The sequence below is a fragment of the Bradyrhizobium sp. BR13661 genome (genome assembly GCF_029892425.1).
Classification (GTDB): Bacteria; Pseudomonadota; Alphaproteobacteria; order Rhizobiales; family Xanthobacteraceae; genus Bradyrhizobium.
On sequence record NZ_JARXWB010000007.1, the window covers coordinates 167,921 to 223,696 of the forward strand.

General features: G+C 63.7%; 56 protein-coding genes (2 of these 56 only partly in view). 37 read left to right on the plus strand and 19 right to left on the minus strand.

All coding sequences use genetic code 11. The features are described from left to right. From M2427_RS14240 to M2427_RS14275, 8 genes are all read left to right on the plus strand, one after another. Positions 1-1,015, plus strand: partial view of a cysteine desulfurase family protein gene (locus M2427_RS14240; RefSeq protein WP_280706981.1) — the 3' portion only. Its footprint begins 125 nt before the window's first position; the window shows 1,015 of its 1,140 coding nt (coding positions 126-1,140); its start codon lies beyond the left edge, outside the window; the stop codon is at positions 1,013-1,015. 113 nt (positions 1,016-1,128) lie between these two features. Beyond that, positions 1,129-2,625 carry a Fe-S cluster assembly protein SufB gene (gene sufB, locus M2427_RS14245; RefSeq protein ID WP_280706982.1) on the plus strand — a complete coding sequence of 499 codons (1,497 nt, stop codon included), beginning with the start codon at positions 1,129-1,131 and terminating at the stop codon, positions 2,623-2,625. A gap of 62 nt (positions 2,626-2,687) precedes the next feature. After that, complete coding sequence (sufC, locus tag M2427_RS14250; RefSeq protein ID WP_280706983.1) at positions 2,688-3,440, plus strand: Fe-S cluster assembly ATPase SufC; 753 nt, start codon at positions 2,688-2,690, stop codon at positions 3,438-3,440. Between the two features lie 11 nt (positions 3,441-3,451). After that, positions 3,452-4,756 carry a Fe-S cluster assembly protein SufD gene (gene sufD / locus M2427_RS14255; protein ID WP_280706984.1) on the plus strand — a complete coding sequence of 435 codons (1,305 nt, stop codon included), beginning with the start codon at positions 3,452-3,454 and terminating at the stop codon, positions 4,754-4,756. Continuing rightward, a complete protein-coding gene (locus tag M2427_RS14260) occupies positions 4,753-6,000 on the plus strand; it encodes a cysteine desulfurase (RefSeq protein ID WP_280706985.1) in 1,248 nt (415 codons plus the stop codon). The genes sufD and M2427_RS14260 overlap by 4 nt, the downstream gene beginning before the upstream one ends. Then, entirely contained in the window at positions 5,997-6,368 is a 372-nt protein-coding gene (locus tag M2427_RS14265) for an SUF system Fe-S cluster assembly protein (RefSeq protein ID WP_280706986.1), read from the plus strand. The genes M2427_RS14260 and M2427_RS14265 overlap by 4 nt, the downstream gene beginning before the upstream one ends. 49 nt (positions 6,369-6,417) lie before the next feature. Further along, positions 6,418-6,828, plus strand: coding sequence for an iron-sulfur cluster assembly accessory protein (locus tag M2427_RS14270; protein ID WP_246924906.1), 411 nt, complete (start codon positions 6,418-6,420; stop codon positions 6,826-6,828). Between the two features lie 167 nt (positions 6,829-6,995). Next, positions 6,996-7,442 (plus strand): TfoX/Sxy family protein, encoded by a 447-nt coding sequence (locus tag M2427_RS14275; protein ID WP_280706987.1) that lies wholly within the window; start codon positions 6,996-6,998, stop codon positions 7,440-7,442. A gap of 110 nt (positions 7,443-7,552) precedes the next feature. Here the strand turns inward: M2427_RS14275 and fabA (M2427_RS14280) are convergent, their stop codons facing one another. The 5 genes from fabA (M2427_RS14280) to M2427_RS14300 all read right to left on the minus strand — a co-directional run bounded on the left by fabA (M2427_RS14280) (position 7,553) and on the right by M2427_RS14300 (position 12,868). Next, on the minus strand, positions 7,553-8,083 hold the full coding sequence (gene fabA, locus M2427_RS14280; protein WP_280706988.1) for a bifunctional 3-hydroxydecanoyl-ACP dehydratase/trans-2-decenoyl-ACP isomerase: 531 nt from the start codon (positions 8,081-8,083) through the stop codon (positions 7,553-7,555). Positions 8,084-8,196: 113 nt separating this feature from the next. Continuing rightward, a complete protein-coding gene (fabA, locus tag M2427_RS14285) occupies positions 8,197-8,727 on the minus strand; it encodes a bifunctional 3-hydroxydecanoyl-ACP dehydratase/trans-2-decenoyl-ACP isomerase (protein ID WP_280706989.1) in 531 nt (176 codons plus the stop codon). Between the two features lie 117 nt (positions 8,728-8,844). After that, positions 8,845-9,912, minus strand: coding sequence for a GGDEF domain-containing protein (locus M2427_RS14290; protein ID WP_280706990.1), 1,068 nt, complete (start codon positions 9,910-9,912; stop codon positions 8,845-8,847). Positions 9,913-10,078: 166 nt separating this feature from the next. Next, positions 10,079-11,623 (minus strand): DEAD/DEAH box helicase, encoded by a 1,545-nt coding sequence (locus tag M2427_RS14295; RefSeq protein WP_280706991.1) that lies wholly within the window; start codon positions 11,621-11,623, stop codon positions 10,079-10,081. A gap of 282 nt (positions 11,624-11,905) precedes the next feature. Next, positions 11,906-12,868 carry a helix-turn-helix transcriptional regulator gene (locus tag M2427_RS14300; RefSeq protein WP_280706992.1) on the minus strand — a complete coding sequence of 321 codons (963 nt, stop codon included), beginning with the start codon at positions 12,866-12,868 and terminating at the stop codon, positions 11,906-11,908. A gap of 188 nt (positions 12,869-13,056) precedes the next feature. On the opposite strand from M2427_RS14300, the gene M2427_RS14305 reads away from it, so the two are divergent. The 4 genes from M2427_RS14305 to M2427_RS14320 all read left to right on the plus strand — a co-directional run bounded on the left by M2427_RS14305 (position 13,057) and on the right by M2427_RS14320 (position 18,002). Next, positions 13,057-14,580 carry a caspase family protein gene (locus M2427_RS14305; RefSeq protein WP_280706993.1) on the plus strand — a complete coding sequence of 508 codons (1,524 nt, stop codon included), beginning with the start codon at positions 13,057-13,059 and terminating at the stop codon, positions 14,578-14,580. Between the two features lie 86 nt (positions 14,581-14,666). Continuing rightward, positions 14,667-15,923, plus strand: coding sequence for an FAD-dependent oxidoreductase (locus tag M2427_RS14310; RefSeq protein WP_280706994.1), 1,257 nt, complete (start codon positions 14,667-14,669; stop codon positions 15,921-15,923). Positions 15,924-16,102: 179 nt separating this feature from the next. Beyond that, complete coding sequence (locus M2427_RS14315; protein ID WP_280706995.1) at positions 16,103-16,876, plus strand: outer membrane beta-barrel protein; 774 nt, start codon at positions 16,103-16,105, stop codon at positions 16,874-16,876. A gap of 331 nt (positions 16,877-17,207) precedes the next feature. After that, positions 17,208-18,002 carry an outer membrane beta-barrel protein gene (locus M2427_RS14320; protein ID WP_280706996.1) on the plus strand — a complete coding sequence of 265 codons (795 nt, stop codon included), beginning with the start codon at positions 17,208-17,210 and terminating at the stop codon, positions 18,000-18,002. A gap of 75 nt (positions 18,003-18,077) precedes the next feature. On the opposite strand, the gene M2427_RS14325 is transcribed toward M2427_RS14320, so the two are convergent. Both M2427_RS14325 and M2427_RS14330 read right to left on the minus strand, forming a co-directional pair. Continuing rightward, positions 18,078-18,848, minus strand: coding sequence for a glucose 1-dehydrogenase (locus M2427_RS14325; RefSeq protein WP_280706997.1), 771 nt, complete (start codon positions 18,846-18,848; stop codon positions 18,078-18,080). Positions 18,849-18,869: 21 nt separating this feature from the next. Next, positions 18,870-19,055, minus strand: a complete 186-nt coding sequence (locus M2427_RS14330; RefSeq protein WP_237869203.1) for a hypothetical protein — start codon at positions 19,053-19,055, stop codon at positions 18,870-18,872. A 137-nt stretch (positions 19,056-19,192) separates the two neighbouring features. On the opposite strand from M2427_RS14330, the gene M2427_RS14335 reads away from it, so the two are divergent. Continuing rightward, on the plus strand, positions 19,193-19,831 hold the full coding sequence (locus M2427_RS14335; RefSeq protein ID WP_280706998.1) for a hypothetical protein: 639 nt from the start codon (positions 19,193-19,195) through the stop codon (positions 19,829-19,831). A gap of 82 nt (positions 19,832-19,913) precedes the next feature. Here M2427_RS14335 and M2427_RS14340 read toward each other — a convergent pair whose 3' ends face one another. Together M2427_RS14340 and parE are read right to left on the minus strand one after the other, a co-directional pair. Then, complete coding sequence (locus tag M2427_RS14340; protein ID WP_280706999.1) at positions 19,914-20,696, minus strand: porin family protein; 783 nt, start codon at positions 20,694-20,696, stop codon at positions 19,914-19,916. Between the two features lie 428 nt (positions 20,697-21,124). Next, positions 21,125-23,173, minus strand: a complete 2,049-nt coding sequence (parE, locus tag M2427_RS14345; protein ID WP_280707000.1) for a DNA topoisomerase IV subunit B — start codon at positions 23,171-23,173, stop codon at positions 21,125-21,127. Between the two features lie 276 nt (positions 23,174-23,449). Between parE and M2427_RS14350 the strand changes: the two genes are divergently transcribed. The 4 genes from M2427_RS14350 to argC all read left to right on the plus strand — a co-directional run bounded on the left by M2427_RS14350 (position 23,450) and on the right by argC (position 28,665). Next, a complete protein-coding gene (locus M2427_RS14350; protein ID WP_280707001.1) occupies positions 23,450-23,980 on the plus strand; it encodes a DedA family protein in 531 nt (176 codons plus the stop codon). 183 nt (positions 23,981-24,163) lie between these two features. Next, positions 24,164-26,761: a DUF3857 domain-containing protein gene (locus M2427_RS14355; RefSeq protein WP_280707002.1), complete on the plus strand. Its 2,598-nt coding sequence runs from the start codon at positions 24,164-24,166 to the stop codon at positions 26,759-26,761. A gap of 258 nt (positions 26,762-27,019) precedes the next feature. Further along, the gene (locus tag M2427_RS14360; protein WP_280707003.1) at positions 27,020-27,685 is read left to right on the plus strand and encodes an FMN-binding negative transcriptional regulator; all 666 of its coding nucleotides are present in this window, start codon (positions 27,020-27,022) and stop codon (positions 27,683-27,685) included. Then, entirely contained in the window at positions 27,682-28,665 is a 984-nt protein-coding gene (argC, locus tag M2427_RS14365; RefSeq protein ID WP_280707004.1) for an N-acetyl-gamma-glutamyl-phosphate reductase, read from the plus strand. Before M2427_RS14360 ends, argC begins: the two co-directional genes overlap by 4 nt. An 81-nt stretch (positions 28,666-28,746) precedes the next feature. Here argC and M2427_RS14370 read toward each other — a convergent pair whose 3' ends face one another. From M2427_RS14370 to phaC, 3 genes are read right to left on the minus strand one after another with little or no spacing between them, the layout of a single operon-like run. Beyond that, on the minus strand, positions 28,747-29,613 hold the full coding sequence (locus tag M2427_RS14370; protein WP_280707005.1) for an ornithine carbamoyltransferase: 867 nt from the start codon (positions 29,611-29,613) through the stop codon (positions 28,747-28,749). A gap of 32 nt (positions 29,614-29,645) precedes the next feature. Beyond that, positions 29,646-30,044 (minus strand): MAPEG family protein, encoded by a 399-nt coding sequence (locus M2427_RS14375; protein ID WP_280707006.1) that lies wholly within the window; start codon positions 30,042-30,044, stop codon positions 29,646-29,648. Between the two features lie 58 nt (positions 30,045-30,102). Beyond that, on the minus strand, positions 30,103-31,932 hold the full coding sequence (gene phaC / locus M2427_RS14380) for a class I poly(R)-hydroxyalkanoic acid synthase (protein ID WP_280707007.1): 1,830 nt from the start codon (positions 31,930-31,932) through the stop codon (positions 30,103-30,105). 253 nt (positions 31,933-32,185) lie between these two features. Here phaC and M2427_RS14385 point away from each other — a divergent pair, with 253 nt between their 5' ends. From M2427_RS14385 to M2427_RS14405, 5 genes are all read left to right on the plus strand, one after another. Then, positions 32,186-32,461 carry a hypothetical protein gene (locus M2427_RS14385; protein ID WP_280707008.1) on the plus strand — a complete coding sequence of 92 codons (276 nt, stop codon included), beginning with the start codon at positions 32,186-32,188 and terminating at the stop codon, positions 32,459-32,461. Between the two features lie 243 nt (positions 32,462-32,704). Continuing rightward, positions 32,705-33,925: an LL-diaminopimelate aminotransferase gene (locus M2427_RS14390; protein ID WP_280707009.1), complete on the plus strand. Its 1,221-nt coding sequence runs from the start codon at positions 32,705-32,707 to the stop codon at positions 33,923-33,925. A gap of 28 nt (positions 33,926-33,953) precedes the next feature. Continuing rightward, positions 33,954-35,270, plus strand: coding sequence for a homoserine dehydrogenase (locus tag M2427_RS14395; RefSeq protein WP_280707010.1), 1,317 nt, complete (start codon positions 33,954-33,956; stop codon positions 35,268-35,270). Between the two features lie 84 nt (positions 35,271-35,354). After that, positions 35,355-36,356: a class II fructose-bisphosphatase gene (gene glpX, locus M2427_RS14400; protein WP_280707011.1), complete on the plus strand. Its 1,002-nt coding sequence runs from the start codon at positions 35,355-35,357 to the stop codon at positions 36,354-36,356. 144 nt (positions 36,357-36,500) lie between these two features. After that, positions 36,501-37,220: a haloacid dehalogenase type II gene (locus M2427_RS14405; protein WP_280707012.1), complete on the plus strand. Its 720-nt coding sequence runs from the start codon at positions 36,501-36,503 to the stop codon at positions 37,218-37,220. Between the two features lie 13 nt (positions 37,221-37,233). On the opposite strand, the gene M2427_RS14410 is transcribed toward M2427_RS14405, so the two are convergent. Next, positions 37,234-37,899, minus strand: coding sequence for a GntR family transcriptional regulator (locus M2427_RS14410; protein WP_280707013.1), 666 nt, complete (start codon positions 37,897-37,899; stop codon positions 37,234-37,236). 117 nt (positions 37,900-38,016) lie between these two features. On the opposite strand from M2427_RS14410, the gene M2427_RS14415 reads away from it, so the two are divergent. The 7 genes from M2427_RS14415 to M2427_RS14445 all read left to right on the plus strand — a co-directional run bounded on the left by M2427_RS14415 (position 38,017) and on the right by M2427_RS14445 (position 45,268). Next, positions 38,017-38,811, plus strand: a complete 795-nt coding sequence (locus M2427_RS14415) for an enoyl-CoA hydratase/isomerase family protein (RefSeq protein ID WP_280707015.1) — start codon at positions 38,017-38,019, stop codon at positions 38,809-38,811. Between the two features lie 9 nt (positions 38,812-38,820). Beyond that, a complete protein-coding gene (locus tag M2427_RS14420) occupies positions 38,821-40,071 on the plus strand; it encodes a CoA transferase (protein WP_280707016.1) in 1,251 nt (416 codons plus the stop codon). A 54-nt stretch (positions 40,072-40,125) separates the two neighbouring features. Then, entirely contained in the window at positions 40,126-41,118 is a 993-nt protein-coding gene (locus M2427_RS14425; protein ID WP_280707017.1) for a tripartite tricarboxylate transporter substrate-binding protein, read from the plus strand. A 16-nt stretch (positions 41,119-41,134) separates the two neighbouring features. Further along, positions 41,135-41,617, plus strand: a complete 483-nt coding sequence (locus M2427_RS14430) for a tripartite tricarboxylate transporter TctB family protein (protein ID WP_280707018.1) — start codon at positions 41,135-41,137, stop codon at positions 41,615-41,617. 13 nt (positions 41,618-41,630) lie between these two features. Next, entirely contained in the window at positions 41,631-43,163 is a 1,533-nt protein-coding gene (locus M2427_RS14435; protein WP_280707019.1) for a tripartite tricarboxylate transporter permease, read from the plus strand. Beyond that, complete coding sequence (locus tag M2427_RS14440; protein WP_280707020.1) at positions 43,160-44,167, plus strand: 4-hydroxythreonine-4-phosphate dehydrogenase PdxA; 1,008 nt, start codon at positions 43,160-43,162, stop codon at positions 44,165-44,167. The genes M2427_RS14435 and M2427_RS14440 overlap by 4 nt, the downstream gene beginning before the upstream one ends. A gap of 114 nt (positions 44,168-44,281) precedes the next feature. Beyond that, positions 44,282-45,268 carry a helix-turn-helix domain-containing protein gene (locus tag M2427_RS14445; protein WP_280707021.1) on the plus strand — a complete coding sequence of 329 codons (987 nt, stop codon included), beginning with the start codon at positions 44,282-44,284 and terminating at the stop codon, positions 45,266-45,268. Between the two features lie 4 nt (positions 45,269-45,272). Here M2427_RS14445 and M2427_RS14450 read toward each other — a convergent pair whose 3' ends face one another. Together M2427_RS14450 and M2427_RS14455 are read right to left on the minus strand one after the other, a co-directional pair. Next, on the minus strand, positions 45,273-45,770 hold the full coding sequence (locus M2427_RS14450; RefSeq protein ID WP_280707022.1) for a VOC family protein: 498 nt from the start codon (positions 45,768-45,770) through the stop codon (positions 45,273-45,275). Between the two features lie 175 nt (positions 45,771-45,945). Next, on the minus strand, positions 45,946-47,022 hold the full coding sequence (locus tag M2427_RS14455; RefSeq protein WP_280707023.1) for a methyl-accepting chemotaxis protein: 1,077 nt from the start codon (positions 47,020-47,022) through the stop codon (positions 45,946-45,948). 277 nt (positions 47,023-47,299) lie between these two features. On the opposite strand from M2427_RS14455, the gene recJ reads away from it, so the two are divergent. The 3 genes from recJ to M2427_RS14470 all read left to right on the plus strand — a co-directional run bounded on the left by recJ (position 47,300) and on the right by M2427_RS14470 (position 50,876). After that, complete coding sequence (recJ, locus tag M2427_RS14460) at positions 47,300-49,141, plus strand: single-stranded-DNA-specific exonuclease RecJ (RefSeq protein WP_280707024.1); 1,842 nt, start codon at positions 47,300-47,302, stop codon at positions 49,139-49,141. Between the two features lie 37 nt (positions 49,142-49,178). Then, a complete protein-coding gene (locus M2427_RS14465; protein WP_280707025.1) occupies positions 49,179-49,988 on the plus strand; it encodes a glucose 1-dehydrogenase in 810 nt (269 codons plus the stop codon). A 96-nt stretch (positions 49,989-50,084) separates the two neighbouring features. Further along, on the plus strand, positions 50,085-50,876 hold the full coding sequence (locus M2427_RS14470; RefSeq protein WP_280707026.1) for an aldolase: 792 nt from the start codon (positions 50,085-50,087) through the stop codon (positions 50,874-50,876). 6 nt (positions 50,877-50,882) lie between these two features. Here M2427_RS14470 and M2427_RS14475 read toward each other — a convergent pair whose 3' ends face one another. Continuing rightward, positions 50,883-52,103 carry a lytic murein transglycosylase gene (locus M2427_RS14475; RefSeq protein ID WP_280707027.1) on the minus strand — a complete coding sequence of 407 codons (1,221 nt, stop codon included), beginning with the start codon at positions 52,101-52,103 and terminating at the stop codon, positions 50,883-50,885. A gap of 136 nt (positions 52,104-52,239) precedes the next feature. On the opposite strand from M2427_RS14475, the gene M2427_RS14480 reads away from it, so the two are divergent. The 3 genes from M2427_RS14480 (at position 52,240) to M2427_RS14490 (ending at position 53,076) form a co-directional block, all read left to right on the plus strand. Further along, on the plus strand, positions 52,240-52,494 hold the full coding sequence (locus M2427_RS14480; RefSeq protein ID WP_280707028.1) for a hypothetical protein: 255 nt from the start codon (positions 52,240-52,242) through the stop codon (positions 52,492-52,494). A 60-nt stretch (positions 52,495-52,554) separates the two neighbouring features. After that, the gene (locus tag M2427_RS14485) at positions 52,555-52,806 is read left to right on the plus strand and encodes a hypothetical protein (protein WP_280707029.1); all 252 of its coding nucleotides are present in this window, start codon (positions 52,555-52,557) and stop codon (positions 52,804-52,806) included. Positions 52,807-52,890: 84 nt separating this feature from the next. Beyond that, positions 52,891-53,076, plus strand: coding sequence for a hypothetical protein (locus M2427_RS14490; RefSeq protein WP_280707030.1), 186 nt, complete (start codon positions 52,891-52,893; stop codon positions 53,074-53,076). 17 nt (positions 53,077-53,093) lie between these two features. Here M2427_RS14490 and M2427_RS14495 read toward each other — a convergent pair whose 3' ends face one another. After that, complete coding sequence (locus M2427_RS14495; protein WP_280707167.1) at positions 53,094-53,618, minus strand: MarR family winged helix-turn-helix transcriptional regulator; 525 nt, start codon at positions 53,616-53,618, stop codon at positions 53,094-53,096. A gap of 54 nt (positions 53,619-53,672) precedes the next feature. On the opposite strand from M2427_RS14495, the gene M2427_RS14500 reads away from it, so the two are divergent. Together M2427_RS14500 and M2427_RS14505 are read left to right on the plus strand one after the other, a co-directional pair. Next, positions 53,673-54,140 (plus strand): carboxymuconolactone decarboxylase family protein, encoded by a 468-nt coding sequence (locus tag M2427_RS14500; protein WP_280707031.1) that lies wholly within the window; start codon positions 53,673-53,675, stop codon positions 54,138-54,140. Positions 54,141-54,158: 18 nt separating this feature from the next. After that, positions 54,159-54,656: a cupin domain-containing protein gene (locus M2427_RS14505; RefSeq protein ID WP_280707032.1), complete on the plus strand. Its 498-nt coding sequence runs from the start codon at positions 54,159-54,161 to the stop codon at positions 54,654-54,656. A 51-nt stretch (positions 54,657-54,707) separates the two neighbouring features. Here M2427_RS14505 and M2427_RS14510 read toward each other — a convergent pair whose 3' ends face one another. Both M2427_RS14510 and M2427_RS14515 read right to left on the minus strand, forming a co-directional pair. Continuing rightward, positions 54,708-55,616 (minus strand): amino acid ABC transporter substrate-binding protein, encoded by a 909-nt coding sequence (locus M2427_RS14510; protein WP_280707033.1) that lies wholly within the window; start codon positions 55,614-55,616, stop codon positions 54,708-54,710. A 158-nt stretch (positions 55,617-55,774) separates the two neighbouring features. Next, positions 55,775-55,776: a 2-nt sliver of a M23 family peptidase gene (locus tag M2427_RS14515; RefSeq protein WP_280707035.1), read on the minus strand. Its footprint extends 1,618 nt past the window's final position; only 2 of the gene's 1,620 nt are visible here; its start codon lies beyond the right edge, outside the window — the gene reads right to left on this strand; its stop codon straddles the right edge of the window (only 2 of its three bases are visible, at positions 55,775-55,776).

A 55,776-nucleotide genomic window follows, 5' to 3' on the forward strand; every position in this document is an offset into this window, starting at 1 on the left:
GGCGCGGCGGTTGGTCGAGGATGCCCGTGCCTCGCTGGCGACGGCCGTGGGCGGGTTGCCGCGGAACGTGGTCTTCACGTCGGCTGGAACCGAGGCCAACGCGCTGGCGCTGTCGCCGGGCCTGCGCGGCCGATCGGGCGAGCCTGTGCGGCGGCTCCTGGTGTCCGCGGTCGAGCACGCGTCCGTACTCGCTGGCGGCCGGTTTCCGGCAGAGAGCATCAGCCAGATTCGGGTCACCCGCTCCGGCCTGGTCGATCTCGACCATCTGCGAGAGCTACTTGCCGGTGGCCCGCCGGCGCTCGTTTCCATCATGGCGGCCAACAATGAAACGGGTGCCATGCACCCGGTCGTCGAGGCAGCGCGGATCGTTCACGAGGCGGGTGGCCTACTGCACGTCGATGCGATCCAGGCGCTAGGGAAAATTGCGTTCAATATTAACGCGGTAGGCGCGGACCTTGCGACCTTTTCTGCGCACAAGATCGGCGGCCCCAAAGGCGTCGGCGCGCTGGTCACAGCCGAGGGGCTTGCCGGATTGGAGCCGGTGCTGCGCGGCGGCGGGCAGGAGCTCGGCCGGCGGGCAGGAACCGAGAATGTCCCAGGGATCGCCGGCTTTGGAGCTGCCGTGACAGCTGCCCTTCAGGCTCTGCCGGAGGATGCGGAACGAATGGCAAGCCTCAGAAATAGCTTGGAAAATGGAATTCGATCGATTGCCCAGGCGACGATCTTCGCAGACGATGTTGAGCGGTTACCAAATACCGTTCTATTCACCGCGACCGGTCTGAAGGCCGAGACTATCGTCATCGGCTTCGACCTCGAAGGAGTGGCCGTATCTTCCGGTTCGGCCTGTTCCTCAGGTAAGGTCCAGCCGTCCCACGTGCTCTCGGCGATGGGGTACGGTGCCACCGTAGCCCAGGGAGCGGTGCGCCTCAGTCTGGGCTGGTCCACGGAAGCGGAGGACATCAACAGGGCGTTAGAGGCTTGGCGAAAGCTCGGTAATACCCTACTTAGAGCCTAAGCGACGAAACACGGCTTGAACGGTTCTAAGCCCGTGCTTTCTGCCAAAAAACATCGTAATATTCGTTCGAGTTTGATCCACCGCGGTCCTTGAAACCGCGAGCGGAGGATAGAATGCCAGCCGTCCAAGAGACGGTCGAGCGCGTCAAGCGCATCGACGTCGACCAGTATCGTTATGGGTTTGAGACCCAGATCGAGTCCGACAAGGCCCCGAAGGGGCTGTCCGAAGACACCGTCAGGTTCATCTCCGAGAAGAAGAACGAGCCCGCCTGGATGCTCCAGTGGCGGCTTGAGGCTTACAGGCGCTGGCTGACCATGACCGAGCCGACCTGGGCCCGCGTCGACTATCCCAGGATCGATTTCCAGGACCTCTATTACTACGCGGCGCCGAAGCCGAAGAAGACGGTCACCTCGCTCGACGAGATCGATCCGGAGATCCTGAAGACCTACGAGAAGCTCGGCATCCCCTTGCGGGAGGTCGCCATGCTCGAAGGCGTCGAGCCGAAGCCCGGCGAGGAAGATCCGGCGCGCCGCAAGATCGCGGTCGATGCTGTCTTCGATTCGGTTTCGGTCGCGACCACGTTCAAGGCGGAGCTCAAGAAGGCCGGCGTGATCTTCATGCCGATCTCGGAGGCGATCCGCGAGCACCCTGAATTGGTGCAGAAGTATCTGGGCTCGGTGGTGCCGACCTCGGACAATTACTACGCGACGCTGAACTCGGCGGTGTTTTCCGACGGCTCGTTCGTCTACGTGCCGCCCGGCGTGCGCTGCCCGATGGAGCTGTCGACCTATTTCCGCATCAACGAGCGCAACACCGGCCAGTTCGAGCGCACGCTGATCATCGCCGACAAGGGCTCCTACGTTTCCTATCTCGAAGGCTGCACCGCGCCGCAGCGCGACGAGAACCAGTTGCATGCCGCCGTGGTCGAACTCGTCGCGCATGACGATGCCGAGATCAAATATTCGACGGTGCAGAACTGGTATCCCGGCAACTCGGAAGGCAAGGGCGGCATCTACAATTTCGTCACCAAGCGTGGCGACTGCCGCGGCAACAACTCCAAGATCTCCTGGACCCAGGTCGAGACCGGTTCGGCGATCACCTGGAAATATCCGAGCTGCATCCTGCGCGGTGACAATTCGCGCGGCGAGTTCTACTCGATCGCGATCTCGAACGGCTTCCAGCAGGTCGATTCGGGCACCAAGATGATTCATCTCGGCAAGAACACGTCGAGCCGCATCATCTCCAAGGGCATCGCCGCCGGCAAGTCGCAGAACACTTATCGCGGCCTCGTCACCGCGCACCGCAAGGCGACCGGCGCGCGCAACTTCACCGCCTGCGATTCGCTGCTGATCGGCGACAAATGCGGCGCGCATACCGTGCCGTACATCGAGGCCAAGAACTCCTCGGCGACGTTCGAGCACGAGGCGACGACCTCGAAGATCTCCGAGGACGTGCTGTTCTACTGCATCCAGCGCGGTCTTTCGCAGGAAGAGGCGGTCGGCCTCGTCGTCAACGGCTTCGTCAAGGACGTGCTGCAGCAATTGCCGATGGAATTCGCGGTGGAAGCGCAGAAGCTGATCTCGATCTCGCTTGAAGGGTCGGTCGGTTAATTGCCGACCCTCGCGGTGCGCACCTCGCGCCCCAACATCATCTGAATAAACTGGATACCAAGATGGCTTTGCTTGAAGTGAAAAACCTCAAGGTTCGTGTCGAGGAGCGTGAGATCCTCCATGGGCTGACGCTGACCGTGAACGAGGGCGAGATCCACGCGATCATGGGGCCGAACGGCTCCGGCAAGTCGACGCTCTCGCATGTCATCGCCGGCAAGCCCGGCTATGAGGTCACCGACGGCCAGATCCTGTTCAGGGGCGAGGACCTGCTGGAGATGTCGCCGGATATCCGCGCCGCCAAGGGTGTGTTCCTGGCGTTCCAGTATCCGGTCGAGATCCCGGGCGTCGCCACCATGACCTTCCTGCGCACGGCGCTGAATGCGCAGCGCAAGGCGCGCGGCGAGAGCGAATATTCCACGCCGGATTTTCTCAAGAAAGTCCGCGAAGTCTCGAAGTCGCTGAACATCCCGCAGGACATGCTCAAGCGCGGCGTCAATGTCGGCTTCTCCGGCGGCGAGAAGAAGCGCAACGAGGTTCTGCAGATGGCACTGTTCGAGCCGAGCCTGTGCATTCTCGACGAGATGGATTCGGGCCTCGACATCGACGCGCTGCGCATTGCGGCTGATGGCGTCAATGCGCTGCATTCGCCCAAGCGCGCGATGGTCGTCATCACCCACTATCAACGGCTGCTGAACTACATCGTGCCCGACATCGTGCACGTGATGTCGAAGGGCCGTGTCGTGAAGAGCGGCGGCAAGGAACTGGCGCTGGAGCTGGAAGCGTCCGGCTACGCCCAGTTCGAGGACGCTGCGTAAGGAATTTTGCGATGAACGTTGCTGTGGCAAAGACCGGGAACGGCCGCGCGGTGAGCGATCTCTTCGTCAGCGCTAGAGGCCGCCTGCCGGGTTCGCCGTCCGTGATCGCGGCGCGCCGCGAGGCGTTCGAGACCTATGAGCGTCTCGGTCTGCCGCACCGCCGGATCGAGGAATGGAAATACACCGACCTGCGCGCGCTGGTTGGCGAGGTGCTGCCGCTGGCAGCCGCACCTGATGCAGCTGCGCTGAAGCGCGCTGCGGATGCCGTGAAGGCGCACGCGATCGCCGGCGCCCGCAAGCTGGTGCTGGTTGACGGCGTGTTCGCGGCCGATCTCTCCGACGTCAAGGCGCTGAGCGCCGAGGCGGGCTTCAAGACACTCCGCGAAGTGCTGGAGCAGGATGCTGGTCTGCTGAAGACCGCAGCCACCGATGCCATGATCGCGCTGAATGCGGCGATGGCGACCGATGGCGTCGTGCTGTCGATTGCCGACGGTGCGCAGCTGTCCGCACCGATCCAGATCCTCCACATCGCGACCGCGGCCTCGGCGACGGCCTTTACCCGCTCGCAGGTCGCGATCGGGAAGGGCGCTCGTGCAACCATCGTCGAGAGCTTCGTTGCGGCAGGTAGCAAGGCCTACCAGGTCAACGACGCCGTGATCGTCACGGTCGGCGACGATTCCAACGTCGCGCATATCCGCCTGATGGACGACGCGCCTGATGCGATGAACGTGTCGTCGCACTTCGTCACCATCGGTGCGAATGTAAAATTCAACTTCTTCAACATGACGACTGGCGCGGCTGTCAGTCGCCTGCAGGGTTTCATCACGCTGGCGGGCGAGAACAGCGAGCTCTCGGCCAACGGCGTCAATCTGCTGCAGAAGACCGAGCACGGCGACACCACGCTGGTGGTGGACCACGCCGTGCCGAATTGCGTCAGCCGCGAAGTGTTCCGTGCGGTGATCGACGATCGCGCCCATTCGGTGTTCCAGGGCCGCATCATCGTCCGTCCCGACGCGCAGAAGACCGACGGCAAGATGATGACGCGCGCGTTGCTGCTCTCGGACGAAGCCGAAGCTGACAACAAGCCCGAGCTTGAGATCTTTGCCGACGACGTCTCCTGCGGCCACGGCGCCACCGCGGGCGCGCTGGACGACAGTCTGCTGTTCTATCTGAAGGCCCGTGGCCTGCCCGAGAAGCAGGCCCAGGCGCTGCTGATCCAGGCCTTCGTCGGCGAGGCGATCGAGCAGATCGCCGCTGATGATCTTCGCGAGCATGTGATCGGCATTGCCGAGCGCTGGCTGGAGCGCCGGTCATGAGCACGCATCCCGCAGTCAAGAACGGCGCATATGACGTCGCCCGCGTGCGCCAGGATTTTCCGGCGCTCGCCATGCAGGTCTACGGCAAGCCGCTGGTCTATCTCGACAACGCGGCGTCCGCGCAGAAGCCGAGCGCCGTGCTCGACCGGATGACGCAGGCCTACACTAGCGAATACGCCAACGTGCATCGCGGGCTGCACTACCTCGCCAACGCGGCGACGGAAGCCTATGAGGGCGGCCGCACCAAGGTCGCGCAGTTCATTAATGCACCCCGCACCGACGAAGTGATCTTCACCCGCAATGCGACCGAGGCGATCAATCTGGTCGCGTCGTCCTGGGGCGGGCCGAACATCAAAGAGGGCGACGAGATCGTCATCTCGATCATGGAGCACCACTCCAACATCGTTCCTTGGCATTTCCTAAGGGAACGTCAGGGTGCGGTGATCAAGTGGGCGCCGGTCGACGACGAAGGTAATTTCCTCATCGACGAGTTCGAGAAGCTGCTGACGTCGAAGACCAAGCTGGTCGCGATCACGCAGATGTCGAATGCGCTCGGCACCATCGTGCCGGTCAAGGATGTCGTGAAGATCGCCCATGCCCGCGGCATTCCCGTGCTGGTCGACGGCAGCCAGGGCGCGGTGCATCTGCCGGTCGACGTTCAGGACATCGGCTGCGACTTCTACGTCTTTACCGGCCACAAGGTGTACGGCCCAACTGGCATCGGCGTGCTCTGGGCCAAGTACGACCACCTCGTCGCGATGCGCCCTTACAATGGTGGCGGCGAGATGATCCGCGAGGTTTCCCGTGAGTTCGTCACCTATGGCGATCCCCCGCACAAGTTCGAGGCCGGCACGCCCGCGATCGTCGAGGCCGTCGGCCTTGGCGCCGCCATCGACTACGTCAATTCGATTGGCAAGGAGCGCATCGCCGCGCACGAGGCCGATCTCACGGCCTACGCCCAGGAGCGCTTGCGCGAGATCAACTCGCTGCGGCTGATCGGAACGGCCCGCGGCAAGGGGCCGGTGATCTCGTTCGAGCTCAAGGGCGCACATGCCCACGATGTCGCCACCGTGATCGACCGCCAGGGCATCGCGGTCCGCGCCGGCACCCATTGCGTGATGCCGCTTTTAGAGCGGTTCAACGTCACGGCCACCTGCCGGGCCTCGTTCGGCATGTATAATACGCGGGAAGAAGTCGATCATCTGGCACAGGCGCTGCTCAAGGCGCGGGATTTGTTCGCATGAGTGACACGGCCGAAATCAAAGCTAGTCCAATGGAGACCCTCTCGGCGTTGCCGCCGGAGGAGACCGAGCGTCTCACCACCGAGATCATTGCGGGCCTCAAGACTGTGTTCGATCCGGAAATCCCGGCGGACATCTACGAACTCGGCCTGATCTACAAGGTCGAGATCAAGGACGATCGTTCAGTGGACGTGAAGATGACGCTGACGACGCCGAACTGCCCGGCCGCCGGCGAGCTGCCGACCATGGTCGAGAACGCCGTTGCCAGCGTCCCCGGCGTCGGCGTGGTCGACGTCAAGGTCGTTTGGGAGCCGGCCTGGACGCCAGAACGCATGAGCGACGAGGCCCGCCTCGTGCTCAACATGTGGTGACGCGTAACTCTGACATTGAATTTGCTCCGCAACGGACCACATCACTGACATGACACAGATTTCGTCCGGCTCGACACCAGCATCCACGCCGAAGCCCCGGCGGCCCCGCCCGCAGGTGATGCGGCTGACCGATGCCGCCGCCCAGCGCATCACGGAGCTGACCCAGCGTGCGGACTCCGAGATCGTGGGCTTGCGCGTCGGCGTGAAGAACGGCGGCTGCGCCGGCCAGTCCTACACGGTCGAATACGCCCATGACATTCGCCCGACCGACGAGGTCGTCGAGGACAAGGGCGTCAAGATCCTGGTCGATCCCAAGGCCGTGCTGTTCCTGCTCGGCACCGAGATGGACTACAAGGCCGACAAGATGCAGGCCCAGTTCGTCTTCAACAACCCCAACCAGATCTCCGCCTGCGGCTGCGGCGAGTCGGTCGAGCTGCGCCCGGCCAAGATCGACGGGTAGGGCCGACTTTCGCAAAGCCCACCGCCGTCGTCCTGGCGAAAGCCAGGACCCATACCGCGTGATCTCTCGGTGGGTGCGGTGCCAGTACCGACAGTCTTCGCTAAACTCCTCGCTGTGGTAATGGGTCCTGGCTTTCGCCAGGACGACCATGAGGAGCCATACGGGCCATGGACCGCGAATTCCTGATCGACCTGTTTTCCGGTTTCGGCCCTGTGACCATCCGGAAGATGTTCTCCGGTCACGGCATCTCCGCCGACGGCATCAATTTCGCACTGTCTCTCCGTGCCGGCCTGTTCTTCCGCGCCGACGAAGTGACGATCCCGGACTTCGAGGCGGAAGGCTCAAAGCCATTCCAGTACTCGACCCGCGCCAAGACAGTGCTGGTGAACTCCTACTGGGAGCTGCCGGCACGCCTGTTCGACGATTCCGAGGAGTTTGCGCAATGGGCGAGGGCGGCCCTCGCCGCCGCCCAGCGCGCCAAAGTGAAGAAGCGGCCCAAGAAAGCTACAGTGAACAAAGCTACGGTGAAGAAAGCTGCGGCGAAGAAGGTTGCAAGCAAATCCAGCAAGCCTGCGAAAACGCCGACCAAAAGCCCGCGTTACGAAGGCGCGTGAAGCGAAAGGCCTAAAGCGCGATGAGATTGGGATGAATCGTCATCGCGCTTTAGGTTGTTGTTTGAGCGTGATCAAAACCGCTGCGCACTTTTCCGGATCATGCTTTAGGTTCAATCCGCGCCCTTGGTCAGGCCAACTCGCATATCCTTCGCCACGAACACGCAGGTGCCGTCGGCGATCACACGCCCATCTGCAATCCCGAGCACCAGCTTGCCGCGCCGGACCATGCGCATGGCGACCTCGTAGCGCACCGATCGCGTGTCCGGCGTGACGGCACCCGTCACCTCGACCTCACCGACGCCGATGGCGCGGCCCTTGCCCGGTGACCCCGACCAGCCAAGCCAGTAGCCGATCATCTGCCACATCGCATCCAGGCCGAGGCTTCCCGGCATTATTGCGTCGCCGTGATAATGGCAGCCGAAGAACCACTGGTCCGGCACGATGTCGAGCTCGCCGACGATGTGGCCCTTGCCGAACTCACCGCCGTCCAGGCTGATCTCGGTGATGCGATCCATCATCAGCATCGGCGGTGCCGGCAATTGTGCATTGCCCGGGCCGAAATAGCCGCCTTCGCTCGATCTCAGCAGCTCGTCCCTGGTGTAGGACGGCTGCGGCGTGTGAAAATCATGCGGATTTGGCAAGGCGGCAGAACCTCTGTAGACGCGCGGTCAGGTGCACGGGGGCAACGAAACTGCCTCAGATGTCGTCCGTCCCGGGGTAATGTCAAGCGCGCAAGGCGCTTCCGCCCGCCCTGTCAGGTCGCGGATGTCGTCAGACCGACGCGCAGGTCCCTGGCAACATAGACGCAGGCCTCGTCGGCAAGCACGCGTCCGTCCGCGACGCCCAGGGCCAGCCTGCCGCGCTTCACCTGGCGCATCGCAACCTCGTAGCGCACGCATTTGACATCAGGTGTGATCTGCCCCCTGAACTTGACCGCACCGACGCCGAGGGCCCGGATCGTCCCGGGTGAGCCCGACCAGGCAAGCCAGTAGCCGACCATCTGCCACAGCGCGTCCAGGCTGAGGCAACCCGGCATCACGGGGTCGTCGGGGAAGTGGCATTCGAAGAACCAGAGCTTGGCCGTTACATCCAGCTCGGACACGATATGGCCTTTGCCGAAGTCGCCGCGGTCGAGGCTGATCTCGGGGATGCGATCCATCAGCAGCATCGGCGGTGCGGGCAATTGCGCGTTGCCCGGGCCGAAAAAGCCGCCGTCGCTGGCCTTGAGCAGGTCGAGCCCGGTGTAGGAGGATTGCGGCGTGTGAAAGTCGTGCGGATTGGGCAAGACGCTGGCCTTTCGATCGCGATCGGTCGAGAGTCGGTGCAGCTGACGTGCTCGACGTGTCACTCAGGCCTATTACGGCTGCATGAACATGAGATGTCGCTGGCGCGACCGGTGGCGTCAGGCCACCCGGTTGTGGGTCTCGACCGCGTATTCCGGATCGACTTCGCAGATCACACGGTTACGCCCGTTGCGCTTGGCAGCGTAGAGGCAGGCATCCGCACGTTCGATCAGCGCGTCGGTGTCATCGCCCTGCTTCAGCATGGAGACACCGACCGAGATGGTGACGCGGCCGAGGATCTCGCCGGTCGACTTCTTCTTCAATTCCTTCGCCATCACGGCGCGCCGGATATGGTCTGCGACGGTCAGCGCCTGGCGCAACGCCGTATTGGGCAGCACCACGGCGAATTCCTCGCCACCATAACGTGCGGTGATGTCCTGGCCCTTGATGGTCTGCTTCAGCGACAGGCCGACGAGCCGGAGCACCTGATCGCCGGTGAGATGGCCGTAGGAATCGTTGAACGACTTGAAATGGTCGATGTCGAACAACAGCAACGACAGCGGCTCGCCGCTCGCGAGCGCACTTTGCACCGCCGTGCCGATCATGCGATCGAAATATTTGCGGTTGCCGAGGCCCGTCAGCGGATCGGTCAGGCTCTCGGCGCGGATGGCCTCCAGGCTCTGCTGGAGATTGCTGATCTCGCTCTTCGAGAGTGTCAGCCGGTCTTCCAGTGCCTTGTTGGTCTCGCGCATCTCGCTGGTCGAACGCAGCAGCGTTTCGACGATCGACTTGATCTGCTCGCGGCTCTTGGCCGAGGACAGCTGCTCGGTAGCGCCCGACAGGCTGGCGTCGTAGGAGCCGGTCATGCCGAGGGCGTTGCCCAGCACCCTCATCACGTCGTCGATCTCGCCGATGACACGCGCACCGACCTTGTCGATGCGGTCGGTCGTTTTGATGTGGGAGAGATATGTATCGTAGATCTGCTCGAGATCGGCTTCGCTCAGCTTGCCGTTGCGCGCCAGCGTCTCGTTGATGATCTTGTTGAGCGGTGCGTTGTAGCCGGTCGCGTAGACGTACCAGATCTCGTAGTTGCGGGGAATCGCGGTCTGCTTCAGCGATCGGATCTGACCGAGCGCCACCTCGGCGAACGCCATCGTGCGTTCGTGTTCATCGAGCACCTTGACCACAGAACATACCCCACAACGGTCCGTGCGCCACAGGCCGCAGCAATGCTTAAATTATGTTCGTAGGCTAACGGCCGATTGTGAACGGCCAGTAAATATACGGGCGAAACTGCATCATAAAAAGTGTCGCGGTGAGCTTACTCAACCGCGACATGGAACGCGCCGCGCCTCAGGCGCCGGCGGGGGAGCGAACCGGTCGCAACAGAAACGCCGGGAGATGCGAGTGATCGCCGGGCTCGGTGTCGGGCTCGCGCTGGCGGCGCGGTTCGGGGCGGCCGATCGACGGTACGTGCGAGTTACTGGCCTGCTGGCGCGAACCATGACGCGGCTCGGACGATTGCCGGGCTTCGCGCGGGGGCCTTGCCTCGCGTGCCGGCCGTGCTTCGCGAGCAGGCCGTGCTTCGGCAGCCGACATGGCATCCGGCGAAGGCGTCGCCTCGGAAGAGTGTCGCGCCTCGCGCGGCTCGTGGCTGCGCTCACGATCGCGGCCACGCTGCGGCTTGCCGCGTCCGCCGCGGGAACGGTCACGATCGCGTCCACGCGACTCGCGCGGTCGGTCGCTCTGCTCACCCGAAGCCGCATGCACCGTGTAGTCGCCTTCGGCGCGGGGAATGTTCTGGCCGATCAGCTTTTCGATCGCGACCATGGATTTCTGGTCGAGCGGCGTCACGATCGAGATCGCGGTGCCGGTACGGCCTGCACGGCCGGTACGACCGACGCGATGAACGTAATCGTCGGGATGGTGGGGAACGTCGAAATTGAAGACGTGGCTGACCTCGGGAATGTCGAGGCCGCGAGCTGCGACGTCGGAGGCGACCAGCAGCGGCAGCTCGCCCTTGCGGAACTGTTCGAGTGCCGCCATGCGGGCCGGCTGATCCATGTCACCATGCAGCGCGCCGACGCTGAAGCCGTGCTTCTGCAGTGATTTGTGAACGATCGCGACCTCCCGCTTGCGATTGCAGAAGATGATCGCGTTCTTGAGGTCCTTGGCCTCGCGCAGCAGGCGACGAAGCAGCTCGCGCTTTTCGTGCGCCTCGCGTCCCGCGGGGACCTGCGACTGCGTGACGGTGACGGCGGTGGTGGCTGGCTTGGAGACCTCAACCTTCTGCGGATTGTGCAGGAAGGTCTCGGTGATGCGCCGGATTTCCGGCGGCATGGTCGCGGTGAAGAACAGGGTCTGCCGCGTGAAGGGAACGAGCTTGCAGATGCGCTCGATGTCCGGGATGAAGCCCATGTCCAGCATGCGGTCGGCTTCGTCGATAACGAGCAGCTCGACGCCGGTGAGCAACAGGCCGCCCCGCTCGGTGTGGTCGAGCAGCCGGCCCGGTGTGGCGATCAGCACGTCGACGCCGCGCGTCAGCTTGGCATCCTGGTCGCCGAAGGAGACGCCGCCGATTAAGAGGGCGACGTTGAGTTTCTGGCCGGCACCGTAGCGGTCGAAGTTTTCCTTCACTTGCGCTGCGAGCTCGCGGGTCGGCTCCAGGATCAGCGTGCGCGGCATGCGTGCGCGGGCGCGACCCTTTTCGAGGATGGTGAGCATCGGCAGCACGAAGGCCGCGGTCTTGCCGGTGCCGGTCTGGGCGATGCCGAGCACATCCTTGCGTGCGAGGACGTGGGGAATCGCCTGTTCCTGAATGGGGGTGGGAGTAGTGTAACCGGTGGCCGCCACTGCGGCGAGGACTTTTTCGGACAGTCCGAGATTGGAAAAGGACATTGAGCCTCTGGTCGAAACCGCCGTTCGGAATCGAAGGTAAAAAGGCTGTCGCGCTCCACCCCGAAACGGCGCGCTCTCAAAGAAGCTGGGGGTGCTGACTCACGCGAACAAAGCGCCAGGCTCAGGAATCGCTTTTCGATCTGAACCGCGTCGACCCGGAACATAGGGCGGAATCGGCCAAAGTCAATGGAGCAGGCGCGGGAAGATCCTAAAAACCCTCAGGTTTTTGCCCCAAATCATGGGCTCGGCTCGGCTTTTCGGCTGCAGTGGCCAGGCGGGTGGTTAACGCGCTCCTGCAACCCGAGCCCGGAAATCGCCCGGCGCCATGCCATAGGCCGCGTTGAAGACCCGGTAATAGGTTGCCAGGCTCTCGAAACCGCAGGCGGTAGCGATATCGGCGATCAGCCGCTCCGGCGCCTCGCGCATCAGGCGGCGGCTTTGCTTCAGCCGCTCCTCCGTCACGGTCTGCGAGAAGCTGCGCTCGGCGACCTCGAACAGCATGTGCAGATGGCGCACGGAGACGCCGAGCTGGTCGGCCACCCGCGTTGGCGCCAGATCGGGGTCTTGCAAATGGCGCGCGATCAGGCGTCGCGCCAGTGACAGGCGGGCGGTCCGGAGCGCGGCCTGTCCGCGCCGGCTGCCCGGCCTGACAATGCCGCGCTCGATCAATGCCAGATGGCCTAGCGCCTGCACCAGCGAGGCGGCGACAGGTGAGCCATCAGTCACTGCTGCCTCACAGGTGTCGGCAAAGCAGGCGTCGAGCAGGGGTGCCAACGTGGCATCGCCAAAGACCTTGGGCGCAAGATCGCGCATGCGCCTGTCCTGCGTTGCGAGGCCGCTGACGGGGATCTTCACGATCCGCAGGTGGAAACCGAAATTGCCCAGTGGCCGAGTGCGGTAAGGAAGATCGGTATGGCTGGTGGCGAAGCCGCCATTGGCGATCGCGAAATCGCTGGACCGCATGCCGCCGAACCAGCTGCCGCCGCCAAGCTGCTGGTAGACACAGATGCTGTCGCCAGGCGCGTGGCTGATATCAGACAGGCTCCGTTCGACGGCATAAGGCGAGGCCTTCAGCTCGACAAGACCGCCGTTGCCGACCTGACTCAGCGAGAATTCCCCGCAAAACCCAGCGCGCAGTTCGCGTTCGAGCTCCGCCGTGACCCCGAACAGCCCTTTGGCGCGGACCTCGCGCCAATAGTCGAAGCGATCATGAGGTTCGACTTCGTCGGTACACCAGCGATACACGGCAGCCCCGCTTGCCCGCAATTGCCCTACAAAGAGCAGATTCCGGCGGAATCTGCCATAGGCCAAGATGATGGAACCGCCGGAGGGGACAGGTTGAACCGCCGCTGCGGCTGGGCCGACTATCACAGCAAAGGCGCAGGGGCTCGCAAGGAGCCACCGGGGAGCCGTTCTGCAACGGGAATGTTACGATGACGCGTCGGTTCTTCAGACTTCTGGCAGCCCTTGGCATGGCGGCGAGCCTCTGCGGTGTCGCAAGCGCCGCCCATGCCGAGAAGCGCGTTGCGCTGGTCATCGGCAACAATGACTACAAGAACGTGCCGAAGCTCCTGAAGGCCGTCAACGACGCCCGCACCATGGGCGACACGCTGAAGCAGCTCGGCTTCCAGGTGATGGTCGCCGAGAACCAGACCCGTCAGCAATTCGCCGAGACGCTGCTGGCCTTCGACCGCGCGATCGAACCGGGCGACACCGCGTTCTTCTTCTATGCCGGCCACGGATTCGAGATCGCGGGCCAGAACTACCTGCTGCCGACCGACGTGCCGGCGGCGACCGAAGGCCAGGAAGAGCTGGTGCGCGACGCCTCCATTCTCGCCGATCGCGTCGTCGAGCGTCTCCAGAACAAGAAGGCGCGCACGTCGATCCTGGTGTTCGACGCCTGCCGCAACAATCCGTTCGAACGATCGGGCACGCGCGCGGTTGCCGGCGGCGGCGGGCTTGCCCCGATGACGCAATTGCCTGAAGGCGTATTCTCGGTGTTCTCGGCAGGCCCGCGCCAGACTGCGCTCGATCGTCTCTCCAACGACGATGCCAATCCCAATTCGGTGTTCACGCGCACCTTCGCCAGGGAACTGCTCCAGCCCGGCGAGAACCTCGTGCAGGTCGCGCAGCACACGCGCCGTCTGGTCAGCGAGATGGCCGACACCGTCAAGCACAAGCAGGTGCCTGTTTATTTCGACCAGATGGTCGACGACGTCTTCCTCAGCGGTGCCGCGAAGGATGCGGCGGCCGCAGCGGCACGGCCGGCCGATCCGCCGCCGCAGAAGGTTGCGGCGCTGCCGCCGGTCTCGGTGCCGCGCGTGCCGAAGGAGGAGACCACCAACGCGCCGATCGCGAGCTTCTCGCGCCACAATGGCGGCTGGAGCGTGACGTTTTCGTTCGCCGATCCGACGATCGGAATCTCCTGGCGCATGGCCGGCAGCGGCGATTTCCGCGAGACCGGATTTATCGACACGCTCGATCCGCGCACGCGCAAGCGGATGCCGAATCCGTCGATCGAGCTGCCGCCGGATGCGCAAGCCGGCACGATCGAGGTCCGTTACGTCGACGCGTCCGGCGACATGCAGGGCCCGTTCCCGATCAAGTTCGATCCTGAGGCAGCCCTGATCCGCGATCAGCGCAAGATCCTCGACATGACCGCGACGAGCTGGCTGTCGTTCCGCCAGTTCAATGGGCTCCTGGTTTATTATTCCCACCTGGTGTCGTACCGCTGCGCGATCCGCGAGGCGCGCATCGGCATCGACACGGCGGTGCCGGACAGGGTGCTGAAGCTGCCGCCTTGCGATCTCCGCGATCCCTCGGCCATCACGGCCGGCATGCTGCTCTACGAGAAACTGCCACCCGCGACGCAGTTCATGTCGGTCGAATTGACCTACCGTGACGGCAGCGTGTCGGAGGTCAAGAGTTTCCGCACGGCGAACCGCAGCAACAATTGAGCGTTTGCTCAAATTGAACATGCTCCTGACCCTCGCGGGCGCTACAATCGGTCGACACGGATCGATGATGCAGCGAGAGCCGGGTGATGGAAGCAGCCACGTCAGATCAAACTGCATCGCGCGTCCGAAGAGCCCGCTGCTGTATCGTTGGCGGCGGGCCGGCCGGCATGATGCTCGGCTATCTCCTGGGGCGCGCCGGCATCGATGTCGTGGTGCTGGAGAAGCACGCTGATTTCTTCCGCGACTTTCGCGGCGACACCGTGCATCCCTCGACGCTCCAGGTGATGGATGAGCTTGGTCTGATCGACGGTTTCCTCAAGCTGCCGCATCAGCGCCTGCAGAAGATGGACGGCCTGTTCGGCGGCACCAAGGTGCGGATCGCCGATCTCAGCCGGCTCGACACGAAGTACCCTTTCATCGCCTTCATGCCGCAATGGGATTTTCTCAATTTCCTGCGCGAGGCCGGCAAGCGCTTCGCTTCGCTCGAGGCACTGATGAGCACGGAGGCGGTCGATCTGATCCGCCACGGCGATGCCATCGCCGGCGTGCGCGCAAGGACGCCTGATGGCATCATCGACATCGAGGCCGATCTCACCATCGCCTGCGACGGCCGGCACTCGACGGTGCGCGAGCGCGCGGGCCTTGCCGTGAAGGAGATCGGGGCGCCGATCGACGTGTTGTGGTTTCGCGCCGGCCGCCGGCCGGACGAGACCGAGAATTTGTTCGCGCGCATCGAGCCCGGCAAGATGATGGTCACATTCGACCGCGGCGGCTACTGGCAGTGCGCCTACGTCATTGCCAAGGGACAATATGATGCGGTGAGGGCGAGGGGATTGCAGGCGCTGCTCGACGACGTCGTGCGCCTGGCGCCCGTCCTGAGGCACGGCATCGCCGACGTGAAGAGCTTCGACGACGTCAAGCTTCTCACTGTCGCGATCAACCGCCTCAGCCGCTGGACGCGGCCGGGCCTGCTCTGCATCGGCGACGCCGCGCATGCGATGTCGCCGATCGGCGGCGTCGGCGTCAATCTGGCCGTGCAGGATGCGGTTGCGGCCGCAAACCTGCTCGCAGACGGACTGACGCGCGGCTGTCCGTCCGAGCAAGAGCTCGATGCGATCAGGCGCCGACGCGAGTTCCCGGTGAGGATGACGCAGGCGATGCAGGTCGTCGTGCAGAACCGCATTATCAGCACGGCACTGAAGGGCGGTGATCGGCCGCTCGAGGTGCCGCTGCTGCTGCGCCTGATCTCGGCCTTGCCATGGCTTCAGGGCATTCCCGCGCGCTTTCTCGCGATCGGTGTCCGGCCCGAACACGTGCATTCGAGAGCTGCACCATCGTCCTAGTGCAGCAATTTAGTAGGGATAATGTCGCGTTAAATCTCTGCTTTCGCGTTGCGCGCGTGCAACAGCTCACGCGCATTCAAAGACCGCCATGGGCCAATCCGGCATCTTAACTTTCTTGATTCAAATTTGAGTAAGAACTGCGTGTGAGCGTGCGCCCATCAAAGGACACGGGGTGTACCATGCGTAACAAATTGATTGCCGCCTTCGCCTGCACGACCGCTCTGGTTTCGACGGGGGCAGCTTCCGCCGCCGATCTCGGCGCGCGTCCCTACACCAAGGCGCCCGCTTACATCGAACCGCTGTTCAACTGGACCGGCCTTTATGTCGGCGGCCACATCGGTGGCGCCTGGACCAACGAGCAGTTCATCAACAACGGCAATGGCGGCGGCTTCGGCGATCTCGTTCCGGGGCAGGGCTTCCGTCAGCGCAATTCGGGCGTCATGGGCGGCGCCCAGATCGGCTACAACTGGCAGGCCAACAACTACGTGTTCGGCGTGGAAGGCACGATCGCCGGCCTCGACAACAAGGGGACGGTTGTGAACAACGTGTTCGGAGCTGCCAGGGACGACATCTTCACCTGGCGTACGAACGTCCTCGCCACGGTCGTCGGCCGCGCTGGCTTTGCGGTGCAGAACAACCTGTTCTATTTCAAGGGCGGCTACGCCGGCGTCAACAATCGTCTCAACGTCAGCGACACGGTCGGACCGTTCACCGGAGCGGGCGGGCAGACTCACTGGGCCAACGGCTGGACCGTCGGTGCCGGCTGGGAATACGGCATCACCCGCAACTGGATCGTCGGCCTCGAGTACAATTATGCGGCCTTCGGCGGCCAGACCTATCAGCTCGGCGGCACCGCGGCCAACTACACCTTCGATGCCAAGCCGCGCGACATCCAGTGGGCTGTCGTTCGCGCCAGCTACAAGTTCGACGCGCCTGTGATCGCGCGCTACTGAGCAACAAACGACGAGCAGAAGAAAAGGTCACGACCAAATTAAAAGCCCCGGCTTCAACCGGGGCTTCTTTTTTATCTGCGCAAGCGCGTCGATTCGAAACGGCGTTTTGATGCGGCCGGGGTTTGCGTGCAGCGTCAGCTCAGTTTTATATGCACTCTCATGTGCAGATGAACGCAGTAGGTCAGTATCATTTGCCTGTTTTTGTAGCATTCGTGCAACGCATGGATGGAAAGTGAACGGACGTCCATCGCGAAGTACTGTTCCAGGTGGTCGCTCCCCGATTGCCCCGTTAGGATTTTGCAATTGGAGTTTATTGCATTGGGGATTGGACATGACGACACGCTTTCGGTGGGCTCTCGCTTCCGTTTCACTGGTCTTGACGGCGCTCACAGGGGCAGCATCTGCTGCTGACATGGCGCTCAAGGCACCTCCTGCACCTGCTGTTGTCCCCTATAGCTGGACTGGCTGCTACGTCGGTATTGAAGGTGGCGGATCCTGGGGACGCGATCGATCGGTCAGCAACGGTTCGAACAACGGCGTCGTCACTCCCACTGCTGGAGCGCTCAAGTCTGCCAGCGACATGAGCGGGGGCCTGGTCGGAGGCACGATCGGCTGCAACTACCAGCGGGATCGCTGGGTGTTCGGCATCGAGGGCGACGGATCGTGGTCGGGCCAAACCGGCAGCTCAAACCTGGTCAACCCGCCGTTTAATCCGAATTTCAGGGAGGATGTGTCACAAAGCTATATTGCGACGATCCGCGGCCGCGTCGGCTACACTATCACGCCGACGGTACTGATCTACGGCACCGCTGGCGGCGCCTTCGCTGATTTGAAAATCCGTGAGTTCGATCCCACCGCTGCTCCGGGAACGGGCGGCGCCATCGGGGCAACGGAGACACGGTCGTACGCGGGCTGGACTGCGGGCGCGGGCGTTGAGTGGGGTTTTGCGCCAAGCTGGTCGGCGAAGTTCGAATACCTCTATCTGGATCTTGGCAGCAAGGGCTTCTTCCAGACCACGGCGACGGGATGTTGTACGTTCCAGTCGACCCGTCTCACCGACAATATCGTGCGGGCCGGCATCAACTATCACTTCAACTGGGGACGTCCGGTCGTCGCGAAGTACTGATTTCCTCCCGCGTAACGAGACATGTGCAAAAGCCCCGGCATTCGCCGGGGCTTTTTTCATTGGCGCGATGGCGTTTCAGGCCATCACCGAGAATCCGCCATCAACCGGGATTGCGGTGCCCGTGACGAAGTTCGACGCCGACGAGGCGAGGAACACGGCGATGCCGGCGAAGTCGTCGATATCGCCCCAGCGCCCTGCGGGCGTGCGCGCGAGCACGCGCTCGTGCAGGCCCGACACCTGCTTGCGCGCACCGCGGGTGAGATCGGTGTCGATCCAGCCCGGCAGGATCGCATTGACCTGGATGTTGTCGGGCGCCCAGGCATTGGCGCAGGCACGCGTGTACTGCACGATGCCGCCCTTGCTCGCCGCGTAGGCGGTCGCGAAGCTCGCGCCGAAGATCGACATCATCGAGCCGATATTGATGACCTTGCCATTGCCCGAGGCCTTGAGCGCCGGATAGGCCAGCTTCGAGCAGATGAAGGCGCTGGTCAGGTTGGTGTCGATCACCTTGTTCCACTCGTCGAGCTCGAGCTCGTGCGGCGGCTTGCGGATGCTCATGCCGGCGTTGTTGATCAGGATGTCGATGCGGCCGAGCTCTTTGACCACGCGGTCGATCATCGCCGCCACGGCGGCCTTGTCGGTGACATCAGTGACGACGGATATCGCCTTCACGCCGCGCGCCTTGAGATCGGCGACGGCAGCGGCCGATTTGGTCTCGTTGCGACCGACCACAGCGATATCGGCGCCCGCATCGGCAAGCCCGTGCGCGAGGCCGAGTCCAATGCCGCCATTGCCTCCTGTGACGATCGCGACCTTGCCGCGGAGATCGAACCGGTTGGATGTCATGCTTTCACGTCCTGGTTTCTTCTATTGGTTGCTTTGCCAGATCAGCACCAGCCCGAAGCCTGCCATGGCCGCGCCATAGCCGGCCCATTGCAGCTGGTTGATCATGAAGCTCGATCGCGGCCAGGCGACGGTGCCCGTGCCTTGCCCGATCCAGAGCAGCCCGATAGCAAGAGCAAACAGGCCTGCGACAAGCAGAAATCTGCGCATGCATTCCTCCCATTGGACTGTTCTGTCGCGATCCACGGCGTCAACGACCGCCGCAGGCCACGAAAACTTCCCGCAAGACTAGCCGTAGCTTCGGTTCAGGTACAATGGCTGCGGATGCAAGGCCGCGGGAGGGACGCATGTCCGTGCGCAAGACGATCCTGATCACCACGGCCGTGGCCGCGCTGGCCGCGGCCTATGCCGTCATTCCGCGCCAGGCGGACCTGCGGTCGTTCGATCCCCCGGAGATGGCGCGGCTCGAGACCGCGATGTGGCGCGACTATTACGACAAGCGCTATGCCGCGTTGTTTTATCATCTCTACGCCTCGACCCGGACGCAGTTCGGCTTCTCGCCGTTCAGGAGCCTGCATATCGCGCTCAGCGCTGCCGAAGCCGCCCGGACGTTCCAGCCGACGCGGTCACGGCGGGACGCCGATGCGGCCCTGCCGGCTCTTGTCGCCTACTACGCGGATTTTGCGCCGGCCGCGCCTGCGGCGTTCGACGTCAGCGAGGTCGCCCGTCTTGAGCTCGACTGGTGGCAGGCGCGCCGCGAGGCGGTGTCTGCGAACGACTATGGCCTGACCATCGCGCGTGTGGCGGCGCTGACCTATGGCAAGAGCGCGGACGATTCGGGTATCAGGCAATTCGGCGTCATACGGGCCCAAGCGATGGCGTACCGCGATGCGCGCGGTGAGGGGATCACCGAGGCTGACTGGGGTGCCATCGAAACCCAGCTGGTGGGAGCCTACCGCTCGCTGAAAATGAGCGTCGCGCGCTAGCAAAGCCTCAAAACGAAAAAGCCTCACAACGAAAAAGCCCCGGCGAAACCGGGGCTTTGACGTCTCTCAAGTCGAGATCAGATCAGTACTTCGCGACGACCGGACCGGTCCAGTTGAAGCGGTAGACCAGCGAGGTCGAGATCGTCTGGTTCCAGCTGTTGGCGCGAACGTCGCGGCCGACCAGCGCGTTGGTGCCGTCGACCAGCTCGTTCTGGGTCCTGGTGTTGTAGAAGGCCGAACGGTACTCGGTCTTCATGAACCAGCCGGGCGAGGAGATGCCGAAGATGTTCAGGCTGTTCTCGACGCCGCCGCCGATGAACCACCCGTTCCGGTTGAAGCCGTTGAGGTGGGCGCCAGCCGGGGCACCAGCGAGGGTCATGAAGTTGGTGCTGCTGAAGTGGGCGCCAGAGTAGCCGCCGTTGACGTAGGAGAGAACGTTCGGAGCGACCAGCCAGCCGAGGCGAGCACCGACGGCCCAGGAGTCCTGGAGCTTCTGGTTGCCGGTCCAGCCAGCGATCGGATCCTGCACGGTGGCACGGATGCTGCCGAACTGACCGTCAGCGAACAGGCCGGCGACCCAGGTGCTGTTGAACTGCCAGTCGTAGCCGGCACCGACGGTGCCGAACCAGCCCGAACCGCCCTGGCGCTGGGTGATGGTCAACGGAACCGGGCCAGCGGTCGTCTGGATGTACTGGTCGGAGTTCGAGAGGCCGCCGCCGGCGCCACCGAACAGGTAGAAGCCGGTCCAGTTGGCGACCGGAGCAACCATCGGGGCCTTGACATAGGGACGGGCTGCAAGGTCAGCCGCCGAAGCCGAACCGGTCATCGCCGCAATCGCGGTCAGTGCGAGTGCAATCTTCTTCATGATAAAATCCCCAACCTTGGTTCGTAGCAGGCGCGAGCGCACTGAAGTCCGTGTGATCTGATGCCCCGAATATAGACGGTTCTCGCCGAAATGCTGTTGCAGGGCAGGCACAGTCGCTGGAAAACGCCTCTCGGCCGGGTTCTGTGACGACGTCATGAACGCCGAAGGAATCTATGTAATTTCAATTAGTTATATGGATTTTTGCATCCGTGGTCAGGGATAAGTTTTCGTTAGGAATCCGCCTTTGTCCGAAATGGAGGCAATCCTGCCTCAGCCTGGGTGCCCGCCTGTTCGGGTGAGTCTTTGGCTGAGTCGTCCTTTCGGGGAGGGATTGCCGGGGGTGAATCATCGGGAAAAACCCGCACCATCACCCCGAAAATGAAAAAGCCCCGGCTTCAGGCCGGGGCTTTTGAGCGGGAATCACCGTTTTAGACGTCGAGCAGCTCGTCGCTGGCGAATTCGGCCTTGTCGGAGATGAAGGCAAAACGCGCCTCGGCCTTGGTGCCCATCAGGCGCTCGACGGAATCTGCCGTGGTGTCGCGGTCGTCGGGCAGCAGGACCACCTTGAGCAGCGTCCGCTTAGCTGGGTCCATGGTGGTTTCCTTGAGCTGCGCCGGCATCATCTCGCCGAGGCCTTTGAAGCGGTTCACCTCGACCTTGGCGTTGGCGTTGAAGGCGCTCTTGATCAGCTCGTCCTTGTGCTTGTCGTCGCGCGCGTAAACCGACTTCTGCCCGTGGGTGAGCTTGTAGAGCGGCGGCACTGCGAGGAAGAGGTGTCCTTCGTCGATCAGCTTCGGCATCTGCCGGTAGAAGAAGGTGATCAGGAGCGAGGCGATGTGTGCGCCGTCGACGTCGGCATCGGTCATGATGATGATGCGCTGATAGCGCAGATCCTCTTCGCGATATTGCAAAAGCTGGCCGCAGCCGATCGCCTGCACGAGATCGGAGAGCTGCGCGTTCGCGGTGAGCTTGTCCTTGCCGGCGGAAGCCACGTTGAGGATCTTGCCGCGCAGCGGCAGCACGGCCTGGGTCTTGCGGTCGCGCGCCTGCTTGGCGCTGCCGCCGGCCGAGTCACCCTCGACGATGAAGAGCTCGGAGCCGTCGGTGCCGGCGTCGGTGCAATCGGCGAGCTTGCCGGGCAGGCGCAGCTTCTTGCCGGCGGTCTTGCGGGCGGTCTCCTTTTCCTGGCGACGACGCAGCCGCTCTTCGGCGCGGTCGATCACGAAGTCGAGCAGCCTGTTGGCCATGTTCGGATTGCCCGACAGCCAATGGTCGAACGGATCCTTCATCGCCTGCTCGACGATGCGCTGCGCTTCGGCGGTGGCCAGCCGATCCTTGGTCTGGCCCTGGAATTCAGGCTCGCGCACGAACACCGAGAGCATCACCGCCGCGCCCACCATCACGTCTTCCGAGGTGATGGACGAGGCGCGCTTGCCTTGGCCGACGCGCTCGGCGTGATCCTTCAGGCCGCGCAAGAGCGCGCTGCGCAGGCCGGATTCGTGCGTACCGCCGTCGGGCGTCGGCACCGTGTTGGTGTAGGAGGACAGGAAGCCGTCGGCGTCCGCAGTCCAGGCCACCGCCCATTCGCAGGCCCCGTGCGCGCCGTTGCGTCCGGACTTGCCGGAGAAGATGTCCGGGTGAACCAGCGTGTCGGCGTGGATCGCAGCGGCCAGATAATCCTTGAGGCCGCCGGGGAAGTGGAAGGTTGCTTCCGCCGGCACGTCCTCGACGCCCTTGAGCAGCTCGGGCGCGCAGTTCCAGCGGATCTCGACGCCGCCGAACAGATAGGCCTTCGATCGCGTCATCTTGAACAGGCGCTGCGGCTTGAACGCGGCCTTGGCGCCGAAGATGTCGGTGTCGGGCTTGAAGCGCACGCGCGTGCCGCGCCGGTTGTTGACCTTGCCGAGATCCTCGAGCTTGCCCTTGGGATGGCCGCGCTCGAAGCTCATGCGGTAGAGCTTCTGGCTGCGCGCGACCTCGACCTCGAGACGCGAGGAGAGGGCGTTCACCACGGAGATGCCGACGCCGTGCAGGCCGCCCGAGGTCTCATAGACCTTGCTGTCGAACTTGCCGCCCGAATGCAGCGTGCACATGATGACTTCGAGCGCCGACTTCTTCGGGAACTTCGGATGCGGATCGATCGGGATGCCGCGGCCATTGTCGGTGACGGTGAGAAAACCGTCTGCGGAGAGTTCGACGCCGATGAAGGTCGCGTGGCCTGCCAGCGCCTCGTCCATCGAATTGTCGATGACTTCGGCGAAGAGGTGATGGAGCGCCTTCTCGTCGGTGCCGCCGATATACATGCCGGGCCGGCGCCGCACCGGTTCCAGGCCTTCGAGCACCTCGATGTCGGCAGCCGTGTAATCGGCTTCGCCACCGCTTACCCGCGGAGCCGCCTTCACCGCGGCGGCGCGTCCCTTCGGCTCATTGCCTTCGAACAAATCGTCTTTGGCTTTAGTTTTCAATTGCTTGGACATATATCTTGATGCGTTTTGAGGGTCGCGCAAGCGGCGAATCGGTTGAGGCGACTATGCCACGGCTGGCCGGCAAAGGTCACCGCCGGGGTCGTCCCCGGGGAGTCGTTGGGAGCTAATGCCGGCGAATTTACGCCGCAAGCTAACCAAGTCCCGGCAATTTGACGGCCTGGCTGGCCCAGGCCGGGGCTTTGTGACTTGATGTCACACAAGCCATTGGCTTACCAGTCTTTTCCATCTGGCAGGACCTCGAGGCGGGGCGGGAAGGCTATTTTCGGAATGGAGCAGTATGCGCACGCACTGGCCGATTTCGTGCGCCTTCACCAGGCCTGGGCTACTCCGATCGTGTTCCTGCTGGCATTCGGGGAATCGCTGGCCTTCATCTCGTTGCTGATCCCCGCCTGGGGGGCGCTGGTCGCCATCGGCGCGCTGATCGGGGCGAGCGGCATCAGCTTCTATCCGATCTGGATCGCCGGCGCGATCGGCGCCGCCCTCGGCGACTGGGTCTCCTACTGGTTCGGCTATCGCTACAAGGAGCAGGTCGCGCAGATGTGGCCGCTCTCGCGCTATCCGGAAATCCTGCCCAGGGGCGAGGCGTTTGTCCGCAGCTGGGGCGTGCCCAGCATTTTCATCGGTCGCTTCTTCGGCCCCTTGCGTGCCTCGGTGCCGCTGGCAGCCGGCATTTTCGAGATGCCTTACTGGAGCTTTCAGGCCGCCAATTTCGTCTCCGCCCTGGTCTGGTCGGCGGCGCTCCTGCTGTTCGGCGACGTGATCGCGACGATCATGGAATGGCTCTGGCGGGTGATCTGAGCGGGCCCGGGACAAGTCGACCCGCACGCGAGCGGAAGAAATTTAAAAGTCGTTCTTTTCGAGAGTGCGGCTGGTAATTTTCGCCTGCTAGTTGAGCGGCCGATTTGACAGCCGAGCGCTCAGCATATGATCGGACGCGTTTGTTCAGCTTTCCTGGTGGCGTTGCTCCTCGCCTCGCCATGCATGAAATCGTATGCCGCTGAATCATCCGGCGCTGATCGGCCCGGCTGGGTCGATCCGGGCTGGCGGCGAACGGTGGCGCGCTACGCCGTTACATTCGACGAGAAGGGGCTGAGTACGGAGGTCTTTGAGTTCGAAATCAAGGCGCTCGACGAGAAGGGCGCCGAGGCGATCGCGCAGCAGAGTTTTCAGTACAACAGCTATTTTGACGATTTGTCGTCGATGGCGCTTGCCACTCTCAAGGTCGACGGAACCGTGATCGAGGTCGATGAGCGCGCCATCCGCGATCAACCGGCGTCGACAGATTCCTCTTCGCCCTATTTCGACGAGGTTCGCAACAGGATCATCGCCTATCCCCATGTTGCTCCCGGCGACAGCATCCGCGGACGTCTGGTCTACAAGGCGAAACAGCCGAGATTTCCAGGTGAGTTTGCGCGTTCCTGGAGCGAGCCGGTGAGCCAGCCCCCCGAATTGCTCGAAGTCACCGTTGATGGACCGGCATCCAGGCCATTGCGGGTCGCGTTGCGCAATGTCGAACATCGTGAAGAGCGGGTGAACGATCGGATCGTGCATCACGTGCGCTTCAAGCAGGACGCGCCCAGACCCCGCCAGATCGACGACGAGACGCTCGCCGATGCCGAGCGTTTCGAGGTCAGCACGTTTGCTGACTATTCCGCTTTCGCGGCGATGCTGAACGCACGCAACGCACCGATGGCGCGACCGGACGAGAGGCTGATGCGACTGTCGCGGGAGATAATCGGCGACGCCGTCGGCACGCGCGCGAAGGTTGAGCGCCTCTACAATTGGGTCGCTCGAAACATCCGCTACGTCGGGATCGGGCTCGAGGACGGCGGCTGGACGTCGCAGCCTGCCTCGGCTGTGCTTGCGTCGCGCTACGGCGATTGCAAGGCGCATGCGACGCTGTTCAAGGCGTTGCTTGCTGCCAACGGCATCGAAGCCAATCTTGTCGCGGTGAACTCGGACGCAAGATACACGCTCACCGAAGTCGCCACGCCGAATTTCGACCACGCGATCGCCTATGTCCCGGAGATCGACCAATATCTCGATCCGACCGCTTCGCTGTTCGCCTTCGGCTCCCTGCCGCCGAACCTCGCGGGCAAGCCGGTTCTCAACATCGACAAGGGCACTTTGGGCCGCATCCCCATGGCTGGTCCGGAGCGCTTCCGGATGGCTGCTGAAACGGAATACGTCCTCGGCAATGATGGGAAACGCGAGGTCCGCTCGATCCTGTCTGGCACCGGCGTCGGCGCGCAAATAGGGCGCACGCTCGCGCAGGGACTCGATGATCAAGACCGGCGCATGGCCGCCAGGAAGCTGATCGAGCAGGCCGGTCTGACCGGCACCGGCGATTACACCTATCCAAATCCACGCGAGCTGACAGACGACTACGCGATCACATCAACGTTCCAGATCAGCAAACCCGTCGCTCTCGACCGGCCCGCGCACGTCAGGATGCTGCCTCTGACCGATCCAAGACAATCGCTCCTGCGGCTGGTCGCGCGCCAGACGAATGGACGGCCTTTTGTCTGCCGACCGATGGAGTACCGCGAGGTCGCTTCACTCACGGTTCCCGAGAACACGTTCTTTTACGAGAAACCGGCACCGATCGCCTATTCGGCGACGTTCGAAGGCAGAACGGGCAACGCTGAAGTCCATGGCCGGATCGAGGTGAATGGCACCATCGCCGTCGATGGCCGAACCATCCGCTCCAATGCGCTTCTTCGCCTTACGCTCGACGCACCGGTCTGCCCGGCGGAGTTTGGTCCGGCCATCGAGAAGGGGTTCGACAAGCTCGACGAGTTCAAGTACGGGCCGATCGGTCTGACCCCGAAGGGAGCCGCCTCGGTCGTCGAGGTCAGCGCCGACTATACCGACGGCGCGAACGCATATCTCGCCCATGATTTCGAACGCGCGATGGAGCTGTTGAAACCGCTCGCCGAGATCGGCAACGCCCGTGCTCAGGCCCATCTCGGGGCGATGTATCGGGACGGAAGCGGGATCAAGCGCGACGCCGGGGAGGCGGTCAAATGGTTTCGCCTAGCCGCTGAGCAAGGCGATCCCTATAGCCAAGAGCAGCTTGCTTACCTTCAGGAAACGGGTCCGCGGCAGCTTCGCGACGAGAAGCAGGCGGCCGATTGGTACTCCAAGGCTGCGGAGCAGGGTAAGGCCTATAGCCAAGCGCGCCTTGCCGCCATGTACCGGGACGGTCGTGGTGTTCCCCAGGACTTTGCCATGGCTTCGGATCTGTTTTCGCGGGCGGCGGAGCAGGGCTCCGCCTACGCGCAGATGAGTCTCGGTCTGTTGCACATCAAAGGCCAGGGCGTGCCGCAGGATCTTGCCAAGGGCATATCCCTGCTGCGCATGGCCGCCGACCAAAACGACAGCTTGGCTCAATACAATCTCGGCTGGGCCTATGAGAGTGGCACCGGCGTGCCGAAGGACGCACAGCAGGCGATCAAGTGGTACACCAAAGCGTACGATCGCGGAAACGAGCAAGCTGGCGCTCATCTTTACGAGCTGACGCGCGGGAGTTCCTTCTGGGGGAAACTCTTCAGCCATCTCGGGCTGGCCAGATGGTAGTGACGGCAAGGCGGTGGCGGCGTGGAATGACGGTTCCAAATCCTTGACGATGGGCCGATTTGGCCTTATAGCCGCGCCCCATGATCAACGCCGCGACCATCCTGTTCGCCCGTCGCCGCCGCCGCTCTTTAGCGGTTTGGGCGGTCGATCGCGTTTGAGATCATCGTCTTTGCCGCTGGATCCGATCCGCGGCATTCTCTCTCCTGTCAGCGCGATCTGATCCGGCGGCCCCCCAAGGAGGCCCAGCAGGAGACCACGATGTACACGCCACCCCATTTCAAGCCGGACCGCGCGGCGAGCCTGAAATTCGCGGGCGAGCGCGGCTTCGGCACCATGTGCGCCTTCGACGGCCACAAGCCGATTGCGTCGCCGTTGCCGTTCTACCTGACCTATGCCGCCGACGGCACGCCGCAGGCCGCCTTTCATGTTGCCCGTCACAATCCGTTGGTAAAGTTGGCGGATGGCGAGACCTCCTGGCTGCTCGCGGTCAACGGCCCGGATGCCTATGTGTCGCCAGACTGGTACGTCTCGCCGGATCAGGTGCCGACCTGGCTCTACCAGTCGGTGCATCTGAGCGGCCCGGTGAAATTGTTGTCCGATCGCGAACTCGCGGTGCAGATCGACACGCTCAGCGACATCTTCGAGAGCTGGCTGTTGCCGAAGAAGCCGTGGACGTCGGGCAAGATGACGGCCGGCCGGCTCGCGGCGCTGAAGAAGGGGATCGTGGGTCTGGTCATGACGGTTGAAGAGGTCGAAGGCAGCTTCAAGCTCAACCAGCACAAATCCGACGCCGATTACATGGCGATCGCCAACGCGCTCGGCGCGCAAGCCAATGCCGACGCGCGGGAGATCGCGCAACTGATGCAGGACGTGAGGCCGGAGGCCTTCGCGAACGAAACCATGCTCGAAAGGAGCGTACCATGAGCCTCACTGAAGCCGCGAAAGCCCCGACCAACAATGCCGCGAAGAAGCCCGCCACCGTGTTCGTCGACGGTGGCTCCGGCACCACCGGGCTCGGCATCAACGAGCGGCTGAAGCTCCAGAGCGACGTCGTGGTGAAGACCATCGCCGACGACAAGCGCAAGGACCCTGCGGCCAAGAAGGCGCTGATGGAGGAGGTCGATCTCGTCATCCTCTGCCTGCCTGACGATGCCGCCAAGGAGACGGTCGCGCTGATCGACAGCATGGGCGCCTCGGGACCGAAGGTGCTGGACGCCTCGACGGCCTACCGGGTCGCGCCTGATTGGGCCTACGGCTTTGCGGAGCTGGCGCCGGACCAGGCCGGCAAGATCAAGGCCGCGAAGAAGGTCTCCAATCCCGGCTGCTATCCGACCGGCGCAATCGCGCTGCTGCGGCCGATCGTCGATGCCGGCCTGTTGCCGCCTGACCATCCCGTCACCATCAATGCAGTGAGCGGTTATTCCGGCGGCGGCAAGTCGATGATCGCAAGCTTCGAAGACGGCAGCGCGCCGTCCTTCGAGCTCTACGGCCTCGGCTTCGAGCACAAGCATCTGCCGGAAATGCAGCTCTATTCGCACCTGACGCGGCGTCCGATCTTCATTCCCTCGGTCGGCAATTACCGGCAAGGCATGCTGGTCTCCGTGCCGCTCCAGCTCGACACACTGCCCGGCAAGCCCACAGGGGCCGACCTGCAAGCAGCGCTAGCCAAGCGCTACGCCGGCTCGAAATACGTCTCGGCAATGCCGCTGCAGAACGAGGCGACCAAGAGCGGCAAGCTGGAGCCGGAGGCTCTCAACGAGACCAACAGGCTCGAGCTCTACGTCTTTGCCAGCGACAAGTACCATCAGGCGGTGCTGGTCGCGCGGCTGGACAATCTCGGCAAGGGCGCCTCGGGCGCAGCCGTGCAGAACATGCGGCTGATGCTGGGCCTGCCGGAGGAGTAGGGCTTGCTCGTGCCCCGGACGCAGCGCAGCGTGAAGCGGTGCGCTGCTGAGCCGGGGCCCATCCTTCATCGCTGAGGCTGCTCAGCCTGCGACCCATTCCAGCAGCGCGTTTTGCAGATGTAGCAGATAGGCCTTCGCGGCAGCGCTCTGACAGGCAGCGTGGCTCATCGCGTCAGGCGTCACCTCCTGGCCCCTCGTCACTGGCGGGCAGGGGAGGAACATCACCTCGCTGCGGCATTTGTCGAGCAGCGAAGCGGATATCCGGTAGCGGGCGAGTTGATCCTTATGCGCGCCGTCAAGCCAGCAATCGGTGATGATCACGTCCGCGTCGTGCAGGGCGTCGAGATCGATGCTTGCCGAAAAGTGCGGGCTCGCGATGTCCCTGATATGCCACTCCGCCGGATAGATTTGGGTCACCTGGATCGGCAGGGCGATCGAGGCTTCAACCCAGGACCGGAGGATGTTGGCATCCGGTGCAACGCCGACCACCTTCAAGCCGTCGAGGCCCGCTCTCTTGCTCCTGACATAGGCGAGATCGCCGAGCGTTTCGCACGGATGGTTTGACCGCGTTCTGGCATTGATGACTGGCGCTTCCGCGCTGACCGCGAGCTCTTGCAGAGCCGACAGCTCCCGCGTGCGCACAACCAGCATGTCGAACCAATTGTCGAGATATGCCGCCAGATCCGCCGTGGCTTCAGCGGCATTGAGCCTGACGGGCGAATGCACGCAGAGGCCGCCCATCGCCTGGATGCCGAGGTCGAAGGCGGTGGTATTCCGCCATCCGCCATCGTCGACGATGAGCGCGATACGCTTTCCGGCTAGCGTTTGCGGCATCACGCGGTCGCGCCAGGCCGCCGCGAGGATTTGCGCACGGTCCAGGATCGATCCGATCGTGTCCGCGCTCAGATCCTGGAACTGGAGAAAATCCCTGGTGGGTTCTCGATGCATTGGCTAGGCGCTGCCGCGCGTCCGCGGCGCGGTCAGAGCACCTTGAAGATCGCCAGCGCCAGCACGGCCTGCGCGGCAAAGCCGACGGTGAAGGCGATCGTGCGGAACACCGGGATGCCGAGCGCATAGACGATCAGGTGCGCGACGCGCGCCCAGAAATAGACCACGCAGGCGAGCACCGTCCATTTCGAGGAATAGTCGATCGCATTCAGGATCAGCACCAGCGGCGCGAACAGCACGAGGTTCTCGACCGCATTGTCATGCGCGAACATCAACCGGTTGGCCCATTCGGCATGCGGCTTGTCGCCGCGCGAGGGGTTGGCCATGGCGCCACCGAGCCCGCGAACCTGGCAGCGGTTGATGGTGTAGGGAATCCAGAGGATCCCGGTCAGGATCACCGTACAGGTCAGCCAGAACAATTCACGCGTCATAACCCGGTCCCCTCCAAAATCGATGCCGTGAGCTTATACGAAAACGCGCGCCGTCGCGCTATGCGCGAACCCTGACATAGCTGCCGGGCGCGTCCTCGATCGGGGGCCACGCTTCGCTTCCGACGCTGCGTGCCGGCACTTCCTCCGGATCGAGCCCGCCCAGCCATTCGCGCCAGTCCGGCCACCATGAGCCCTTGTGCTCGACCGCGCCCTTCATCCACTCCGCGACATTGGCGGCCTTGATGTTGTCGTTGGTCCAGTACTGGTACTTGTTCGAGGCCGGCGGATTGACGACGCCGGCGATGTGGCCGGAGCCCGACAGGACGTACTTCACGGGGCCGCCGAAGAATTGCGAGCCGTACAGCACCGATTCCGCCGGCGCGATGTGGTCCTCGCGCGTGGCGAGGTTGTAGACGGGCACCTTGACCTTGGAGAGGTCGAGCAGCGTGTTGTCGAGCACCATGGTGCCGGTCGACAGCCTGTTCTCCAGGTAGCAGTTGCGCAGATAATAGGAATGGTTCGCCTGGGTCATCCGCGTCGCGTCGGAATTCCAGTGCAGCAGGTCGAACGCGCTCGGCTGCTGGCCCTTGAGGTAGTTGCTGACGACGTAGGACCAGATCAGATCGTTGGAGCGCAGCATGTTGAAGGCCATCGCCATCTTCGAGCCTTCGAGCACGCCTGACGCCTTCATGTCCTGCTCGAGCGCCGCGATCTGCTCCTCGTCGACAAAGACGAGGAGATCGCCGGCATGGGTGAAATCCACCTGGGCGGCAAAGAACGTCGCCGAGGTCACGCGCTGACGGCGCTTCTCGGCGAGCCAGGCCAGCGTGGTTGCGAGCATGGTGCCGCCGACGCAATAGCCGGCCGTGTGAACCTTCATCTCGCCGGTGATCTTCTCGATCACGTCCATCGCCGTGAGCGGACCTTGCTTCATGTAGTCTTCCCAGCTCTTGGCGCCGAGGCGCTTGTCGGGGTTGACCCATGAGATCACGAACACGGTGATGCCCTGGTCGACGCACCACTTGATGTAGGATTTCTCCGGCTTGAGATCGAGGATGTAGAACTTGTTGATCCAGGGCGGCACGATCAGCAGCGGCGTGCGCAGCACCGTCTCCGTGGTCGGAGAATACTGGATCAGCTGCATCATTTCGTTCTGGTAGATCACCTTGCCCGGCGTCGTCGCCATGTTGACGCCGACGACGAGATTGTCCGGGTTGGACTGGCGGATCTTCAGCATGCCCTTGCCGGCGGCAATGTCCTCCGCCAGCATGGTCAGGCCGCGCGCGAGGTTCTCGCCGCTGCTCGCAACCGTCTCGCGCAGCACTTCCGGATTGGTCAGCACGAAGTTCGAGGGCGAGATCGCGTTGGTGACCTGCTGGACGTAGAACTCGGCCTTGCGGCGGGTCGCCGGATCGAGCTCGGCGTCTTGCACCAGCTCCTGCGCCCATTTGCTGGTGAGCAGATAGAGCTGCATCATGAAGTCGAAGAACTGGTTCGACTTCCATTCCGGATCGGCAAAGCGCTTGTCGCGCGGCGAGGGCGCGATCGCGGGTTGCGCCTCCTGGCCGGCCATCCGTCGCGCCGCCGAGCCCCAGAGATCGAGATAGTCCTTGGCGAGCTTGGTCTGGACGTCGGATGCACGCGACTGGTCCGACAGCCAATATTCGGCGACCGAGGTGAAAGTCTTGACGACCTCGGTAAGCTCGGCTGGCGGACGATCCTGCACTTCGCCGCTCTCGCGCGGCTTCAGATACGCGGCGAGCGCCTTGCCGCCGCTCTCCATCGCCCGCGCGACATTCATCGCGAAGGCTTCCGCATCGAACTTCGTTTCAGACTTTGTCCCGGACGTCGAGCCGGACTTGGGCGTGTCGGTCGTGGCGGTACTCATGAGGACAACAGTAACGATTCATTCCGTATTCGTCACCGCGAAGCTCGCTGGTTTCACGCCAAACGGGCGCGAAGATGTGCTGCAGTGCGACAAGGCTTCTTGCTTTTGTCACAATCGCAGTGCACCTCTCGTCCCGTGGGCCTTGGATGATTTCTCGCTCGTACCATTTGTGGGCAGCAATGGTTTGAGCTTGGGCAGGTTGTTGGTTAAGTTACCGGCAGCCTTGCATTGGGACGAGTAGGGGAATTCCCAAGTGTTGGCGTTGTGGGACCTGCAAAAGTCGCTGCCGGTGTCTGGCGCGCTGCTGATCGCAGCGCTTGCCTTGGGCGGCTGCTCGAGTCAATTGGCCGACTACACACCCGCCGACGCGCAGGCTCATCCGAGGGAGCCTGGCGCTTACCTTCCGGTGCACGATCTGCCGCCGGACCGCGATCAGGCCATCATCCCACCGGACCAGCGCGCCAAGATCGAGGCGGAGCTAGCCGCGGCCCGCGACCGCCAGTCCGTTGCCGCAAAGGACGCCAAATAGGGCGGCTGGCAGCAACTGGACGGCCGCAGCGAGCTGCAAGGTAATCGCTGGCGCCCCCGCTACTCCGTGCTAAAAAGACCTCAATTCAGCCGAGAGTCAGGGCGAAGGAGTTCAGTCCGCGTCGCCGAAATTCACTCCAAGTATTTGATTGTGGGTGATTTTCGGCGCGAGGCGAGGTCTCCTCGAAGGGTGTTTGTCGCCCTTCGATTCTGTCCTGACCGGTTGCCCGGAGCCCAGAGAGCCATGGACGAATTTTACCGCATCCGCCGCCTTCCGCCTTACGTCTTCGAGCAGGTCAACCGGGCCAAGGCGGCCGCGCGGAATGCCGGCGCCGACATCATCGATCTCGGCATGGGCAACCCGGACCTGCCGGCTCCGCCGCATGTGCTGGAGAAGCTCAAGGAGACGCTGGGCAAGCCGCGCACCGACCGCTACTCGGCCTCCCGCGGCATCCCCGGCCTGCGCCGGGCCCAGGCCGCCTATTACGAGCGCCGCTTCGGCGTGAAGCTCAACCCCGACACCCAGGTGGTGGCGACGCTCGGCTCGAAGGAAGGCTTTGCCAACGTGGCGCAGGCGATCACCGCGCCGGGCGACGTCATCCTCTGTCCGAACCCGAGCTATCCGATTCACGCCTTCGGCTTCTTGATGGCGGGCGGCGTGATCCGCTCGGTGCCGTCGGAGCCGACGCCGCAATTCTTCGAGGCGGTGGAGCGGGCGATCGTGCATTCGATCCCGAAGCCGCTCGCGCTCGTGGTCTGCTATCCCTCGAACCCGACGGCCTATGTCGCGAGCCTGGATTTCTACAAGGACCTCGTCGCGTTCGCGAAGAAGCACGAGATCCTGATCCTGTCCGATCTCGCTTACGCCGAAGTCTATTTCGACGAGAGCAATCCGCCGCCCTCGGTGCTGCAGGTGCCCGGTGCGATCGACGTGACCGTCGAGTTCACCTCGATGTCGAAGACCTATTCGATGGCCGGCTGGCGCATGGGCTTCGCGGTCGGCAATGATCGCGTGATCGCAGCACTCGCCCGGGTCAAATCCTATCTCGATTACGGCGCGTTCACGCCCGTGCAGGTCGCAGCGACCGCTGCGCTGAACGGTCCCGACGATTGCATCAAGGAAATGCGTGACACCTATCGCAAGCGGCGCGATGCGCTGGTGGAATCGTTCGGCCGCGCCGGCTGGGAGATCCCGCCGCCGGAAGCGTCGATGTTTGCCTGGGTGCCGCTGCCCGAAGCGTTCCGCAGCGTCGGCAGCATGCAATTCGCAACCCTGATGGTGGAGAAATCAGGCGTCGCGGTCTCGCCCGGCGTCGGATTCGGCGAGCATGGTGAAGGATATGTCCGCATCGCCATGGTGGAAAACGAGCAACGGATCAGGCAGGCCGCGCGCGGCGTGCGCCGCTTCCTTGAAAGCGGCCTCGAAACGTTGCACAACGTCGTTCCGCTCGCCAACAGGCGCTAATTCTCTTCTGCAGGTTCACTAAAGCATCATGGTTGCACCCCTGAAAGTGGGCATAGCGGGGCTCGGCACCGTGGGCGCCGAAGTTATCCGTTTGATCGAGACCCAGGCCCGCGTGCTCGCCGGCCGCAGCGGCCGCGGCATTCGTGTCGTCGCCGTCACCGCGCGCTCGAAGGCGAAGAAGCGCAACATCGATCTGCGTGGCGTCGAATGGGCCAAGGATCCGCTTGCGCTCGCCACGCATCCGGAGGTCGACTGCTTCGTCGAACTGATGGGCGGCGCCGGCGATCCCGCGCTGTCCGCAGTCGAAGCTGCGCTCAACGCCGGCAAGTCGGTCGTCACCGCGAACAAGGCGCTGCTTGCGAAGCACGGTTTGAAACTGGCAAAAGCCGCCGAAAAGCATGGCGGCGCGCTGAATTTCGAGGCAGCCGTCGGCGCCGCGATCCCCGTCATCAAGACGTTGCGCGAAGGGCTCGCCGGAACCGGCATCAACCGCGTCTACGGCATCCTCAACGGCACCTGTAACTATATCCTGACCCGAATGGAGCAGGAGGGCCTGTCCTTCGCCGAGTGTCTCAAGGATGCGCAGCGGCTCGGCTATGCCGAGGCCAATCCGTCCTTCGACGTCGACGGCCACGACACCGCGCAGAAGCTCGCCATTCTCGCCAGCCTCGCCTTCGGCACGAAAGTTGCTCAAAGCGCGGTGTATGTCGAAGGCATCTCCTCCATCGCGCCGGAAGATCTGCGCGCAGCCGCTGATCTCGGTTACCGCGTCAAGCTGCTCGGCGTTGCCGTTCGCACCGCCAAGGGCATCGAGCAGCGCGTGCATCCGACCATGGTTCCCAAGACATCCTCGATCGCGCAGGTGATGGGTGTCACCAACGCGGTCACGATCGATGGCGAGGGCATTCCGCCGATCACGCTGGTCGGTCCCGGCGCCGGCGGTGCTGCGACCGCGTCCGCCGTCGTTGCCGATATCGCCGACGTCGCGCGCGGCATTCGCGCCAATCCGTTCGGCCGGCCGATCGCGCAACTGCGCGACACCAAGAAGGCGCCGATGGAGCGGCACGAAGGCGGCTACTACATCCGCCTTCTGGCGCGCGATTTTCCGGGCACCGCGGCTGCGATCGCCACCCGGCTCGCGGAGCAGAAGATTTCGATCGAGTCGATCGTGCAGCGCCATCCCAATGGCGGCGCCGCCCCGGCCAATGGCAAAGCCGTGCCCGTGCCCGTCATCCTGATCACCTACGCCACGCATGAGGACGCCGTGCGCCGCGCGCTCGCCGCCGTGCAGAAGGACAAGGTGATCAGCGGACGGCCGCAGGTCATACGGATTGAGAAGAACTAGACTATGCGGTTCGAACGAACCGCTGAGGTTGCGAGTTGACGCGGGCAGGGATCCTGTCCCGAACCGATTTGAAGGAGTGAGCCGATGTCGACCCATATTGAAGTCCCCCCGCACGCCTTGCTCGAGCGCATCCTCACGCTTGAGATCGTGCGCGTGACGGAGCGGGCGGCAGTGTCGTCGGCGCGGTTGCGCGGGCATGGGCAGGAGAAGCCGGCCGACCAGGCCGCGGTCGACGCGATGCGCCGCGAGCTCAACAAGCTGCCGATCCAGGGCACCATCGTGATCGGCGAGGGCGAACGCGACGAGGCGCCGATGCTCTATATCGGCGAGAAGGTCGGCCTGAATGCCGGTCCGGAAGTCGACATCGCGGTCGATCCGCTCGAAGGCACCACGCTGTGCGCCAAGAACATGCCGGGCTCGATCGCCACCATGGCGATGGCCGACGGCGGTACGCTGCTGCACGCCCCCGACGTCTACATGCAGAAGCTTGCGATCGGTCCCGGCTACGACAAGGGTGTCGTCGAGCTCGATGCGAGCCCTGCCGATAACGTCCGTCGCCTGGCCAAGGCCAAGGGCGTGACGCCTGCAGGCATCACCGTTCTGGTGCTCGACCGTCCGCGCCATGCCAGCATCATCGAGAGCGTGCGCTCGACGGGAGCAGCCGTGCGGCTCATCACCGACGGCGACGTTGCCGGCGTGATCCACTGCGCCGACCCCGACAACACCGGCGTCGACATGTATCTCGGCACCGGCGGCGCGCCGGAAGGCGTGCTCGCGGCCGTGGCGCTGCGCTGCATCGGCGGCCAGATGCAGTGCCGGCTCATTCTCGATTCCGACGAGAAGCGCGAACGCGCCGCCAAGATGGGCGTCAACGATCCCAAGATGATCTACGGCATCGAGGACATGGCGCGCGGCGACTGCCTGTTCGCGGCCACCGGCGTGACGACGGGTTCGCTGCTGTCGGGCGTAAAATTCCGCAAGGACGGCGTGATCGAGACCGAGACGGTGGTGATGCGCTCCGTCACCGGCACCGTGCGCTACATCAAGGCCGAGCACCGCGAGCTCGCGAAGTTTCATTTGGACTGATGTTCTCGGTCATTCCGGGGCTCGCGAAGCGAGAACTATGGTGCGCAATTGCGCACCTGAGAATCTCGCGCCACAACTTCTGGATTCCGGGTTCGATGCTGCGCATCGCCCCGGAATGACAACAAGAACAACCAGGAAATCGCCATGTCCGATCTCTCCGCCGTCAAAGCCCTGATCTTCGATGTGTTCGGCACGGTCGTCGACTGGCGCACCAGCCTGATCACCGACTTCATGTGGTGGAGCAAGCAGCGCGGCATCAGCGCCGACTGGACCGCGCTCGTCGATGGCTGGCGCGGCATGTACATGGCCTCGATGGACGATGTGCGCAAACATCCCGAGCGCGGCTATGTCATGCTCGACGATCTGCACCGCCGCTCGCTCGAGAAGCTGGTCGAGCAATTTGCCATCAAGGGCCTCACCGATGCCGATCTCGATTATCTCACCAAGGGCTGGCACCGCCTCAATCCCTGGCCCGACAGCGTTGCAGGCCTGACACGATTGAAGACGAAATTCGTGATCTCGCCGCTATCGAACGGCAACGTCGCGCTGCTCACCAACATGGCGAAGTTTGCGGGCCTGCCGTGGGACCTCATCATGTCGGCCGAGCTGTTCGAGCATTACAAGCCCGATCCCGAAACCTATCTCGGCGCCGCAAAGCTGCTGTGCCTCGAGCCGGAGCAGGTGATGATGGTCGCCGCCCACAATGGCGATCTCGCCGCCGCGCAGAAAAATGGCCTCAAGACCGCGTTCGTCGCGCGGCCGACCGAATATGGCCCGTTGCAGAAGCTCGATTTCGAAGCGACCGGCAACTGGGACATCGTCGCCAAGGACTTTGGCGGGATCGCCGACAGACTGGGGTGCTAGGCGAGCCGCCGCCTCAGGCGATCTTCAGCGCGAGCTCGCTCGCCTCTGTTTCCGCAAACCCAGCCTGCAGCACCTCTTCTCGCTTGTGCCGCAGATGCGCGCGCAGGATGTGGGAGAGGCCGGCGCCGTCGCGGCGCTGGAGTGCGTTCAGGATGGCTTCGTGTTCGCTGACCGCAAAGGTCCAGCGCTGTGGCGTCATCGGCGTGACGTAGCGCGCGCGGCGGATGCGCGCGGTCACGGACGCGTAGAGTCCTGAAAGCACGGGATTGCCGGCGGCAGCGACGATGCCCTCGTGGATGGCGCGGTTGCCACGATAATACTGGATCAGGTCGCCCTCGCGATAATGCTGCACCATTGCCGCGTGCGCCGCGGCGATCTCAGCAATCTCGCGATCGCTGATGCGCTCGCAGGCGAGCTCGCCCGCCAGCGCTTCGAGACCCTGGCAGACCTCGAAGAGGTCGCGCATGTCCTTGTCGGTCAGTTTTGCCGCGCGCGAGCCGCGATGGGGCAGGAGCTGCACAAGACCTTCGGCAGCCAGCACCTTGAGCGCTTCACGCAGCGGCGTGCGCGAGATGTCGAGCCGCTCGCACAGCTCGCGCTCGGGGATTCGCGCGCCCGGCGGGATCTCGCCGTCGAGCAGAATGTCGCGGATGCGGCCGACGACTTCCTCATGCAGCATGGGATATCTCTATTTTGAATGCAAAAGTGACCAGCTAGACGAAAGTTAGGTATCTATATCTTGAAATTCCCAATTTTTGCATTCAAAAATGCAAAAAACAATGGGGGGATCGAGGAAATGGACCAGGCCACAGCGGCGGACGACCTCGTTTTTGAATGCAGGGACGGGATCGGACGGATCACCTTCAACCGCCCGCAGGCGCGCAATGCCTTCACCTTCGCCATGTACGAGCGGCTCGCCGCCATCTGCGCGCAGGCCAATGACGACAGGTCCATCAAGGTGCTGGTGCTGCGCGGGGCCGGCGACAAGGCGTTCGCCTCCGGCACCGACATCAACCAGTTCCGCGAATTCAAGACGCCGCAGGATTCCATCGACTACGAGAACCGGATCGACCGGGTGCTCACCACGCTGGAGCAATGCCGCGTGCCGACCATCGCGGCGATCAACGGCTTCTGCACCGGCGGCGGGGCAGGGATCGCCGCGGCCTGCGACCTGCGTATCGGCACGCGCAGCACCATGATCGGATTCCCTATCGCCCGCACGCTCGGCAATTGCCTGTCGATGTCCAATGTCAGCCGTCTCACCGCGCTGATTGGTGCGGCGCGGGTCAAGGACCTGATCTTCACTGCGCGGCTGGTCGATGCGGCGGAGGCCGCAAATGTCGGGCTGCTCGGCGAGATCGTCGACGATCTCGCCGCGCTCGACAAACGCGCTGACGAGGTCGCGCGCCTCGTTGCCAGCCACGCGCCGCTGACGCTGAATGCGACCAAGCAGGCGGTCGCCCGCCTGCAACGGCGGCTGACTCAGGACGAGGGTGAAGACCTCATCCTGATGTGCTACACGAGCCAGGATTTTCGCGAAGGGCTCGATGCTTTCCTCAGCAAGCGCGCCCCGCAGTGGCGCGGTCAATAGGACGCCCCGATGCCAAGCGATCAGCCGCAATCCACCGCCCGCCGCTCAGGTCCGCTTGCCGGCCTCAAAGTTATCGATCTCACCCATGTCATGGCAGGGCCGACCTGCACCTTGATGCTCGCCGACATGGGCGCCGACGTCATCAAGATCGAGAAATGGCCTAATGGAGACGACACCCGCCATTCGGTGCCGCCGAAGATCGGCGACGAGGCCGCCTCGTTCCTGATGATGAACCGCAACAAGCGCGGCATCGTGCTGGATCTCAAGACCGACGGCGGCAAGGAGGTGCTGCGGCGTCTGATCGCTGACGCCGACGTGCTGGTCGAGAACTTTGCGCCCGGCGCGATGGAGCGGCTGGGCTTCGGCTATCAAGAACTGCACAAGCAATTCCCGGCGCTGATCTATTGCTCGCTGTCTGGGTTTGGCCGCACCGGTCCCTACAAGCACCGCAGGGGATTTGACCTGGTCGCGCAGGCGATGAGCGGCATCATGAGCTTTACCGGCGAACGCCCCGACGGTCCGCCCGTGAAATGCGGCCCGCCGCTCTCGGACATTACCGCGGGCCTGCTCGCGAGCATGGGCATCCTTGCTGCCTATACCCATCGGCTCAAGACCGGGGAGGGGCAGTGGGTCGAGACGTCGCTCTTTGAGGCGGCGCTGGTGCAGACCTATTGGCAGTCGACCATCGCGCTGGCCGCCGGCACCGCGCCACGCGCGATGGGCTCGGCGCATCCGCTCAACGCGCCATACCAGGCGTTTGAGGCTTCCGACGGTTGGCTCGTCGTCGGCGGCGCCAACAAGAAACATTGGCTGCTGATGCTGGAAGCGCTGGGCGCCAGCGAGCTCGCCGCCGATCCGCGCTTCGTCACGGGGGCTGACCGCATGGCCAATTTGAAGGAGCTGGAAGCGGTGCTGAGCGAGCGCTTCCGCACACAGACGCGCGCGCATTGGCTCGCGGCGCTGGACGAGAAGGGCGTGCCCTGCGGTCCCGTGCATGACATGCTGGAGGCGCTCAGCGATCCCCAGACGCTGGCGCGCGACATGGTGGTCGAGGTCGAGCATTCCACTCTTGGTCCGATCAAGACCATCGGGTTGCCGGTTAAATTTTCGGAGACGCCGGGCAAGGTGGCCTCCGGCGCGCCCGTCTATGGCGAACATACGCGCGAGGTTTTGGCCGAGCATGGGTTCGACCCGACGCAAATCGAAGTGCTCGAGAAAGAAGGCGCGATCGTCTCGGCCGCAAGGGAGCGTGTCGCCTGAGCGGACGTCGAGACGACTGATCAAACAAAACAGAAAAGTCAGTTGGAGGAAATCATGCGTGGGACGTCTCTCTTCCTGTTGTCCGTCAGTGCGGTCATGCTCGCAGGCGCGATGCCTGCATTCGCGGCCTGGCAGCCGCAGAAGCCGATCGAGTTCGTGGCGACCGCCGGCCCCGGTGGCGGCACCGACAACATGGCCCGCGCAGTCCAGAACATCATCACCAAGTACAAGCTGACGGATCAGCCCATCGTCGTCGTCAACAAGGGCGGCGGCAGCGGCGCGGAGGGCTACGTCTACGGCAAGGCGTCCGCCGGCGATCCCCACAAGGTGATCTTCGGCACCTCGAACGCCTGGCAGCAGCCGCTCGTCTCAAAAGTTGCCTTCAACTACACCGATCTCACCCCGATCGCAGCGATGGCACAGGATGAGTTCCTGCTCTGGGTCAAGCAGGACGCGCCCTACAAGACCGCCGGCGACTATCTGAAGGCGGCGGCATCGGGCGAGTTCAAGATGGGCGGGGCGCAGTCCAAGGACACCGATGAAGTGTTGACGCGCATGATCGAGAAGACGGGGCACGTCAAGCTCACCTATATCCCCTTCAAGAGCGGCGCCGAGGTCGCGGTACAGCTCGCCGGTGGGCATCTCGATTCCCACGTCAACAATCCCAGCGAAAGCCTGGGACAATGGCGCGGCGGCACGCAGCGTCCGCTCTGCGTCTTCAACCCGAAGCGCCTGCCTGATGGCCCCAAGATCACCGCGACCGAAGGCTGGAGCGACGTCCCGACCTGCGCCGAGCAGGGCCTCGACATCAAGCAATATGAGCAGCCACGCACGGTCTGGCTGCCCGGCAAGGTCACGCCGGAGCAGGCCGAATATTACGTCGACCTCATGAAGAAGGTGCAGGCGACGCCGGAATGGAAGGACTACATCGAGAAGACCTCCCAGGTTGACACGTTCCTGACCGGTGCCGAGTTCGACAAGTTCATCAAGGAGGACCTCGAGCACGTCCGGCAGGTTGCGAGCGAGCAGGGCTGGCTGGTCAAGTGAGGATCAGGAGCCCTCGATGATCTCGCGACGCGCCCTCGAACTTGTGACCGCCATCCTCACTGGCAGTTTCGGTGTCGCGGTGGTGGTCCAGAGTCTGGACAACGGCATCGGCTGGTCGAGCGAGGGCGTTGAATCAGGCACGTTTCCGTTCTTGACCGGGATCATCATCGTCGCCGGAAGCCTCTACAATCTCGTGCGTGGCGTCGTGCCGACCGCCTCGCTGGCGAACGTCCCCATTGCGATCACCTCCGTTGAGCTGCGGCGGCTGGCGGGCCTGTTCGTGCCGGCCGCGATCTTCGTCGCGGCGATCCCGCTGCTCGGGATGTATGTCGCGTCGGCGGCGTATGTGTTCGCGGTGCTCGCGATCCCCCGGTATCAGTCCATCCTGCGGTCGGCGGTGACGGCGGCAGCAACGGCACTCGCGCTCTATGTCGTGTTCGAGCGCATGTTCCAGGTCAGCCTACCTCACGGCGCACTCGCCGCGGCGCTCGGGTTCTGAGGGGAAGAGACCGATGGATAATCTCTCGGAGCTCTTCCACGGCTTCACCATCGCGGTCACGGTGCCGCATCTGGCCTTGATGGTTGTCGGCGTGCTGCTCGGCATTCTCGTCGGCGTGCTGCCGGGGCTGGGTGCGCCGAACGGCGTGTCGCTGCTGCTGCCGCTGACCTTCGGCATGCAGCCGGTCTCGGCGATCATCCTGCTCTCCAGCATGTATTGGGGTGCGCTGTTCGGCGGCTCCGTCACCTCGATCCTGTTCAACATTCCCGGCGAGCCATCATCGGTCGCGACCACCTTCGACGGCTATCCGATGGCGCGTGACGGTCGGCCGACCACGGCGCTCGCAACCGCCTTCGGCTCGGCCGCATTTGGTGCGCTTGTTGGCGTCATTCTGATCACCTTCCTGGCGTCGTGGGTGGCGCAGGTTGCGCTCGCCTTTGGTCCGGCGGAGTATTTTGCCGTGTATTTCCTGGCGTTCGCGAGCTTTGTCGGTATGGGCGGCGCAGCCCCGATCAAGACCGTCGTTGCGCTCGCGATCGGCTTTGCGATCGCCGCCATCGGCATCGACACCGTCTCCGGCAGCGTCCGCCTCACCATGGGCGTGGACGAGTTGGTCAAGGGCGTGAACTTCGTCGTCGCGGTGATGGGCCTGTTCGGCATCGGCGAGCTGCTGGTGGCAGTCGAGGAAGAATTTCATGCCCGCGCCGTTTCGTCGAAGATCGACTGGGGCGAGGTGTTTCGCGCGGTTGGCCGCCTGCCGCGCCACAGCGTTGCGCTGCTGCGCAGTGCCGCGATCGGCTGCTGGATGGGGATCACACCGGGCGGCCCGACCGCGGCGTCCTTCATGAGCTACGGCATCGCGCGCCGCTTCTCCCGCCGCGGCCGCTATTTCGGCACCGGCGAGGTCGAGGGCATCATCTCGCCGGAGACCGCCGATCATGCCGCCGGCACCAGCGCGCTGCTGCCGATGCTCGCGCTCGGCATTCCCGGCTCCGCGACCGCGGCCGTGATGATGGGCGGGCTGATGATCTGGGGTCTCAACCCCGGGCCGATGCTGTTCGTGGACCAGAAAGACTTCGTCTGGGGCCTGATCGCCTCGATGTATGTCGGCAACATCGTTGCGGTCGCGCTGGTGCTGCTGACCGTGCCTGTTTTCGCCGCGTTGATGCGGATTCCCTTCGTGGTCATTGCGCCGCTGATCGTGATCATCTGCGTCGTCGGTGCCTATTCGGTGTCGAACTCCTATCTCGACGTGGTGATGATGCTCGGTTTCGGCATCGTCGGCTATCTCTTCAAGAAGCTGTTTTATCCGCTGGCACCGCTGGTGCTCGCGATCGTCATCGGCGACAAGGCCGAGGATGCGTTCCGTCAATCCATGCTGATGTCCAAGGGATCCATCGGCATCTTCTTTGCCAACAAGCTGGTGACGTGCCTGGTGGTCGCAGGCATCGCGCTGCTGCTGCTTCCGCTGGTGCTGCAGCTCGCGCGGCCCTTCCGCAAGTCCCCAGCCACTGAGACGTCCGCCCAGGAAAAGGTGATCATATGACCGCAAAGCCGCTCATCGCGCTGGCGATGGGAGACCCCGCCGGTATCAGCCCGGAGCTGACGGCCAAGCTTGTAGCCCTCGACGAGATCCGCAGCCGCTGCCGCCTCGTCGTGATCGGCGATCGCCGCATCTTTGACCAGGGCGCGCGCGTTGCCGGCGTAAAGCCGGAGCTGACGTACGTAGAGCAGGGGGCTGATTTTCGCGCGGCGAAGGGCGATGCGCTGTTCGTCGATCTCGGCCATCTCGATCCCAGGGAGGTTGAACCGAAGACCGCGACCCTGGCCGGCGGGAAATTCGCACTGACGAATTATCGGCACGCACTTGAGCTTGCCCGCGACGGCCGCGTCGATGCGGTCTGCTTCACACCATTCAACAAGCAGGCGATGCGCTATGCCCGCGCCGACTATGATGACGAGATCGCGTTCTCGGCCGAAGTCGCCGGGCTCAAGACACCGGCCAGCGAATTCAACGTGCTCGGCGAGCTCTGGAATGCCAGGGTCACCTCGCATATTCCGCTCAAGGACGTCGCATCAAAACTGTCGGGCGAGCGCATCCTGCGCGCGCTCAAACTGACCGATGCCTGCATGCGCAATGCCGGCTTTGCACGGCCGCGCATTGCTGTCGCGGGCCTCAATCCGCATGCCGGCGACGGCGGCAATTTCGGCCGCGAGGAAATCGATGTCATCGCGCCCGTGGTGGAAGCCGGCCAACGCGAGGGCATTGCCGTGGAGGGCCCGTTTCCGGCCGACACCGTGTTTCTGCGTGCCAAGGCCGGCGCCTTCGATGCCGTGCTGACGATGTACCACGACCAGGGCCAGATCGCGATGAAGCTGATGGGGTTCGATCGCGGCGTCACCCTGCTCGGCGGCTTCCCGTTCCCGATCTGCACGCCCGCGCACGGCACCGCCTACGACATCGCAGGCCAGGGCATCGCATCAACAGGTGCCAGCCGCGCCGCGGTGCTGCTGGCGGCGGAGATGGCGTCGCGGCGTATCGCGCAATGATCTCTCAAGTGCGATGAGATTTGGATGAATCGCGTGCGCACCGACTTCGCGCCGTGATGGCATTGTACTGCTGTCTGCCGCAGAATTGTCGCGCTTCAGTAACAGGGTACAGCCATGGGGCAATTCCTTCTGGTTGAGTCGCGCAGACTGGACGGTTTTGAAGGCCTTGAACAGGCCGTCCACGGTTCGCATGTCGACGTGATGCAGCTCGGGCGCGGGCGGCTGCGCGGGACGTTGTCGCATATTGGAATCGGCGACTTCTCGCTGAGCATCGGCGCCTTCAACGTCGGCATGCGCACGCAGCGAGTCTCCAGCGACGACAAGCTGATCATCGGGATGTTGCTCGCGGCCGAGGAGCGCGTGGCTCACTGGTCGTTCGACATGCAGCTCAACGACGTGCTCGTGATTCCGCCGCTGCTGGAGCACGACGGGGTCTTTCACGGCGGCTCCGCTTACGCCGCGATGCGCCTCGATCTCAGCGAGGTCACCTCACTGTTTGGCGGAGAAGCGAGGCTCAGCGATCCCGACACCTGGCGCAGTCGCGGGCATTTCAGGGCGGAGAGTGTGACCGGCGCGATCGCCACGCGCCGTTTGGTCGCGATCATGTCGCACCTGCGCACCAACAGGATGGGACTGACGCCATCGACCGCCGAATATTGGAAGCGGGCGATCGCCGAATGTATGGCGGTCAACGTCATGTCGTCGCTGCCGCCCGACGACAGCGGCTGGCTTCCTTCAGCGCGGCGGTTGATCCGCAGGGTCGAGAACTATCTCGATGAGGCCGGCAGCCGCCCGCTGCACGTGTCCGAGATCTGCGCCGCGCTGGGCGTGTCGCGCCGCACCTTGCACCGCGCCTTTCAGGAGGTGTTCGGCCTCGGCCCGGTCAGCTTCCTCCGGCACAAGCGGCTTTGCGAGGTGCATTCCATCCTGCGCGCCAGTGCGCCCGGCTCGACCACCGTGGCCGCCGTCGCGATGGAGCAGGGCTTTTATGAGCTCGGCCGCTTCGCGCAGTATTACCTTGCGATGTTCGGGGAGCGCCCGTCGCAGACGCTGGGAGGCGCAACATTGCGTACGGCCGGCGAGGGCGTCGCCCAAGCCTAGAAGCCTAGCCCTCCTGAATTTGCGAAGGCGCGCGTGTTCCCAGCCGCTCCACGAGGCGGATCAAATAGCCATCGGGATCCTGCACGAGAAACTCGCGCTGCCCGACCTCCTGCTCGCCGACGCGATACCAGGCCTCATTCGGCGGTTCGTAAAGCGGCCAATTTGCCAGGTCGAGGGCTCGCAGGATCGGATCGATGCGATCGACGACCATCTGGAAATTGATGCCGCGCCCGAAGGGACGGTGCATCTCCGCCGTTTCCCAACGGCCGTTCAATTCGCACAGCATCATCTGCAATCGTCCCCTGACAAGATACACAAATCCGGCATTCGGACGGTCATAGGCAATGTCGAACCCGAGCAGGTTGCGCCAGAACGACAGGCTGGCTTGAATGTTCGAGACGCTGAGCTCCGGCACGAGATCGGCAAAGCCGTCGCGTGGTGCGCAGCCGGTGCTGTCGGATGTGGCGCGGGCGATGGGGTCTGAAAGCGGTGGCTTGGTCATCGGAGGCAAACGGCCTCAATCGCGAAAGACGCCATCATCGGATCATGCCGGTGTTTTGCCCGACGTGTCAAACGACGTTGACCGACTCTTCCAGTGGCGAACGAAAATCATCCATGAAAGCAACCTGCTCGCTACTGTGCATGGGGTTGTTTTACGGTTTGGGGAAAGTGCAGCGTCAGGCCGCGCAGACGATCACGCCATACCAGCCGAGCCCGCGATAGGTCTCGTAGCCCGGCGTCGCATGGAAGGCGATCATTGCACCTGAGCGGTCCTGGTAGAAGCCGGAGCGCTGTCCGTTGAGCGACAGTGAGATGCGTTCGCTGAGGATGCCCTGGCCGTCGGACGCGGCGATCACGCGAAAGTTCGAGTCGACCAGCAGCACGCGCGCCTTGTCGCTGTCGCCGACGCGGACGCCTTGCACGATCGCGCGTGCCTGCGGCTCCCAGTCGAAATGGATGGCGAGCACGCCGATCGGCGCGCCGTTGGCCTGACCGCCGGCGCGGACGCTGGCGCAATAGGTCGCGACCTGGGCGTTGCCGAGCAGCGGCTGGTTCTCGACGTCGCCGGCGACATAGTCGTCACCGGAGCGCAAGGTCTTTGCCTCGCGAAACCATTTGGTGTGAGCGACGTTCTGGCCGACGACAGGAAAGCGGTCGGCGCGACCATTGGCGATGACGTTGCCGTCTAGGTCGCAGAGCCAGAGGTCGAGATAGACGGTGTAGGCACCGAGAATGACGCCGAGGCGCTGCGAGGCGTAGCTGACCGCGGCCGGAGCGGGGGAGGCGGCGCAATCGACCACGGCGGAGTCAGTCGCCCACCAGCGCACGTCGCAGGTGCGCTCATAGAGGTTGCGGTCGATCAGCTCGATCGCGTTCAGGGACAGGTCCATCATGCGCTCGCCGCGCGAGCGCTGGCTCATGCGCTCGATCGAGGCGACAAGATCGCCGGTTCGTTTGGTCAGCTGGGTCTCGAGCTCGCGTGCGATGGTCTCGACCTGTTGGCCGACCCCGCGTACCTCCTGCGCCACCACAGCGAAGCCCGCGCCCTGTGCGCCGGCGCGCGAGCTTTCGATCAGCGCGTTCAGCGCCAGCATCTTCATCTGGTTGGTGATCTGCTGGATCGACTTGGTCTTGTCGACCGCGATCTGGTTGACCTCCGCGGTCAGCCGATTGATCAGCGCGGAAATGTCGGAATCGTCGTCGGCGGGTTCGGTGGTGACAGGCTTGGCTTTCAGACCCAGCGCAGCAGACATCGGGGCGTTCCTTGGCAATGAGGCGTGATCTGCAATGAACCCGGAACTACAAATCACCCAGATCGAATAAGTGTAATTTTCGAAGATTCGCGCTAACGCCCACTTAATTTGCTGTCCGCGCGGCTGCTCAAATGGTAGTCAACCCGCTGAGTAATTCGGCAATCCACCGCTTTGTGGGCCGCTGACGTTGCAATCGGCCGAAGATTCCCGGTCAATTCTGCAGGCCCGATGCGGCCGCCGCGCCGTTGCGTATCCCTGACGACTTGAACCCCGAATCATGACGCCGCCCGCCACCGCCTTGCCCGTCGAGATGCCCCAGGCCTTCCTGGGCGTGGCGCGCTCGTTCACCGACAAGCTCTGGCGCACCCGGTTGGATGCGCGCGGCGCCGCCACGGCGCTCGCCATCGTGCAGCGTCACCAGCTGCCGGAATTGCTGGCGCGGGTCCTGGCCGGTCGCGGCGTCGATATCGACGCGGTGCCTGATTTCCTCGATCCGACCATCCGCAAGCTCATGCCGGATCCGTTCACGGTGACGGAGATGGAGGCCGCCTCAAAACGGATTGCAGATGCGGCCGTGAAGGGTGAGACCGTTGCGATCTTCGGCGACTACGACGTCGACGGCGCGACGTCGGCGGCGCTGCTCGCCTGGCACCTGCGCCATTGCGGGCTCGATCCGCTGATCCACATTCCCGACCGCATTTTTGAAGGCTATGGCCCCAACGTCGAAGCTGTCCGAGGGCTCGCCGCCAAGGGCGCGACGCTGCTCGTCACCGTCGATTGCGGTACCACCAGCATCGAGCCTCTCGCCGAAGCCAAGCGGCTCGGCATGTCGGTCGTGGTGATCGACCACCACCAGGCCGGCGATGTACTTCCAGAGGTCGACGCGCTGGTCAATCCGAATCGGCTCGACGATCTCTCGGGCCTTGGCCATCTCGCCGCCGTCGGCCTCGTACTGGTGACGCTGGTCGCGGTTAACAGAGAACTTCGGCAGCGCGGCTTCTGGTCTGCGGAGATGCCGGAGCCCGACCTGCTCGGCATGCTGCATCACGTCGCACTCGGCACCGTCGCCGATGTCGCGCCGCTGATTGGTTTGAACCGCGCCTTCGTCGCCAAGGGCCTGATCGCGATGCGGCGGCGCGACCATGTCGGCCATACCGCGCTGATGGACGTAGCGCGGCTCAACGGCCCGCCGGAGGCCTGGCATCTCGGCTTCATGCTGGGGCCGCGCGTCAACGCCGGTGGCCGGATCGGCCGCGCCGATCTTGGCGTACGGCTCTTGCTGGAAGGCGACAGCGTCGAGGCCGCACGGATCGCCGCCGAGCTCGACCGCCTCAACAGCGAACGCCGCGTCATCGAACAGGCCGCCGAAGCGCAGGCCGAAGCCGAGGCGCTGGCGTCGATTGGCCTCGAGGACAAGCTCGGCGTCATCGTCACCGCGTCCGAAGGCTGGCATCCCGGCGTGGTGGGCCTTGTTGCCTCGCGGCTGAAGGAGAAGTTCTCGCGGCCGGCTTTTGCGATTGCGCTCGAGCCCGGCGGCATCGGCACCGGTTCGGGCCGCTCGATCGCCGGCGTCGATCTCGGCAAGGCGGTGCGGCAGGCTGTGGCCGACGGCATTCTGCTGAAAGGCGGCGGCCACGCAATGGCCGCGGGCGTGACGCTGCGGAAAGAGAAGCTCGCCGAATTCCGCGCCTATTTGGAGAACGCGCTGGCGCAGGACGTCGCCGAGGCGCGTCATGTCAACGAGCTCTACATCGACGGCGCGATCTCGGCGCGCGCGGTGACGCCGGAGCTTGCGAGCACGCTCAATCGTGCAGGACCCTTTGGCAGTGGCAATCCGGAGCCGGTGCTGGCGCTGCCGGCGCATCAGCTGGTCTTCGCCGATGAGGTCGGACAGGCGCATCTGCGGCTGCGCTTCAAATCGGGGGACGGCTCGATCGTCAATGGCATCGCGTTCCGCTCGGTCGGCCAGAAGCTCGGCAATGCGTTGCTCGCCAATCGCGGCCAGCAACTGCATGTTGCGGGATCCTTGTCGGTCGATCGTTATCAGGGCGCCGAGCGCGTGCAGTTTCGCGTCATCGACGCCGCACTACCGGACCAGGGGCCATCCGTGATTAGATGAGACGGCCTCAAACAAACAACAAAGAAAGGGAGTGAACATGGCAGGGCAGGTTGAGGGCAAGGTTGCGCTAGTGACGGGCGGCGCGTCCGGTATTGGCGAGGCCATCGTCGAGCTATTTGCGCGCGAAGGCGCAACTGTCGTCATCACTGACATCGACGAGCTGCGCGGGCCCGAACTCGCGACGCGCGTGACAAAGGCTGGTGGCAAGGCGATTTTCCTGGAGCAGGACGTCACCAGCGAGGAGCGCTGGATCGAGATCGTGGCGGACATCGCGAAGCGTCACGGCCGGCTCGACATCATGGTCTCCAATGCCGGCATCGGCATCGCCGTGCCTTCGATCACCGACATGACGCTCTCTGACTGGCGCAAGCAGAACGCGATCAACCTCGATGGCGTGTTTCTCTCGGTGAAGCATTGCCTGCCGCTGATGCGCAAGCATGGCGGCGGCTCGATCGTGATGATGTCCTCGCTCGCGGGCCTGCGCGGTGCGCCCGGGCTGTCGGCCTATTCGGCGACCAAGGGCGGCGTGCGGCTTTTTGCCAAATCGATTGCGATGGAGTGCGCGGCGGCGGGCGACGGCATCCGCGTCAATTCGGTCCACCCTGGGATCATCGACACGCCGATCTGGGGCAAGATCCCGACCGGGGCGACCGGCGCCGGTCAGAACGCGCCGATTGATCCCGAAGAGCGCGCAAAAGTCGCAACGCCGCTCGGCCGCGCAGGTCAGGCCGCGGAGATTGCCTCCGGCGTGCTGTATCTGGCGTCGGATGCCTCGCGCTACGTCACCGGCACTGAGCTCGTCATCGATGGCGGCATGAATGCCGGTGGGGTGCCGCGGCGGGCGTGAGACACGCAGGGCAGGGTGGCGCCGTGAGGGGCTGACGCACGGGCGTCGGCCCTGTAGAACGCGGATGTTTCCTGCCCGAAAGAGGTCTCCTTCGCCATGGCGCACAGCCTTCACGCCTCCTCATCCGCGCCCGTCCGCTCGAACCGGCCGGACCTCGCCACCGATGCGATCCGTACCGCGCGCGAGGATCTCGCCGCCTGCTTCCGCATGGCCGCGCGCAACGGCTTTGAGGAGGGCATTTGCAACCACTTCTCGGCCGTCGTGCCCGGCCATGACGACCTGTTCCTGGTCAACCCCTACGGCTACGCCTTCCGCGAGCTGACGGCCTCAAAACTCCTGATCTGCGACTTCCACGGCCATGTGCTCGACGGTGAGGGCGAGCCTGAAGCGACCGCGTTCTACATCCATGCCGAGATGCACAAGCGCCTGCCGCGCGCCAAGGTCGCCTTCCACACCCACATGCCCTATGCGACCGCGTTGTCGATGACCGAGGGCGATCCGCTGATCTGGGCCGGGCAAACAGCGCTGAAGTTCTACGGACGCACCGCGGTGGACCGCGACTACAATGGCCTCGCCCTCGACGTTAGCGAAGGCGCGCGCATTGCATCGGCCGTGGGCGATGCCGACATCGTCTTCATGAAGCATCACGGCGTGATGGTGCTGGCGCCGACGATCGCGGAAGCGTGGGACGATCTCTACTACCTCGAACGCGCGGCTGAAGTGCAGGTGCTGGCGATGTCGACGGGACGCAAGGTGCTGCCGGTCGATCCCGCGGTCGCTGCCGCAACATACAAGCAGATGCGAGAGGGCGATTCCGAATCGGCGCGGCTGCATCTCGCCGCGATCCGCCGCCAGCTCGACGCGGAAGAGCCGCAATACCGGCACTGAGGCTGCTTACGATCCCTGCCGCAGCTTCGCCAGCACCTTTAGCCCGCCATAGCCATCGGCGGGCGTGATGCCGGCGCGCTGCTGAAAATCCTTAATGGCTTTCATCGTGTCGTTGCCGACGCGGCCGTCAGTGCCGCCGGTATCGAAACCGGCCTTGGTCAGCCGCGTCTGCATCTCCTGCACCTCGGCGAGCGTCAAGATGCGCTCGGAGCCGGGGAAGGGCTGAATGAAGGGCGGCGCGCCGAGGCAGCGGTCGCCGAGATGGCAGATCGCCAGCGCGTAGTTCATCGAGGGGTTGTAGCTCTTCACCGAATAGAAATTCGGCCCCAGCAGGAATGTCGGTCCGCCCGCAACCGGCGTCCACATCTGCGCGGATGCGTTCGGTTGCGGGAACGGTTGGCCGTCGGCGCGGGTTACGCCGGCCGCCTGCCATGCCGCATAGGTGCGTCCGCCGTTCATCTCGCTGGCCGCGCGCACCTCATAGCCCCAATGCTCGCCGCGGCGCCATTTGCCGCGATTGACCAGATATTTCGCCGTCGACCCCAGCGCGTCGTCGGGCTTGCCGAACGGAGAGACCTTGCCGTCGCCGTCATAGTCGATGCCGACATTGAGCCACACCTCCGGCATCCATTGCGAATTCCCCATCGCGCCGGCCCAGGAGCCCTGCATCTCCTCAGGCGTGCTCCAGCCCTTGTCGACGATGCGGAGCGCGTTGATCAGTTCGGCCTCCCAATAGGCCTTGCGGCGCGGTTCGTTCCAGGCGAGCGCGGCGAGCGAGGGAAACACCGGCGTCATGTGGTTCTGCTGCACGAGCGGATCGCCGTAAGCAGATTCCACGCCCCACAGCGCCAGTAGCGTGCCGCGCTCGACACCGAAATCACGCTCGATGCGCGCGAACAGCGCCTCGTTGTTCTTGAGCGCAATCTTGCCGTTGATGATGCGCCAGTCGGAGACGCGGCGGTTGATGTATTGCCAGACCTGCTCGTGAAATTCGGGCTGGTTGCGCATCTGCTTGAACACGCTCATGTCGGGCTCGACCCGCGCCATGGCGCGCTGCCAGGTCGCAGCCGAAATACCTTTCGCCATGGCGCGTGCGCGAAACGCCTCGCGCCATTCGTCGAAGCCGGGAGGCGATGCGAGTAATTCCGTTGGAATTGCCAGCGAAGCGGCTGCGCCAAGCAGGGCACGGCGGGTGATGCGATTGGCCGAGGAATCAGCGTGTTTCATACGACCATTGTATCGGGAAACACGGCTCTTGTGGGCGGTTCCTGGAACAAGTGGGAACAGGTTTTCAACGTCACGTTCCCAGGAACAAAGTGTCGCACTCCCGCATTCCCTCCGTACGACATTGGAGGAGGACAAGATGAGGAAATATCTCTTTGCGGCTGCCATAGTCACGGCTATCGCGGCCCCTGCGTTCGCGGATGAGGTCGGTGTTCACGTCGGTCCGGTCGGTGCCGGCGTGACGGTCGGCGAGTCGCATGAGTATCGCGACCGCGATCGCGATCGGACCACCGTCATCAAGGAGCGTGCGCCTGCCGATCGCACCACTGTCATCAAGAAGGAAGATGAATTCGGCAACCGCAGCAAAACCGTGATCCATCACGACAACGATTGACGCGACAGGGCCCTGGCGGAGGCGCTGGGGCCCGCTTTCATCGACAAGATTCGGGGTGGAATGAAGATACGCACGCATGCGGAAAGCCATGTCGTCGAGCTCGACGACGGATCATGCTGGCAGATTTTCCCCGGTGATCTCGCAGCGACGCTGAGCTGGAAACCTGAAACGGATTTGCACCTGGAGCCGATTGGCGACCGGGTGTGTTCGCACGTCCTGATCAATGGTGCGGACCAAAGCCGCGTCCGCGTGATTACGGCAGGCAAAGGCTGGCCCGACGGCGAAGTTAAGAAAGTATTGAAGGGTGGGTAGGTCGCACCTGCGCCAGGTCAGATATCTCAGATTTTAAGCGCGTCGCTTTACGCTCGGTTGGCCTCTGTCTGGCATGATGCCGGCATGCGCGAGCTGTTAGACATCATCCGAGCCAATCCCTGGCCGTTCGGCGCCGGGCTCTTTGTCGTGATCCTGATGATCATCGCCGAGAATTTCGGTCGGGGCATTCAGGGTGACGGCGCCGCCGGCGGCGACTTGCCGGATTTCGGCGGTTGCGACGGCGGTGGAGACGGAGGAGGCGGCGACTAGGCTCGCTTCGCCCTAGCCTAGTCCTCCTGCAACTCCGTGGCGACGTTGGCGAGCCAGCGGCGAATGCTTGCCTCCGCCTTGGCGTCGAGGCCACCGGCCAAACGTTTCTCCAAATCAATCACACGTTCCCGGCAGGCCTTCAGCAGCGTTGTGCCGCGCGGTGTCAGAGTCCACTGCTGGATGCGCCCATGGACGGGATGGCGGGTCATCACGATCGCACCGTCGCGCTCGAGGTTGCGGATGATCACGCCGACTGTTTGCGGTGTCAGGAAGGTGAGGCGGGCGACGTCGGCGCCCGACAGGCCCGGATAGGCATTCAGCATCGTCAGCACGGCGAATTGCGGCGAGGTTACGCCGAGATCAGCCAGCGTACGTTCCATCTTCAGCCGAACCGCGGCGTGTGCCTGGCGCAGGAGGTATCCGAGATAGCCTTGCTCGCCACGTTTGCCTTCGCCGGGAGCGGGGACATGTGCTGGGGCTGCCTCCGTGGACACCCTCTGCTCCGCTTTCGATTTCGTGATACTGGCTGACTTGCGCATAATATAAGAACTCTTATAAGATATAAGTAGTCTTACAATATCACGAGGTTGATTGCAATGTCACACGCCCGCAGCGAATACGAGGATTTCAAGCGCATCACGCCCGATGCGTATGATCTGGTGCTGGCGCTCGGTCAGGTCGCGGCCAAGGCCGGCCTCGACAAGCAACTGCTCGAGCTGGTCAAGCTGCGCGCCTCGCAGATCAACGGCTGCGCCTTCTGCGTCCAGCATCACGTCCTCCTCTCGGAGCGGCTTGGGATTCCCGCCGACAAGCTTCATCTCGTCGCGGTGTGGCGCGAAGCTCCAATTTATTCGGCGCGTGAGCGCGCAGCGCTGGCATGGGCCGAGGCACTGACCCAGCTGCCGGACGGCTTCGGCGACGAGGTTTATGACGAGGTGCAGCGCGAATTCTCCGAGGCCGAGCTGATGTATCTGACCTCGGCGATAGCCTCGATCAACGTTTGGAATCGGTATGGTGCAGCGTTTCGCTGGACGCCGCCGAAGCGGCCGGCAACGGCGTCCTGATCACGAGGGGAAATGACCATGACAGCTATGAGCTTGGCGGCCGCGCCGCGTCATCAGCGATCGATAATCTTGGCTCTTGTCGGCGGGTTTGCTTGCGCAGTCGCGATCGGCAGAGCGTTGCCTGTGACGTTCGACACCGTCTCAGGCGCGCTGGCGCCGCTTTGCGCGACCGCTGCCGAGAGCTCACCGCTCGACAAAGTCGAGCCGATTGGCTCCTATGCGCTACCCAACGTGCCAGGTAAGCGCGTGACCATTGTGCGCGTGTTCTACGGTCCGGGCGGATTTTCGCGGCCGCATCGCCATGCGGGTTCGGTGACCGCCTATATCACCAAGGGAGAGATCCGCTCCCAGCTCGGCGGTGGACCGGTCGAGACATTCGGCGTTGGCCAATCTTTCTTCGAACCGCCGGGCGCAACGCATCTGGTCTCGGCCAATGCCAGTACCACGGAGCCTGCCGAACTGATCGCCGTGTTCGTGGCGGATGAGGGCGCGCAACTGACGACCTATATCGAGTGACGCATAAGCCGGATCGAGCGGTAGCTCGATCCGGCCATATCTCAAACCATATCAGCCCCCGTAGGACGCAGGGTCGGGATTGTCCGACGGATTCTCGAACGACTTCTTCAGCGATGCCGGCATCGGGACGTGGAAGTTCAGGCCGCGCGGCGGGACCGGCTCCATGAACCATTTGTCGTAGATCTTCTGGATCTCGGGGCTCTGGTAGAGTTTTGAAGTTGCCCGATCGACCACTGTCTTGAACGGCACGTCATCCTTGCGCAGCATGATGCCATAGGGCTCCGGATCGGAGAATGCGCCGTTGCTGATGGCGTAGAGCGAAGGGTCTTTCGACGACGCGATCATCGCGGCAAGCTGGATATCGTCCATGACGAATGCCGCGGCGCGGTCGGTCTCAACCATCAGGAATGCCTCGGGGACATCCTTGGCACTCATGACCGTGATGCCGAGCGAGCGGGCCAGATTGGCCTTGGTGAGCTGGTTGATGTTTGTCGTGCCCGCGACGGAGACAACAGCCTTGCCCTTGAGATCATCGACCTGATCAAGTTTCAGCGCCTTCTTGGACACGAAACGGCTCGCCGTGAGGAAATGCGTGTTGGTGAACCACACCTGCTTCTGGCGGTCGGCGTTGTTGGTGGTGGAGCCGCATTCGAGATCAACCGTGCCGTTCGCCATCAGTGGGATGCGTGTGGATGAGGTGACGATGCTCTCGTTGACCTCGAGCTTGTCCAGCTTGAGCTCGCTCTTGATCTCGTCGACGATCTTCATGCAGATGTCGACGGCGTAACCGACGATCTTCTGCTTGTCGTCAATGTAGCTGAACGGCACCGCACTATCGCGGATCCCAAGCGTGATCGCGCCGGTGTCCTTGATCTTCTTGAGCGTGCCGCTCAATTCGTCCGCGCGCGCCGGCATGGCGAGCGCGGCGGCGAGCATGGCCGCTGTGGTGAGATAACGCATGAGCTTCCCTTCATCCTGTTGGCTGCGGCAGCCAAGCAATTCTGGGGCCAGAAGGTCGGGTCACGCAGGAATTGGCCGGGCCAGGCTTTGCCGAGCCCGCCGGGCCATCATCGCCGTGTCACAGGCCTTGGCGAGCGGCGTCGGCGGCGTGCGCAGCCTT

Excerpts from the sequence above, each read along its gene's own strand:
- M2427_RS14480 (WP_280707028.1), top strand. The coding sequence starts at position 52,240 with ATGAGGAAATATCTCTTTGCGGCTGCCATAGTCACGGCTATCGCGGCC.
- M2427_RS14315 (WP_280706995.1), top strand. The coding sequence starts at position 16,103 with ATGCGTAACAAATTGATTGCCGCCTTCGCCTGCACGACCGCTCTGGTT.
- recJ (WP_280707024.1), top strand. The coding sequence starts at position 47,300 with ATGACGCCGCCCGCCACCGCCTTGCCCGTCGAGATGCCCCAGGCCTTC.
- M2427_RS14420 (WP_280707016.1), top strand. The coding sequence starts at position 38,821 with ATGCCAAGCGATCAGCCGCAATCCACCGCCCGCCGCTCAGGTCCGCTT.
- M2427_RS14270 (WP_246924906.1), top strand. The coding sequence starts at position 6,418 with ATGACACAGATTTCGTCCGGCTCGACACCAGCATCCACGCCGAAGCCC.
- sufB (WP_280706982.1), top strand. The coding sequence starts at position 1,129 with ATGCCAGCCGTCCAAGAGACGGTCGAGCGCGTCAAGCGCATCGACGTC.
- glpX (WP_280707011.1), top strand. The coding sequence starts at position 35,355 with ATGTCGACCCATATTGAAGTCCCCCCGCACGCCTTGCTCGAGCGCATC.
- M2427_RS14330 (WP_237869203.1), bottom strand. The coding sequence starts at position 19,055 with ATGCGCAGATTTCTGCTTGTCGCAGGCCTGTTTGCTCTTGCTATCGGG.
- M2427_RS14415 (WP_280707015.1), top strand. The coding sequence starts at position 38,017 with ATGGACCAGGCCACAGCGGCGGACGACCTCGTTTTTGAATGCAGGGAC.
- M2427_RS14475 (WP_280707027.1), bottom strand. The coding sequence starts at position 52,103 with ATGAAACACGCTGATTCCTCGGCCAATCGCATCACCCGCCGTGCCCTG.
- parE (WP_280707000.1), bottom strand. The coding sequence starts at position 23,173 with ATGTCCAAGCAATTGAAAACTAAAGCCAAAGACGATTTGTTCGAAGGC.
- M2427_RS14410 (WP_280707013.1), bottom strand. The coding sequence starts at position 37,899 with ATGCTGCATGAGGAAGTCGTCGGCCGCATCCGCGACATTCTGCTCGAC.
- M2427_RS14390 (WP_280707009.1), top strand. The coding sequence starts at position 32,705 with ATGGACGAATTTTACCGCATCCGCCGCCTTCCGCCTTACGTCTTCGAG.
- M2427_RS14320 (WP_280706996.1), top strand. The coding sequence starts at position 17,208 with ATGACGACACGCTTTCGGTGGGCTCTCGCTTCCGTTTCACTGGTCTTG.
- M2427_RS14355 (WP_280707002.1), top strand. The coding sequence starts at position 24,164 with ATGAAATCGTATGCCGCTGAATCATCCGGCGCTGATCGGCCCGGCTGG.
- M2427_RS14325 (WP_280706997.1), bottom strand. The coding sequence starts at position 18,848 with ATGACATCCAACCGGTTCGATCTCCGCGGCAAGGTCGCGATCGTCACA.
- M2427_RS14260 (WP_280706985.1), top strand. The coding sequence starts at position 4,753 with ATGAGCACGCATCCCGCAGTCAAGAACGGCGCATATGACGTCGCCCGC.
- M2427_RS14340 (WP_280706999.1), bottom strand. The coding sequence starts at position 20,696 with ATGAAGAAGATTGCACTCGCACTGACCGCGATTGCGGCGATGACCGGT.
- M2427_RS14440 (WP_280707020.1), top strand. The coding sequence starts at position 43,160 with ATGACCGCAAAGCCGCTCATCGCGCTGGCGATGGGAGACCCCGCCGGT.
- M2427_RS14370 (WP_280707005.1), bottom strand. The coding sequence starts at position 29,613 with ATGCATCGAGAACCCACCAGGGATTTTCTCCAGTTCCAGGATCTGAGC.
- M2427_RS14395 (WP_280707010.1), top strand. The coding sequence starts at position 33,954 with ATGGTTGCACCCCTGAAAGTGGGCATAGCGGGGCTCGGCACCGTGGGC.
- M2427_RS14405 (WP_280707012.1), top strand. The coding sequence starts at position 36,501 with ATGTCCGATCTCTCCGCCGTCAAAGCCCTGATCTTCGATGTGTTCGGC.
- M2427_RS14445 (WP_280707021.1), top strand. The coding sequence starts at position 44,282 with ATGGGGCAATTCCTTCTGGTTGAGTCGCGCAGACTGGACGGTTTTGAA.
- sufD (WP_280706984.1), top strand. The coding sequence starts at position 3,452 with ATGAACGTTGCTGTGGCAAAGACCGGGAACGGCCGCGCGGTGAGCGAT.
- M2427_RS14425 (WP_280707017.1), top strand. The coding sequence starts at position 40,126 with ATGCGTGGGACGTCTCTCTTCCTGTTGTCCGTCAGTGCGGTCATGCTC.
- M2427_RS14335 (WP_280706998.1), top strand. The coding sequence starts at position 19,193 with ATGTCCGTGCGCAAGACGATCCTGATCACCACGGCCGTGGCCGCGCTG.
- sufC (WP_280706983.1), top strand. The coding sequence starts at position 2,688 with ATGGCTTTGCTTGAAGTGAAAAACCTCAAGGTTCGTGTCGAGGAGCGT.
- M2427_RS14465 (WP_280707025.1), top strand. The coding sequence starts at position 49,179 with ATGGCAGGGCAGGTTGAGGGCAAGGTTGCGCTAGTGACGGGCGGCGCG.
- M2427_RS14360 (WP_280707003.1), top strand. The coding sequence starts at position 27,020 with ATGTACACGCCACCCCATTTCAAGCCGGACCGCGCGGCGAGCCTGAAA.
- M2427_RS14295 (WP_280706991.1), bottom strand. The coding sequence starts at position 11,623 with ATGTCCTTTTCCAATCTCGGACTGTCCGAAAAAGTCCTCGCCGCAGTG.
- M2427_RS14375 (WP_280707006.1), bottom strand. The coding sequence starts at position 30,044 with ATGACGCGTGAATTGTTCTGGCTGACCTGTACGGTGATCCTGACCGGG.
- M2427_RS14305 (WP_280706993.1), top strand. The coding sequence starts at position 13,057 with ATGACGCGTCGGTTCTTCAGACTTCTGGCAGCCCTTGGCATGGCGGCG.
- M2427_RS14470 (WP_280707026.1), top strand. The coding sequence starts at position 50,085 with ATGGCGCACAGCCTTCACGCCTCCTCATCCGCGCCCGTCCGCTCGAAC.
- M2427_RS14265 (WP_280706986.1), top strand. The coding sequence starts at position 5,997 with ATGAGTGACACGGCCGAAATCAAAGCTAGTCCAATGGAGACCCTCTCG.
- M2427_RS14430 (WP_280707018.1), top strand. The coding sequence starts at position 41,135 with ATGATCTCGCGACGCGCCCTCGAACTTGTGACCGCCATCCTCACTGGC.
- M2427_RS14500 (WP_280707031.1), top strand. The coding sequence starts at position 53,673 with ATGTCACACGCCCGCAGCGAATACGAGGATTTCAAGCGCATCACGCCC.
- M2427_RS14450 (WP_280707022.1), bottom strand. The coding sequence starts at position 45,770 with ATGACCAAGCCACCGCTTTCAGACCCCATCGCCCGCGCCACATCCGAC.
- M2427_RS14490 (WP_280707030.1), top strand. The coding sequence starts at position 52,891 with ATGCGCGAGCTGTTAGACATCATCCGAGCCAATCCCTGGCCGTTCGGC.
- M2427_RS14310 (WP_280706994.1), top strand. The coding sequence starts at position 14,667 with ATGGAAGCAGCCACGTCAGATCAAACTGCATCGCGCGTCCGAAGAGCC.
- M2427_RS14275 (WP_280706987.1), top strand. The coding sequence starts at position 6,996 with ATGGACCGCGAATTCCTGATCGACCTGTTTTCCGGTTTCGGCCCTGTG.
- M2427_RS14485 (WP_280707029.1), top strand. The coding sequence starts at position 52,555 with ATGAAGATACGCACGCATGCGGAAAGCCATGTCGTCGAGCTCGACGAC.
- M2427_RS14505 (WP_280707032.1), top strand. The coding sequence starts at position 54,159 with ATGACAGCTATGAGCTTGGCGGCCGCGCCGCGTCATCAGCGATCGATA.
- M2427_RS14455 (WP_280707023.1), bottom strand. The coding sequence starts at position 47,022 with ATGTCTGCTGCGCTGGGTCTGAAAGCCAAGCCTGTCACCACCGAACCC.
- phaC (WP_280707007.1), bottom strand. The coding sequence starts at position 31,932 with ATGAGTACCGCCACGACCGACACGCCCAAGTCCGGCTCGACGTCCGGG.
- M2427_RS14350 (WP_280707001.1), top strand. The coding sequence starts at position 23,450 with ATGGAGCAGTATGCGCACGCACTGGCCGATTTCGTGCGCCTTCACCAG.
- argC (WP_280707004.1), top strand. The coding sequence starts at position 27,682 with ATGAGCCTCACTGAAGCCGCGAAAGCCCCGACCAACAATGCCGCGAAG.
- M2427_RS14510 (WP_280707033.1), bottom strand. The coding sequence starts at position 55,616 with ATGCGTTATCTCACCACAGCGGCCATGCTCGCCGCCGCGCTCGCCATG.
- M2427_RS14435 (WP_280707019.1), top strand. The coding sequence starts at position 41,631 with ATGGATAATCTCTCGGAGCTCTTCCACGGCTTCACCATCGCGGTCACG.